Annotated in this window: 51 protein-coding genes, 1 tRNA gene and 1 pseudogene (1 of these 53 cut by a window edge); 31 read left to right on the top strand and 22 right to left on the bottom strand. The window is 64.7% G+C overall.

Features of this window, described 5'->3' with window-relative positions; all coding sequences use genetic code 11:
• Together CCD76_RS00270 and CCD76_RS00265 are read right to left on the bottom strand one after the other, a co-directional pair.
• On the bottom strand, positions 1–692 hold the 5' end (the start) of the coding sequence (locus tag CCD76_RS00270; RefSeq protein WP_256960985.1) for an MFS transporter. It extends 1195 nt beyond the left edge of the window; the window shows 692 of its 1887 coding nt (coding positions 1–692); it begins with the start codon at positions 690–692; its stop codon lies beyond the left edge, outside the window.
• 11 nt (positions 693–703) lie between these two features.
• Positions 704–1318 (bottom strand): TetR/AcrR family transcriptional regulator, encoded by a 615-nt coding sequence (locus CCD76_RS00265; protein WP_087717580.1) that lies wholly within the window; start codon positions 1316–1318, stop codon positions 704–706.
• 284 nt (positions 1319–1602) lie between these two features.
• On the opposite strand from CCD76_RS00265, the gene CCD76_RS00260 reads away from it, so the two are divergent.
• Positions 1603–2277, top strand: coding sequence for an SOS response-associated peptidase (locus tag CCD76_RS00260; protein WP_087717579.1), 675 nt, complete (start codon positions 1603–1605; stop codon positions 2275–2277).
• A gap of 148 nt (positions 2278–2425) precedes the next feature.
• Positions 2426–5365 carry an insulinase family protein gene (locus CCD76_RS00255; RefSeq protein ID WP_256960984.1) on the top strand — a complete coding sequence of 980 codons (2940 nt, stop codon included), beginning with the start codon at positions 2426–2428 and terminating at the stop codon, positions 5363–5365.
• Between the two features lie 184 nt (positions 5366–5549).
• Here CCD76_RS00255 and sbcB read toward each other — a convergent pair whose 3' ends face one another.
• The 4 genes from sbcB to minC all read right to left on the bottom strand — a co-directional run bounded on the left by sbcB (position 5550) and on the right by minC (position 9019).
• Positions 5550–7058 (bottom strand): exodeoxyribonuclease I, encoded by a 1509-nt coding sequence (gene sbcB / locus CCD76_RS00250; protein ID WP_087717578.1) that lies wholly within the window; start codon positions 7056–7058, stop codon positions 5550–5552.
• An 86-nt stretch (positions 7059–7144) separates the two neighbouring features.
• Positions 7145–7414, bottom strand: coding sequence for a cell division topological specificity factor MinE (gene minE, locus CCD76_RS00245; RefSeq protein WP_071231744.1), 270 nt, complete (start codon positions 7412–7414; stop codon positions 7145–7147).
• Complete coding sequence (minD, locus tag CCD76_RS00240; RefSeq protein ID WP_087717577.1) at positions 7411–8232, bottom strand: septum site-determining protein MinD; 822 nt, start codon at positions 8230–8232, stop codon at positions 7411–7413. The genes minE and minD overlap by 4 nt, the downstream gene beginning before the upstream one ends.
• Before the next feature lie 46 nt (positions 8233–8278).
• Entirely contained in the window at positions 8279–9019 is a 741-nt protein-coding gene (gene minC, locus CCD76_RS00235; protein WP_087717576.1) for a septum site-determining protein MinC, read from the bottom strand.
• Between the two features lie 234 nt (positions 9020–9253).
• Here minC and CCD76_RS00230 point away from each other — a divergent pair, with 234 nt between their 5' ends.
• Together CCD76_RS00230 and CCD76_RS00225 are read left to right on the top strand one after the other, a co-directional pair.
• Positions 9254–12022, top strand: a complete 2769-nt coding sequence (locus CCD76_RS00230) for a DUF349 domain-containing protein (RefSeq protein ID WP_087717575.1) — start codon at positions 9254–9256, stop codon at positions 12020–12022.
• Between the two features lie 28 nt (positions 12023–12050).
• Positions 12051–12127: transfer RNA gene (locus tag CCD76_RS00225), tRNA-Met, on the top strand.
• A gap of 233 nt (positions 12128–12360) precedes the next feature.
• On the opposite strand, the gene CCD76_RS00220 is transcribed toward CCD76_RS00225, so the two are convergent.
• Complete coding sequence (locus CCD76_RS00220) at positions 12361–13167, bottom strand: DUF3750 domain-containing protein (RefSeq protein ID WP_256960982.1); 807 nt, start codon at positions 13165–13167, stop codon at positions 12361–12363.
• A gap of 102 nt (positions 13168–13269) precedes the next feature.
• On the opposite strand from CCD76_RS00220, the gene CCD76_RS00215 reads away from it, so the two are divergent.
• Positions 13270–14205 carry a tetratricopeptide repeat protein gene (locus CCD76_RS00215; protein ID WP_087717817.1) on the top strand — a complete coding sequence of 312 codons (936 nt, stop codon included), beginning with the start codon at positions 13270–13272 and terminating at the stop codon, positions 14203–14205.
• Positions 14206–14270: 65 nt separating this feature from the next.
• On the opposite strand, the gene CCD76_RS00210 is transcribed toward CCD76_RS00215, so the two are convergent.
• Positions 14271–15428, bottom strand: a complete 1158-nt coding sequence (locus CCD76_RS00210; RefSeq protein WP_087717816.1) for a MalY/PatB family protein — start codon at positions 15426–15428, stop codon at positions 14271–14273.
• 131 nt (positions 15429–15559) lie between these two features.
• On the opposite strand from CCD76_RS00210, the gene CCD76_RS00205 reads away from it, so the two are divergent.
• On the top strand, positions 15560–15919 hold the full coding sequence (locus tag CCD76_RS00205) for a hypothetical protein (RefSeq protein WP_256961030.1): 360 nt from the start codon (positions 15560–15562) through the stop codon (positions 15917–15919).
• A gap of 91 nt (positions 15920–16010) precedes the next feature.
• On the opposite strand, the gene CCD76_RS00200 is transcribed toward CCD76_RS00205, so the two are convergent.
• Together CCD76_RS00200 and CCD76_RS00195 are read right to left on the bottom strand one after the other, a co-directional pair.
• Positions 16011–16796, bottom strand: coding sequence for an outer membrane protein OmpK (locus CCD76_RS00200; protein WP_087717573.1), 786 nt, complete (start codon positions 16794–16796; stop codon positions 16011–16013).
• Positions 16797–17023: 227 nt separating this feature from the next.
• Positions 17024–17371, bottom strand: a complete 348-nt coding sequence (locus CCD76_RS00195) for an HNH endonuclease (RefSeq protein ID WP_256960981.1) — start codon at positions 17369–17371, stop codon at positions 17024–17026.
• An 85-nt stretch (positions 17372–17456) separates the two neighbouring features.
• Between CCD76_RS00195 and ybaK the strand changes: the two genes are divergently transcribed.
• From ybaK to CCD76_RS00170, 5 genes and pseudogenes are all read left to right on the top strand, one after another.
• The gene (ybaK, locus tag CCD76_RS00190) at positions 17457–17945 is read left to right on the top strand and encodes a Cys-tRNA(Pro) deacylase (RefSeq protein WP_087717572.1); all 489 of its coding nucleotides are present in this window, start codon (positions 17457–17459) and stop codon (positions 17943–17945) included.
• An 8-nt stretch (positions 17946–17953) separates the two neighbouring features.
• Positions 17954–18283 (top strand): hypothetical protein, encoded by a 330-nt coding sequence (locus tag CCD76_RS00185; protein ID WP_087717571.1) that lies wholly within the window; start codon positions 17954–17956, stop codon positions 18281–18283.
• Positions 18252–18773 (top strand): DUF501 domain-containing protein, encoded by a 522-nt coding sequence (locus tag CCD76_RS00180; RefSeq protein WP_087717570.1) that lies wholly within the window; start codon positions 18252–18254, stop codon positions 18771–18773. Before CCD76_RS00185 ends, CCD76_RS00180 begins: the two co-directional genes overlap by 32 nt.
• A 54-nt stretch (positions 18774–18827) precedes the next feature.
• Positions 18828–19352 (top strand): annotated as a pseudogene (locus CCD76_RS00175) (LOG family protein); the annotation flags it as partial.
• An 85-nt stretch (positions 19353–19437) separates the two neighbouring features.
• On the top strand, positions 19438–20409 hold the full coding sequence (locus CCD76_RS00170; RefSeq protein ID WP_087717569.1) for an NAD(P)H-quinone oxidoreductase: 972 nt from the start codon (positions 19438–19440) through the stop codon (positions 20407–20409).
• A gap of 21 nt (positions 20410–20430) precedes the next feature.
• Here CCD76_RS00170 and CCD76_RS00165 read toward each other — a convergent pair whose 3' ends face one another.
• Together CCD76_RS00165 and CCD76_RS00160 are read right to left on the bottom strand one after the other, a co-directional pair.
• Positions 20431–20922 carry a 3'-5' exonuclease gene (locus CCD76_RS00165; RefSeq protein WP_256960980.1) on the bottom strand — a complete coding sequence of 164 codons (492 nt, stop codon included), beginning with the start codon at positions 20920–20922 and terminating at the stop codon, positions 20431–20433.
• A 138-nt stretch (positions 20923–21060) separates the two neighbouring features.
• A complete protein-coding gene (locus CCD76_RS00160; RefSeq protein ID WP_087717568.1) occupies positions 21061–21576 on the bottom strand; it encodes a tetratricopeptide repeat protein in 516 nt (171 codons plus the stop codon).
• A gap of 350 nt (positions 21577–21926) precedes the next feature.
• Here CCD76_RS00160 and CCD76_RS00155 point away from each other — a divergent pair, with 350 nt between their 5' ends.
• The 3 genes from CCD76_RS00155 to CCD76_RS00145 all read left to right on the top strand — a co-directional run bounded on the left by CCD76_RS00155 (position 21927) and on the right by CCD76_RS00145 (position 24812).
• Positions 21927–22964, top strand: a complete 1038-nt coding sequence (locus tag CCD76_RS00155) for an NADP(H)-dependent aldo-keto reductase (protein WP_087717567.1) — start codon at positions 21927–21929, stop codon at positions 22962–22964.
• 56 nt (positions 22965–23020) lie between these two features.
• Positions 23021–23803 carry a peroxide stress protein YaaA gene (gene yaaA, locus CCD76_RS00150; protein ID WP_087717566.1) on the top strand — a complete coding sequence of 261 codons (783 nt, stop codon included), beginning with the start codon at positions 23021–23023 and terminating at the stop codon, positions 23801–23803.
• Between the two features lie 166 nt (positions 23804–23969).
• Entirely contained in the window at positions 23970–24812 is an 843-nt protein-coding gene (locus tag CCD76_RS00145) for a Tim44 domain-containing protein (protein ID WP_087717565.1), read from the top strand.
• A gap of 150 nt (positions 24813–24962) precedes the next feature.
• On the opposite strand, the gene CCD76_RS00140 is transcribed toward CCD76_RS00145, so the two are convergent.
• The gene (locus tag CCD76_RS00140) at positions 24963–25724 is read right to left on the bottom strand and encodes an SDR family NAD(P)-dependent oxidoreductase (protein WP_087717564.1); all 762 of its coding nucleotides are present in this window, start codon (positions 25722–25724) and stop codon (positions 24963–24965) included.
• 78 nt (positions 25725–25802) lie between these two features.
• On the bottom strand, positions 25803–26654 hold the full coding sequence (locus CCD76_RS00135; protein WP_218776936.1) for a sulfite exporter TauE/SafE family protein: 852 nt from the start codon (positions 26652–26654) through the stop codon (positions 25803–25805).
• A gap of 288 nt (positions 26655–26942) precedes the next feature.
• Here CCD76_RS00135 and CCD76_RS00125 point away from each other — a divergent pair, with 288 nt between their 5' ends.
• On the top strand, positions 26943–28271 hold the full coding sequence (locus CCD76_RS00125; protein WP_087717562.1) for an aspartate aminotransferase family protein: 1329 nt from the start codon (positions 26943–26945) through the stop codon (positions 28269–28271).
• 81 nt (positions 28272–28352) lie between these two features.
• Here the strand turns inward: CCD76_RS00125 and pdxR are convergent, their stop codons facing one another.
• On the bottom strand, positions 28353–29831 hold the full coding sequence (pdxR, locus tag CCD76_RS00120; protein ID WP_256960979.1) for a MocR-like pyridoxine biosynthesis transcription factor PdxR: 1479 nt from the start codon (positions 29829–29831) through the stop codon (positions 28353–28355).
• A gap of 257 nt (positions 29832–30088) precedes the next feature.
• Between pdxR and CCD76_RS00115 the strand changes: the two genes are divergently transcribed.
• The 8 genes from CCD76_RS00115 to CCD76_RS00080 all read left to right on the top strand — a co-directional run bounded on the left by CCD76_RS00115 (position 30089) and on the right by CCD76_RS00080 (position 38481).
• Positions 30089–31561: a sodium/glutamate symporter gene (locus CCD76_RS00115; RefSeq protein WP_218776935.1), complete on the top strand. Its 1473-nt coding sequence runs from the start codon at positions 30089–30091 to the stop codon at positions 31559–31561.
• Positions 31558–33186: an amidohydrolase gene (locus tag CCD76_RS00110; protein ID WP_087717560.1), complete on the top strand. Its 1629-nt coding sequence runs from the start codon at positions 31558–31560 to the stop codon at positions 33184–33186. The genes CCD76_RS00115 and CCD76_RS00110 overlap by 4 nt, the downstream gene beginning before the upstream one ends.
• A complete protein-coding gene (locus CCD76_RS00105; RefSeq protein ID WP_087717559.1) occupies positions 33179–34081 on the top strand; it encodes a CobW family GTP-binding protein in 903 nt (300 codons plus the stop codon). The genes CCD76_RS00110 and CCD76_RS00105 overlap by 8 nt, the downstream gene beginning before the upstream one ends.
• Before the next feature lie 132 nt (positions 34082–34213).
• On the top strand, positions 34214–35119 hold the full coding sequence (locus tag CCD76_RS00100; protein ID WP_256960977.1) for a transporter substrate-binding domain-containing protein: 906 nt from the start codon (positions 34214–34216) through the stop codon (positions 35117–35119).
• Positions 35120–35223: 104 nt separating this feature from the next.
• Complete coding sequence (locus CCD76_RS00095; RefSeq protein ID WP_087717558.1) at positions 35224–35865, top strand: amino acid ABC transporter permease; 642 nt, start codon at positions 35224–35226, stop codon at positions 35863–35865.
• A gap of 23 nt (positions 35866–35888) precedes the next feature.
• Positions 35889–36554 (top strand): amino acid ABC transporter permease, encoded by a 666-nt coding sequence (locus CCD76_RS00090; protein ID WP_087717557.1) that lies wholly within the window; start codon positions 35889–35891, stop codon positions 36552–36554.
• A gap of 106 nt (positions 36555–36660) precedes the next feature.
• A complete protein-coding gene (locus CCD76_RS00085) occupies positions 36661–37428 on the top strand; it encodes an amino acid ABC transporter ATP-binding protein (RefSeq protein ID WP_087717810.1) in 768 nt (255 codons plus the stop codon).
• Positions 37429–37524: 96 nt separating this feature from the next.
• A complete protein-coding gene (locus CCD76_RS00080) occupies positions 37525–38481 on the top strand; it encodes a D-2-hydroxyacid dehydrogenase family protein (RefSeq protein ID WP_306298773.1) in 957 nt (318 codons plus the stop codon).
• Between the two features lie 92 nt (positions 38482–38573).
• Here the strand turns inward: CCD76_RS00080 and CCD76_RS00075 are convergent, their stop codons facing one another.
• Both CCD76_RS00075 and CCD76_RS00070 read right to left on the bottom strand, forming a co-directional pair.
• The gene (locus CCD76_RS00075) at positions 38574–39263 is read right to left on the bottom strand and encodes a glutathione binding-like protein (RefSeq protein ID WP_087717556.1); all 690 of its coding nucleotides are present in this window, start codon (positions 39261–39263) and stop codon (positions 38574–38576) included.
• Between the two features lie 108 nt (positions 39264–39371).
• A complete protein-coding gene (locus CCD76_RS00070) occupies positions 39372–40082 on the bottom strand; it encodes a glutathione S-transferase N-terminal domain-containing protein (protein ID WP_087717555.1) in 711 nt (236 codons plus the stop codon).
• A gap of 454 nt (positions 40083–40536) precedes the next feature.
• Here CCD76_RS00070 and CCD76_RS00065 point away from each other — a divergent pair, with 454 nt between their 5' ends.
• The 5 genes from CCD76_RS00065 to CCD76_RS00045 all read left to right on the top strand — a co-directional run bounded on the left by CCD76_RS00065 (position 40537) and on the right by CCD76_RS00045 (position 46988).
• A complete protein-coding gene (locus CCD76_RS00065) occupies positions 40537–42234 on the top strand; it encodes an L-lactate permease (protein ID WP_087717554.1) in 1698 nt (565 codons plus the stop codon).
• 213 nt (positions 42235–42447) lie between these two features.
• Positions 42448–43947 carry a glycolate oxidase subunit GlcD gene (gene glcD / locus CCD76_RS00060; RefSeq protein ID WP_087717553.1) on the top strand — a complete coding sequence of 500 codons (1500 nt, stop codon included), beginning with the start codon at positions 42448–42450 and terminating at the stop codon, positions 43945–43947.
• 23 nt (positions 43948–43970) lie between these two features.
• Positions 43971–45146, top strand: a complete 1176-nt coding sequence (glcE, locus tag CCD76_RS00055; RefSeq protein WP_087717552.1) for a glycolate oxidase subunit GlcE — start codon at positions 43971–43973, stop codon at positions 45144–45146.
• A gap of 77 nt (positions 45147–45223) precedes the next feature.
• Positions 45224–46534, top strand: coding sequence for a glycolate oxidase subunit GlcF (gene glcF, locus CCD76_RS00050; RefSeq protein WP_087717551.1), 1311 nt, complete (start codon positions 45224–45226; stop codon positions 46532–46534).
• A 52-nt stretch (positions 46535–46586) separates the two neighbouring features.
• The gene (locus CCD76_RS00045) at positions 46587–46988 is read left to right on the top strand and encodes a GlcG/HbpS family heme-binding protein (RefSeq protein WP_087717550.1); all 402 of its coding nucleotides are present in this window, start codon (positions 46587–46589) and stop codon (positions 46986–46988) included.
• Between the two features lie 81 nt (positions 46989–47069).
• Here the strand turns inward: CCD76_RS00045 and CCD76_RS00040 are convergent, their stop codons facing one another.
• Entirely contained in the window at positions 47070–47672 is a 603-nt protein-coding gene (locus CCD76_RS00040; protein WP_256960974.1) for an inorganic diphosphatase, read from the bottom strand.
• Positions 47673–47795: 123 nt separating this feature from the next.
• A complete protein-coding gene (gene rluF / locus CCD76_RS00035) occupies positions 47796–48869 on the bottom strand; it encodes a 23S rRNA pseudouridine(2604) synthase RluF (RefSeq protein ID WP_087717548.1) in 1074 nt (357 codons plus the stop codon).
• 388 nt (positions 48870–49257) lie between these two features.
• Here rluF and CCD76_RS00030 point away from each other — a divergent pair, with 388 nt between their 5' ends.
• Complete coding sequence (locus CCD76_RS00030; protein ID WP_087717547.1) at positions 49258–50250, top strand: Bug family tripartite tricarboxylate transporter substrate binding protein; 993 nt, start codon at positions 49258–49260, stop codon at positions 50248–50250.
• Positions 50251–50379: 129 nt separating this feature from the next.
• Here CCD76_RS00030 and CCD76_RS00025 read toward each other — a convergent pair whose 3' ends face one another.
• Entirely contained in the window at positions 50380–51045 is a 666-nt protein-coding gene (locus CCD76_RS00025; protein WP_087717546.1) for an IclR family transcriptional regulator, read from the bottom strand.
• 165 nt (positions 51046–51210) lie between these two features.
• Here CCD76_RS00025 and CCD76_RS00020 point away from each other — a divergent pair, with 165 nt between their 5' ends.
• Entirely contained in the window at positions 51211–52371 is a 1161-nt protein-coding gene (locus tag CCD76_RS00020; protein ID WP_179208801.1) for a CaiB/BaiF CoA transferase family protein, read from the top strand.
• A gap of 15 nt (positions 52372–52386) precedes the next feature.
• Positions 52387–53220, top strand: coding sequence for a citryl-CoA lyase (locus tag CCD76_RS00015; protein ID WP_087717545.1), 834 nt, complete (start codon positions 52387–52389; stop codon positions 53218–53220).
• Between the two features lie 40 nt (positions 53221–53260).
• Here the strand turns inward: CCD76_RS00015 and CCD76_RS00010 are convergent, their stop codons facing one another.
• Together CCD76_RS00010 and CCD76_RS00005 are read right to left on the bottom strand one after the other, a co-directional pair.
• Positions 53261–55024: an NADPH-dependent assimilatory sulfite reductase hemoprotein subunit gene (locus tag CCD76_RS00010; protein WP_087717544.1), complete on the bottom strand. Its 1764-nt coding sequence runs from the start codon at positions 55022–55024 to the stop codon at positions 53261–53263.
• Between the two features lie 182 nt (positions 55025–55206).
• Positions 55207–57009 (bottom strand): assimilatory sulfite reductase (NADPH) flavoprotein subunit, encoded by a 1803-nt coding sequence (locus CCD76_RS00005; RefSeq protein ID WP_087717543.1) that lies wholly within the window; start codon positions 57007–57009, stop codon positions 55207–55209.
• Positions 57010–57088: the final 79 nt, after the last annotated feature.

Raw genomic sequence — 57088 nt, 5'->3', positions numbered from 1 at the left:
AAACTGATGCCGATCAGCGCGGGACGCACGCGCTTTTCACTCAGGCCGTCCCGCATCACCCGCCATGTTCCCGAGAACGGGCGCCATGACACACGGCCGGTCGCGCTCGGTGGCGCCTCGGGAATACCCAGGCTGGCAACGACGCCGACCAGCGCGATGACGACCAGGCTGGCCGCGATCGCCGCCCGCTCCAGGGCGCCGTCCAGCGAAGCCAGCACACCGGCCAGCAGCGTTCCCAGCAGGATCGACACGAAGGTGCCCAGATTGACCCAGGCATTGCCCTTGACCAGTTCGGTGGCGGCGAGATGTTGCGGCAGGATGGCGTACTTGACCGGCCCGAACAGCGCCGACTGCGTGCCCATCATGAACAGCAGCGCCAGCAGCAGGCCAAAGAGCTCGAACCAGACCGCCACCGCCGCCGCGATCATCGTCACCAGCTCCAGCAGCTTGAGGCGGCGCACCAGCCGCTGCTTGTCGAGGTGGTCGGCAAGCGTGCCGCCCCAGGCGGAGAACAGAAAGAAAGGCAGGATGAACAGTCCCGCTGCCAGATTGTTGAGCAGTCCCGTATCCCAGCCGTAGCGAGGCACGGCGACGAAGGTCAGCAGCAGCAGTAGAATGTTCTTGAACAGGTTATCGTTGAACGCCCCCAACGCCTGAGTCCAGAAGAACGGGGCAAAACGGCGTTGAGTCAATAATCCCGAGATCACGTGGCGTCCGGCTGGTAACGCAGGCCATTCAGGGTCATCGTCAGCAACTGATCGAGCAGGTCGCCGACTTCCATCGGCTGCTCCTGCCAATAGCCGAGACGATCGTTCAGCCCCAGTTGGACCAGACCGTGGACGCTACCCCAGAGGGTTCTCGCCATGCGGCGGGCGCCGGCATCGTCGAGCGCCGGCTGATGCGCCTTGAGCGCACTTTCGACACGAAGGAACAGCGCTTCGATGATATGGCTCTGGCGCTCGTCCAGCTCCCCCTCGTCCGCCAGCGGATATTCGAACAGCATCTGCCAACGGTAGGGTTCATGCTGGGCAAACTGCCAGTATGCGTTCGCCAGCGCCTTGAGCTGCGGCTCCGGGTCGGCATCCTCGAGCCAGGAGACCGCGGCCCCCATGCGATCGAGCGTCTCGATGTTGACGTACTGCAGCAGGTTGCTGAAGCTGCCGTAGAGCTTGAGCAGCGTACTCGGTGCGCAGCCCACATCGCGAGCCAGGGAGCGCAGCGACAGCGTGTGCACGGGATTGTCTCGCAGCCAGGCATCACAGGCCGCCATGACCTGAGCATGGAGCGCCTCGGGAGCGTGCTGTCGCGGTCGAGCCATGAAGTTCCTCGCTCGGAATAGTGTCGAATCGCTGTCGATGGTCCGGGGGCCGGAAAATCTTGTTGTCGACTTAAAATCGAACAGCGTTTCTCAGCATATCGCCATACCGCGCAAACGCAAGCACCTGGGGCATTAACGTAACGATTTCGTGAGAGTTTTACGCCGACCGGCTGCCATCGTCGATGGAGCGGTCGCGTCCGTTTCGATGCAATAACATCTTGGCCCTGCCTTTCCGGTGGCATAGGCTGTGGCCCCTGCCATCAGAATGCCCACGAGGAGAGACCATGGCTGGTCGACTGCACGTCGACGACTGGACGCGCCATCCACGAAGCCCGGCCTTTCGTGGCATCGACCCGCCAGTGTTCGGGCCCAACCTGGCGCCTCGCCGCTGGCTGTCGATCCTGCGCCGGGAAGCCAACGACATCGTGCTGCGCGACGCCTTCTGGGGGCTCACGCCCACCTGGCTGAAGGTCCTCGACCAGGCGCCTCACTGTGCCCGCGCCGAGTCCCTCGACGAGCGACCGATGTTTCGCGAAGCGCTGGCCGAGCGCCGTTGCCTGGTCCCCGTGACCGGTATCTACGTCTGGCAGGCCGGGCTACGCGGCAAGCAGCCATTTCTGGTCACGCATACCGATCGCTCGCCGCTGATGCTGGCCGGCATCTGGAGCCGCTACGCCCCGGATATCGGAACCTCGCGTGACTCGTTCGCGCTGATCACGGTGCCGACCACGGAAGTCATCGCCCCCATGAGCGGTCGCCTGCCCGCCGTCATCGCGCCCTCCCGGATCGAGGATTGGCTCTCTTCGAAGACCTCGCCGACAGCCGCTCATGACCTCATCGGACCAGCCGACAGGGAACTGTTGGGCGCTTTTCCGGTATCAAGACAGGTGAACGATCCCGCGCACCAGGAGTGGGCCTGTGGCTATCCGGTCGGGCCCATGCGGGTGTGGACGGCCTGAGAGCCGAACCACGTTCTGTCCCGGCATTCACGATCAAGCCCTGTTCATCGTCGAGCTCCGTTCATCCTCGAGCCGATTCATTACCAAGCCGATTCATTACCAAGCCGATTCATTACCAAGCCGATTCATCATCACCGAGAGAATCCGTATGCAGGAACCCCATTCACGACCTTCATCGCATCGCGCTCATCCCTCCGGCATCGCGATGACCAGGCGTTTCGGGCTTCGTGCCTGGTTCGCCGCCGGCTACCTGACCCTCGGTCTGGCGTTGGCATTCAGTTCGCTACCCAGCGAAGCCATCGCCGCCGCCAAACCTGTCTCGCCGGATCCCGTCCAGCCGATCCAGAGCTCTCCGGCCCAAAGCCCTCTGATCCAAAGCCCTCTAATTCAAAGCCCTAATGACGACCGCCAGTATCGTGCCATCACGCTGGATAACGGCCTGCAGGCGCTGCTGGTCAGCGATCCCGATGCCGACAAGGCCGCGGCGGCGATGGATGTCTCGGTAGGCAGCGACAACGACCCGTCGGACATGCCCGGGCTGGCGCATTTCCTCGAACACATGCTGTTTCTGGGCACCGAGGGCTATCCCGATCCCGACGGCTACCAGCGCTTCATCAACCGCAACGGCGGGTCTCATAACGCCTTCACCGCGGACCAGGACACCAACTACTTCTTCGATGTCGATCCCGAGGCCTTTCCCGAAGCACTGGACCGTTTCTCGCAGTTCTTCGTCTCCCCGCAGTTCAACCCGGAGTACGTCGACCGCGAACGCCATGCGGTGAACTCCGAGTATCAGGCACGGCGCGAAGACGACGCCCGTCGTATCAACGAAGCGCTGGGCAAGGCGCTCAATCCCGATCATCCGATCAACCACTTCTCCGTCGGCAGTCTGGACACGCTCAACAGCGACAAACGTCCGCTGCGCCAGGCGCTTCTCGATTTCTATCATCGCCATTACGGCGCCAACGTGATGCAACTTGCCGTGCTCGCGCCGGAACCCCTGGACGCCATCGAGCAACAGGTACGCCAGCGCTTCGACGCCGTGCCCGATCGCGACCTGAAAAAGCCGATCGTCGAGCAACCGCTGGCGAGAGACGGCGACCTGCCGGCCTCGCTGCGCATCCAGACCAACGAAGCCCGGCGCCAGCTGGAGTTCCTGTTTCCCGTCGACGACCCGATCCTCGAGTACGCCAACAAGCCCGACGATTATCTCGCCAACCTGCTCGGCCACGAAGGCGAAGGCAGTCTGCTGGCCGCCCTGCGCCAGGCCGGCTGGGCCGACGGTCTGTCCGCCGGCACGAGCCATGGCGATGGCCGGCATGCGCTGTTCGACATCTCGATCAGCCTGACCCCCGAAGGCGAAAACCACCTCGACGACATCCAGGCGAGCCTGTTCGAACAGATCCGGCGTATCCGGGATCACGGCGTCAACGCCTGGCGTTACGAAGAACAGGCCAAACTGGCCGAGCAGAGCTTCCGCTTTCAGCAGCGCAGCGAGCCGATCGATACCGTCAGCGGCATGGCGATGAGTCTCGCCCATTATCCGCTCAAGGATGTGCAGTACGCCCCCTACCGCATGGACCAGTTCGATGCGGCGGCGATCGATGACATCCTCGAACGGCTGACGCCCGACAACCTGCTGCGGGTCTACAGCGGCCCGGACGTCGCGGGGGAAAAGACGACCGAGTACTTCTCGACCCCCTACACCCTGACGCGCCGCGACGACTGGCCTCGCGGGACGCCCCTCGACGGCCTGGCGCTTCCCGAGGCCAACCCCTACATCGCCGAAGACCTGAGCGTACAACCGTTCGATAGCGCCGAACCGGCGCGCCTCGTCGACTCCCCCAGCGTCGAGATCTGGCATCAGGCCGACAGCGACTTTGGCGCCCCGCGGGTCGAATGGCGCTTCAGCCTGCAGAACCCCGATGCCACGCGGGATGCCCGCCATGCGGTACTGACACGGCTGCTGGCCGGCTGGTTGAACGATGGACTCAACGAGCGCTTCTACCCCGCCTCGCTGGCCGGCCAGAGCTTCACCGCCTACGCCCACGGTCGCGGCATCACGCTGGCCTTCTCCGGCTGGCGCGATCATCAGGATCGCCTGATGCAGACGGTCGTCGAGCAACTGCGGCAAGGCGAGATCACCGATGCCAGCATCGCCCGAGTCAAGCAGGGGCTGGAACGCAGCTGGGAGAACGCGCCACAGGACGCGCTCTATCAGCAGATGCAGCGCACCCTGGGCGAAGCTCTGATGCGGCCGCAGATCAGCACCCCCAACATGCTGGCGGCGATCGGTGACATCGATGCCCAGGACGTGCGCGACTATCGCCGACAATTCCTCGACGAGCTCTACGTGCAGGCGCTGGCGGTGGGCAATCTCGACGCTACCCTGGCCAGGCGCGAGGGGCTGCTGGTCGCCAACGCCCTGTCGCCCAGGCTTCACGCCAGCGACATTCCGCCGCTGCGCGTGCTCGACGTGCCGGCAGATGCGCCGGCCCTGCATCCCTCGACGACCCGGGACGACGCCGCAGTCCTGCGCTATCTCCAGGGCCCCGATCGCGCACTGCAGAGCCAGGCCAGCCTGGCCGTTATCGGGCAACTGATCGGCCCGCCGTTCTTTGCCAAACTGCGCACCGACGAACAGCTCGGCTATATCGTCAGCGCCGGTTACGCGCCCTTCATGAACGCCCCGGGCCTGATGATGCTGGTGCAGTCGCCAAGCGTTTCCAGCGAGACCATCGGACAGCGCATGAACGCTTTCCTGAAGACGTTCGATCAGCGCATCGAGGCGTTGAGCGATGCCGATCTGGCACCCTATCGTCAGGCCGTGCGCCAGCAACTACTGCAGCGCGACCAGTCACTCTCGGCGCGCGCCGATCGGCTGTGGCAGACGCTGGCCTACCCCCAGGCCGACTTCGATCGTCGCCAACAACTGGCAGCCCAGGTCGACGAACTGAGCGCAGCGGATGTCCGCAGCGCCTGGCAGACGCTGCGCCAGAGCCCGACGCTCAATGTCACCTCCGATGCCGGCGACCAGCCCAGCGATGTCGATGCCCTGACTCGCGACTACGCCACGCTGGCGCGATAGCGGCTCATCCGGCAAGAACGCCACCCACCAACGCAAGCCGCCCCGGACGCATCGTCCGGGGCGGCTGTCTGCTTTCTGGCATTCTGGTTCGGGAAGTCGGTTTTCGTCACCCGCCCGTCGCTCTTAGCTCATGGCTCGTAGCCCGTGGCCCGTGGCTCGTAGCTCGTAGCTCGTAGCTCGTAGCTCAATAAGCGTCGAACGCCTGTTCCGGCATGATCGACTCGACGTACATCACCAGCTCCTCGAGCACCTGACGTTCGCGGTCCTCCAACGGCGTCTGGTTGAGACGTTCGATCTCCCGGGCAAAATCCTTGAGCGTCATGCCGCCACTGTTGGCGTCGTTCATGCGTGCCCAGCGGAAGGCGTCCCACTGCGCCTTTTCCTCGCTGTCGAGCGTATCGGGGTAGCTGCGCGCGCGCATCCGGAACAGCATCTCCTCGAGCCGCGGATCCTGGAAGGCAAACCCCGTCGTGCCCAGCTCGTCGGGCGGTGTCGCATGCACGCGCTCCATCGCCTGACGATCGTGCGGCGAGAAGAAGCCGCCGGAGTAGAGCATCAGGTCGGGATCCTGCGGCGGATCGGCCGGTGAGTCGGCAAAGGCCAGTGCCGCCTTGCTGGCAGACTCCGGGTTCTGCACCAGCGCCTGCCAGTGTCGCTCGCACAAGGCGCGGTCGAGCCCCAGGCGCCTGGCGACGGCATCGTCGGCCGTGACGATCGGCAACAGCACCGGGCTACGATTGAGATGGACCACTTTCAGCGGAATCCGCGTTTCGCCCTCGGCCAGCTCGCTTTCGCTGACGAAAATGCGCGCCCGGATCTCCTCGGGCGTCAGCGAGAACAACGGCGCAGGATCGACGGCCAGGTCGTAGACGATGATCCCGTTGGGGTTCGAAGGATGCGCGGCCAGCGGTACGACCAGGGCGCTGCAGCCGCGACTGGCGGGATAACGCCGCGAGATATGCAGCATCGGCTTGCGGGCATCGACATCGAGCAGCTCGGCCACTCGCCGCTTCTGGCGCAACGACAGCAGGTAATCGAAGAACTTGGCATTCCGGGCGCGCAGCAGCCGAGCCATGCCGATCGTGGCACGCACGTCCGCCAGTGCGTCGTGGGCTCCTTCATGCGGGATACCATTGGCTGCCGTCAGGTGCTCGAGCTTGAAGCTCGGGGCGCCATCTTCTCGCTTCGGCCATTCGATACCCTCGGGGCGCACGGCGTAGAAGGCGCGTACGGCATCGATCAGGTCCCAGCGGGAATTGCCGTTCTGCCACTCTCGGGCATAAGGGTCGAACAGGTTGCGGTAGAACAGATGGCGGCTGACTTCATCGTCGAAGCGCAGGCTGTTGTAGCCCAGCGAACAGGTGCCCGGTACGCTCATCTCCGCCTGGATGCGCGCGGCGAACTCCGCCTCCGGCACGCCACGACGCAGCGCGGCCTGGGGCGTGATACCGGTAATCAGACAGGCATGGGGATTGGGCAGATCGTCGTCCGCCGGGCGGGCATACAGGGTCAGCGGCTCGCCGATTTCGTTGAATTCGGCATCGGTACGAATCGCGGCGAACTGGGAAGCCCGGTGCCGACGCGGATCGGCACCGAAGGTTTCATAGTCGTGCCAGAGAAATGTGAGCTCTGCCTGGGACCGGGCCTTCTTGCCATGGACTGCCTTGCCATTGACCCTTCCACTCGTGGCCATTCCGCTCTCCGCCTGCGCAAAAGGCCAAGCCTAGCATAGCCGGCAGCACGACTCATGTGTCGCTGGCCGTGGCACTGGCCGCTTCTTCAGGTCTTGGCCGCTTCGCTTTCGTTGGGCAGTGTCACGTTGAGTTCGAGCACCGAGCAGTCATTGTCGCTGTCGAGGCTGATATTGATGGCATCCTGGTCGACCTTGACGTACCGCCGGATGACCTCGAGTAGCTCCTGCTCCAGCATCGGCATGTAGTCGGGCTGGCCCCGATGCCCGCGTTGATGGGCAACGATGATCTGCAGCCGCTCCTTGGCAACGGATGCGGATTTCTTGCGTTCACCCTTGAGAAAATCGAGTAGCCTCACCGGCGGCCTCCTCCTCCGAACATGCGTGCGATCAGACCGCGCTTCTGCACCGATTGAAAACGCAGCGGCACGTCTTCGCCCATCAGGCGCGATACGGTATCGACATACGCTTGTCCAGCGTCGCTCTTGTCGTCATGAATGACAGGCACCCCCTGGTTGGAGGCGCGCAGCACGGCTTCCGATTCGGGAATCAGGCCGACCAGATCGATCGCCAGTATCTCCCGGATGTCTTCCAGATTGAGCATATCGCCGTCATCGACCCGGCTCGGGTTGTAGCGGGTCACCAGCAGGTGTTCCTTGATCGGGTCACGGTTCTGTTCGGCGCGACGCGACTTGGACGACAGCAGCCCGAGAATACGGTCCGAATCCCGCACCGAGGAGACCTCGGGGTTGGTCACGACGATGGCCTCGTCGGCGAAGTAAAGGGCCAGCTGGGCGCCACGTTCGATACCGGCGGGAGAGTCGCAGATGATGTAATCGAACTCCTCGGAGAGATCCATCAGGACCTTCTCGACGCCTTCCAGCGTCAGCGCATCCTTGTCGCGCGTCTGGGACGCGGGAAGGATATGCAGGTTCTCCGAGCGCTTGTCGCGGATCATGGCCTGCTTGAGCCCGGCCTCGCCCTGGATGACGTTGACCAGGTCGTAAACGACCCGGCGTTCACACCCCATGATCAAGTCCAGATTCCGCAGACCCACGTCGAAGTCGATGACGACGGTCTTGTTGCCGCGAAGGGCCAATCCCGTGGCAATGGCTGCCGCGCTGGTCGTCTTGCCGACGCCACCTTTACCGGATGTTACAACGATGATCTTGGCCAAGATGAACTTCCTGTTACCCGATAACTGTTGATCACTCTCGCGCCATTCAGGTCAGCGCCGAGATCCTTAACTGGTCTTCCTTGAGCTGCACTTGCACCGAACATCCCAGCATCTTGGGGTCGATATCCTCAAGACGCTTGTAGGTCCCTGCCACGGAAAGCAATTCGGCCTTCAGATCGTGACAGAAGATACCGGCTTCGCGATCACCGTGGATACCAGCCAGCGCCCGCCCGCGTAGTGGCCCGTAGACATGCACGCTGCCCGCTGCCAGCACCTCGGCGCCGGGATTGACGGCGCCGATCACCACCAGGTCGCCTTCCGAGGCGGAAACCTGCTGGCCCGAACGCACCGTCCCCCGATGAATACGTCCGCCGGCCTGTATCGACACCTCCGGTGGCGGTACCGGCAGCTCCGCTTCGACCGGCGTCTCGACGGGCCGGCTCTCGACCGCTCGCGGACGGTTCTCCTGCGGCGGGAACCACCCCAGCCCCAGCGCCCATGCTGACTGCTTGACCGGGTCCGAACCGCCGCGCACGGCCACCGGCAGCAGCTTGTGTGCCCGACACACCGCACAGATCCGCTCGAGGGCAAGGTGTGGCTCGTCGACCTGCTCGACACTCAGCACCACCGGCGTATGCTGAAAGAATGCCGGGGCCTGGCTCACCTTGCCGGCCAGTTGTGCACGGATACGCTCGGGGTCGCCACTGGCCAACTCCATGACTGTCATCGGCAGCATGCCACCTTTGAATGTAAAGGCAGTATCTGCCCGATCCCTGTTGAGACTCATGACCGAACTCCGCAGCGGGGGAATGGGGTTAAGCTAGGCGAGGGCGGACATCGCTGCAACCGATCATAAGGCCCCTCAGACCTTTTGTCAGGTGTCGCCACGAACCGACGCAACCCGCGAATCGGGCTTTTACCGCCGGCCTTCAAATGGTTAGATAGACAGTTGCCGTCGGCGCCGCGAATTTGCGGGGTCGATCTCTGCCAGCCCCGTCGTTTTCAGGATGCCACACCGGCCATGCCAGGACTCTTTCAACGTCTGTTTTCCCCTCGCTGGCGGCACAAGGATCCCGCTGTCCGCGCCCAAGCCGCCTCTCAACTGAGCTCGGACGAGCTCGACACGCTTCGTCAGCTCGCCCAGGACGATTCCCCCCAGGTCCGCCAGGCGGCACTGGCGCGGGTACAGGATCTCGATTCGCTGCTCCAGTGGCATCGCCAGTCGCCGAGCGAAGAGTCGTTCCAGCGTCTCGTCGACCTTCTCGGCGGGCGCGTTTCGCCCAGCCCCGATCTCAATACGCGGCTGGCAAAGATCGAGCAGCTCGAGGATCTGGCACTGATCGACGCCCTGATCGGCCAGAGTGACAACCAGTCCCTGCGTCTGGCCGCGCTGGCTCGCATCGACGACGAAGCGCGCCTGATTCACCACGCCAGCGAGAACAGCATCACCGCCGTGCGCCACGCCGCCGCGGAACGTGTCACCTCCCCCGACGGCCTGGCGCAACTGGCCAAGCAGGCACGCCGGGACAAGCAGGTGGCCCGCCTGGCGCGTGAACGACTGGCGCGCCTGCGTGCCGACGCCGAACAGCAGAGCCGCGAAGCAGCGGAGCGCGAGCAGCTGCTGGCAACCCTGGAAGCCCAGGCCAACCGCCCCTGGGAGCCGACCTTCGAGGCGCGCCTGAAGCACTGGGTCAAACAATGGGACGCGTTGACCAGCAACGCAGACCCAACCCAGCACGCCCGCTTCGATGCCGCAGTGACTCGCTGCCGCCAGCGCATCGCCGAACACGAGCATCAGCATCGCGAGCTCGAACGCATCCAGCGCGAAAAGTCCGAGGCGCAATCGACGCGCGAAGGCATCCTCGATGCCCTGAACCAGGCACTGAACATCGTCGCTGAAACCGAACGACTGACCCCGGAGGTCATGCAGGCGCTGCAAGGCAAGTGGCGGCTGCAGGAAGAGCGCTGGCAGGAGGTCTCGGATCGCTACGGGGTCAGCGAGTCCTTCCAGCAGCGGTACGCGGCGCTCGACCAGCAGGCCCAGACCATCTGGCAGGCCTGGGAGCGACTGCAGGCCGAAGCCCCCGCCCTGCGCGAAGCGCTCGAGAAGGACGAGCCGCTGGCGCCGGTCCTTGATCGCCTGGCATGGCCGCGCACGCTGCCGCCGACCGAGCTGGTGCTCGATGCCCAGCGCCAGGCAGCAGCCAGCAGGCGACAGCAAGACACAGCAGCCGCCGCCAAGACCGAAAACCATTGGTCGGACGAAGAGATCGGCGCACAGCTCGAGGCTCTGTCCGAGGAGCTCGACCAGGGCCGTTACCGCCCCGCCTCGCAGTTGCATCGCCGTCTGCGCCAGCATCTGGATTCCAGCGGGCAGTCGTTGTCGCCGGCCCAGGAGCAGGCCTACAAGCAGCAGACCGCCCGCCTGGCCGAATTGAAGGACTGGCGCGGTTTCGCCGCCGCGCCCAAGCGCGAAGCCCTGCTGGCGAACATCGAAGCGCTGGTCGAGGCCCGCGAGCAGCCGGATGCAGAGCGTCATCGCCGGCATCAGCAGCTGATTCGCGACTGGCGCCAGCTCGGCGACGCCGCGGCGACCCGCGAGCTGGCCCAGCGCTTCCGCGCCGCCTCCGACGCTCTGCATGAGCAGCTGGCCGAGTGGGAGACCGAGCTCGAATCGCGGGAGCAGGACAACCTCGCAGCCCGGCAGGCACTCTGCGAACAGCTCGAAGCGCTGCTGGCCCACCCTTCCGAGGATGCCGACCCGGACGGCCTGCGCCGGATTCGCGATGCCGCCCAGGAACAGTGGGATCGACACTGGCCGGTTCCGCGGCGGCAGGCCGCCTCGACCGGCCGGCATTACGCCCGCCTGCGTCGTCAGTTGCAATCGCTGATCGACGAACGCGCCGGTGATGTCGCGGACCACAAGCGCGAACTGGTCGAACAGGCCCGACAACTGGCGGAAGATACCGCGCCCGCCGCGCAGCGTGCCGAGCAGGCCAAGTCGCTGCAACAGCGCTGGCGCGAGCTGGGCCGGGCGCCGAAAGGCATCGAACAGACGCTGTGGCGCCAGTTCCGCAACCACTGCGACACCATTTTCGCAGCCCGCGACACCGTGCGTGGCGAACAGCAGGCACGGCAGCAGCAGCGCTTCGATGACATGCAGGCACTGATCGACCGCCTGGACGCCTGGCAACCTGCATCCGCCAGGGAGCGCCATGTACTCGACTCGGCGCTGACGGAAGCACAACGCCTGGTGCCTCTGCCCCGCAGCCGTCGCAGCGACGGTATGGAAAAGCGCTGGCAAGGCATCGTTCACGCGCGGGAAGTCACACTGGATCGGCTTGCGCTGGTGGAAGAAGCCAAGCAGTGGCCCGACTATCGGGCATGGATGCGTCAGGCCGACGGCGAAGCGCTCGACACGGCCCGGCTCGACAGCGATGTACGACGAGCGCTCGAAGCCCGCGAGACTCAGCGCCAAACGTCGTCGCCGCAGCAAGCCGAAGAGAATTTGCAACGCTGCCTGGTCCAACTGGCGCTGCTGGCCGGCGACGCCATCCCTGAAGCGCTGGAACCGCTGCGCCTCGAGGTTCAGGTCGCGCGGCTCAACGACGGGCTGGGCCGGCCGCCCACCCCGCCCGAGGAACTGCACCAGACGCTGCTAAGGCTGTTGTCGATTGCCCCGCTTTCGGCCGAGACCTGGGAGCGCTACGAGCCCGCTTTCGATAGCGTAATGGCGCATTTGAGCCGATCAGGACATCATCACAGCGATGAAGGCATTGACTTCATCTAATCCGTACGTATAATACGCCACAAGTTGATGCGGGGTGGAGCAGTCTGGTAGCTCGTCGGGCTCATAACCCGAAGGTCATCGGTTCAAATCCGGTCCCCGCTACCAAATTATTTGACCGGTGCCTTCCCCAGGCGCCGGTTTTTTTTGGCCTCTATTTTTCCGTCAAACGCTATCCGCCTTTCCTCTTTCCCTTTTGCTCTATCCGCTTCTCTCACGACCCGTTTTTGCGTTATCCATTTTGCCCCATTCATTACCCTCGGGCAGATACCGGTTCCGCCACGTTATGCATGTGGGCTATCCCAGGTCTCTGGGTCCTGTTTCGTTTTATCGCCAGATCCTCAAGGAATTTCCTGCTCCACCTCTCTTTCCCCGTGGCTACCGGTCGGTTGCGCCATGCCGACTCGGCCGATGCCGGGCAGCTTGAGCGCGGGAGACTGCCAGTCGACTCCGACCGTCAATCCCAGCACGTCGAGTTCGAATCCTTCGTCCCAGGCCAGCATGACGCCGAACAGGCCGCCCAGCGACAGTTGATAGCCGGTCTGCGTCGGCGTTCTGGCGACGAACTCTCCCGGCAGGTAGTTCTTGCCGATCGCATTGGGCGGGAAGTCCACCGAGAGTTCCGGCACCTGTCGCACCACCCAGGCAATGAACGTATTGCTGTTGGGACCGGGCCAGATCCGGTATTGGTCGGGAAACGGGTAGTCGGGCACGACGCGCTCGATCTCGTCGATCGCCCGCGCCGCCTTGTCGCCCCGGAGTTCGGCCAGTAGCGTCGGCGAATTGCCATACCACTGGCGATCCGGCGGCGCAAAGCCGGTCTCCACCGTGGGCCGACGCCAGCTCATCACCTGATAGACGCGATAACGGCTGGCATCTTCGGCCTTGGTTGCGATCCAGGTATGCACGCCGAACGCCCCGCGCCACTCGAAGGTTCGCGCCGCGTAGACCTGAACGACGGCCTCGCGCACCTCCGCCGGATCCGGCGCCAGCCCACTGGAAGAACGATCCGCATCCTGCCAGTTGGCGGACATCGGCACCTGCTGGGAAGCGAGCATATAAGCCGGCCCCAGCAGCAGTACGATAATCAGCGTGACGGCAGCCAGCACGAACTTGAACGTGCGAGTCAGCATCCGGGACAGGTTCATCGGCAGAGAATTCCGGCGTTCGGGTCGGGGGACGGGTTGAATCGGCGTACGATGGCCCACATAACACTCATCAATCTCGAATCGAACATCAAGGGTTTTTACATGGCTATCGTCGATCCTCGCACCGGACAACCGCTGACCGGCCCGGAAGAAAGCGGCCAGAATGGCGCCGGCAACAACGTTGCTCCGGAGGACGTCATCGTCGACGTCACGCTGGAGAACTTCCAGCAGGTCGTGCTCGAGGGCTCGATGCAGCATCCGGTGCTGCTGCAGAGCTGGGCATCCTGGTGCGAGCCGTGCAAGAACTTGAAACCGGTGCTGGAGAAGCTGGCGCAGGAATACGCTGGCGCCTTCGTGCTGGCGCGGCTCGACATCGAAGCCTTCCCGCAGATCGCCTCCCAGCTCGGGGTACGCTCGGTGCCGGACGTCAAGCTGATTTCCCAGGGCCAGCTCTACGACCAGTTCCAGGGCGCGCTACCGGAAAAGCAGGTTCGCGAGTGGCTGGGCAAGTATCTCGAGGCACCGGCGAACGCCTCGCAGAGCCCGGAAGAGATGGCCGAGACGGCACTTGCCTCCGGAGACACCGAGACGGCCGAAGCGATCTATCAGGAACTGATCCAGCAGTATCCGGAGCACTACGATTACCAGATCGAGCTGGCCGGGGTGCAGGTCGCCGCCGGTCGCACCGCTGACGCCAAGCAGATCCTCGACAATCTGCCGCCGGAACACCGCGATGCGGCCAAGGCTCGCGGCGTGCGGGCACGCATCGAGTTCGGCGAGGAAGCCTTGAGCCAGGCCGATATCGACGCCCTGGGCGAGCGTGACGACAGCGAGGCGCAGTATCAGCGTGCCATGCGCCAGATCGCCGACGGCCAGTACGAAGCCGGACTCGAAGCGCTACTGGCTGTCATGAAACGGGATCGCGCCTACGGCGAGGACGCGGCACGCAAGACGCTGCTGCGCGTTTTCGATGCGCTGGGCGCCGAACACCCGCTGACCGTCACCTACCGCCGTCGCCTGTTCGCCATGCTCTACTGATCGACGTCGATCCACGTAATACCCGGAACGCCCGGCTCGAGTGAAAGCTCGCCCGGGCGTTTTCGTCAGGCTGGCTCGGCAAGCAACCGATCCAGCCTCATCAATGCCTCTTCGAGCCAGCTTCGCGGCATGCCGAAGTTGAGCCTGACGAAACCGGGCCAGCCGAAGTCGGCGCCATCGGAGAGCGCCACGCGTGCTTCTTCCAACAAGCGCTGCTGCGGCGACTCGGCCAACGCGCTATGGCGTAGATCCAGCCAGGCCAGGTAGGTCGCTTCCGGTGCTGTCATGGCCACGTTCGGCCAGCGCGAGACATGCGCTCCCACCAGGGCCAGATTGTCCCGCAGCTCACTCAGCAGCGCCTGGCGCCACTCCTCGCACTCGGCGTAGGCGGCTTGCGACGCGCTCAGGCCGAGCACGTTGACGCTCGGCAGCAAGCCGGCAGCCGCAGACTGGAATCTCTGGCGCAGATCGTCGTCGGCGATGATGGCGCAGGCGGAGGAGAGTCCCGCGATATTGAACGTCTTGGAGGGTGCCCACAGCGTGATCAGACGATCCTTCAGCTCCGGGCACAGCTGACCCAGCGGCCGATGAGAGACCGAAGGATCGAGAATCAGATCGCAGTGCAGCTCGTCGGAAATCACGATCAGGTCGTGACGCACCGCCAGCTCGGCCAGCCCCTTCATCTCCTCGGCGTTCCACACGCGCCCGGTGGGGTTGTGCGGGTGGCACCACAGCAATACGCGCGTGTTGGGCTGGATCGCCGCTTCCAGCGCCTCGAGATCGAGCCGCCAGGGTTCGCCAGGCGCAACGGGGTCGGCCAGCGCGAACGTCTGTGCTTCACGTCCGATATTCCTGGCGATACTCAGAAACGGCGGATAGATCGGGGTCGCGGTGAGCACGCCCTGCCCCGGTTCGCTGAGTGCCATCGCCGCCAGATTGAGCGCCGGCACTACGCCGGGCACCCATAGCTGCCACGCTTTCTCGATCTGCCAGTCGTAGTGGTCACGGCTCCAGTCGCAAAGGGTTTGCTTCAGTGCCGCGGACACGTCACCGTAGCCGAAGACACCGTGCGCGACGCGTGACTCGAGCGCCGATATGACCGCCGGCGGCGAGCGAAAATCCATATCGGCGACCCAGAGGGGTAGGACGTCCTCGTCGTACTGCAGCCACTTCTTGGTGGCGTGCTGGCGGCGATCGATACGCGTGGCAAAATCGAAGTTCACGATAGTGATCTCATCATCGAAATGGATGGACAAATATGTGCGAGCGACCTGACGTGCCTGACAACGCTTCTCCCCGACCGTTCTACGCTCGGGTGCTGGCCGGCAATTCGAAACTGGTCGGCCACTGGCTGATGCTGGGGCAGGCCGATCCCGACCGTCTGGCCCTGATTCTGGCCGATACGGCGCGCATCGCCAAACTGGGAGAGCCGGAGTCGACACCGGACGGCGCCACGCTGACCCACTGGAGCGGTGACGCTACGCCACCGCGCTGGGCCGCCAGAACGGCGCTGTTCCTGCTGGTGCAGATGCCGGCCAGGCCCCTGCCCCGCGATGACGACGAGGCGTGCGCCTGGGCTTACTGCTGGCTGCACAATCGAGACTTCGACGCCTTCGAGACGGCGCGCGACGCGCTGCCCGATCACTTGCGCGAGCGCCTCGCGGCACCGCTGGCCGAAGCGTGGCACGACTATCGTGGGCTGCGCCTGGTCTGACCCGTCCGGCGCGAGCCATGCCAAGGCCCGAGCCGTTTGCGTACCAGCCTGTGTCAGGCCGCAGCGCACGCTGACACGAGCAGGCGGAGGATCAGAGGTTGTACTTGACGAGAAGACTCGCGGTATTTTGATCGGTATCGAAAGCCGTGCTGTTCTCGATGCCGTACTTGTTGCTCCAGTAGTCGTACTCGAAGCCGACGTAGAGTTTCTTCTCCCCCCACTGCATGGCCTTGCCGAGATCGTACTTGATCTGTGGATTGACATGCAGGTTGGCGTGATAGCTATCGTCGTTATCTACTACCCAGTCGATATAGCCATCGATCAGGAAGTCCGACTCTCCCGCCGGGATCGTCACCGACCATACCGGCGTGATCTGCCAGGTATCGCCATCACGATCTCCATCCGGGTCGCGGTGATAGACATTGATCTGAGCGTAGTCGAAACCGGGGATCGCCAGGTCGACCCCCATGCCCAGTAACGTCGTTTCCACATCTCCTTCGCCAAACTCGCGGGTGCCTGCCAGCAGCACGTCGCTGATCGGCCCCAGCTTGAAGGACTGGTCGAAGATCTTGTTGAACGAAAACCGGGGCGTGAACTCGCCGTAAAGAGTATTGCTGCCATTGGTGGCGGATTCTTCGCCGTTGTAGAAAATCTTGTCGACGAAAATGAACAGATCCCCTACCGTCCAGCTACTGGCATGCTCGAAAGTTACCGTCTGCTGCGTCGACGGATCGACTTCGAAATTCTGCCCGTACAAGTAGGTCAGGCTATTGCCCTGCCACAGAATCGGACTAGCGGCCGCTGCCTCGCCAGCCACACCGAGGGCCGCTCCTGCAATCACGCCGATGGCGACCGTGCTCTGTCTCAAACCTTTCATCCCACCCTGCTCCTATGTCATGGGTCGCTCTCTGGCGCTTGAACTCGAGATCCTGAAGACCCGGAACCAGAAGGAGCAAAAGGCGTGCCAGTCGACTATTTTTGTGTACAAAACAATGGACGCGCGACGAAACATAGACGCCGGTATATCGAGGCGTTTTCATAACGCACTGTTTCAACTCAGATCTCTCTCAAAACCTGACCGATTGCACAAGTTTGAGGCAGGCTTCAGGAACGACGACGCCTGGCCTGACGCTTGGGAACGAAGCCGTCCGGCTTGGTTGCCAGCCACTCGGCAAAGGCGCGAATATCGGGATGCGACAGCAGCGCTTCGCGACTTGCATAATGATCGGCCAGCTCGCGCTCGCTCAATGTCCGGTGAAGGTGGGAATGACACGGTCGGCAGACCCAGAGAATGGCCATCTGCATCAGATCGCGCCCAAGGCGCTTGCGATAGCGCGGTTTGCGGTGCAACGTTCTAGGGATGAGATGATGACGCGTCAACGGCGCGGCACGTTCGCACAGCGCGCAACGCTCGGTCACCTCGCAGCCCGCCATGTCATCGTCAGTCACCATCGGCAAGGAGTCTCCATCGCGTGGTCAGCTTAGAAACACCTTCGGGTTTTCCGCAACCCGTCTCGACCGGAACGGGAATCGCACCATGACGCCCGCGATCCGCCTGCTAGAATCACGCGGTGTGGCCCACGAGGTCACCAGCTACGAACTGGGTAGTGAATCGGAGGCGGCCTCCCACAACTCCTATGGTCTCGATGCCGCCCAGGCGCTGTCGTTGCCGCCTGCCAGCGTGTTCAAGACACTGCTCGCCCAGCTCGACGACGGGCGCCTGGTGGTCGCCCTGGTGCCCGTCGACGCCACGCTGGATCTCAAGGCGCTGGCCAAGGCCGCCGGCTCACGCAAGGCGCGCATGGCGGAGGCCCCGGTGGCCGAGCGCACCACCGGCTATCTGGTCGGCGGCATCAGCCCGTTGGGTCAGAAGAAACGTCTGCCGACCTTCATCGACGAGAGCGCCACGGCCATGGAGACGATGCACGTCAGCGGGGGCCGGCGCGGCCTCGAACTGTCGCTGGCGCCGAGCGACCTGATCGCCCTGACCGCAGCTCGCACTGCGGCCCTGGCCCGGCGCGGTTGACCTTTCGCATGTCGATAGACTTCGACCTGTGGATCGATCCTGACGATCTCGATCGCCATCGTGCCATCGAGCGAGTGCTGGAGCACTACTTCATGGAGCGCCTGGCCGACTATCCGCATCTGCGTTTGCCGGGTCCCGATCCCTACGACTATGATGCGCCGTTCAATCGACTGCACGCCGTGCTGGTCGAACGCGCCCGCGACTACCTGCTGCGCGACTATCTCTACTCGCCCACGCCGATGCAGCTGAGCCAGGCCTTCTATCGCGCCGTGGCTCGTTCCAACAAAGTCATACTGGATTCCTCCCATGGTGATTCACACCAATCAGATACCGACTGACGCCCAACTGGCGATCATCACCGAACAGCTGGGCCGCCCGCCCCGAGGTCTCGAAGCGGTTGCCGCCACCGACAGTCACGGCCGGCCGCTGGTCCTGCGCATGGCGCCGATCGTCGACGACGCGCCCTTCCCGACGCTCTACTGGCTCTCTTGCGAGCGTCTCAAGGTGGTGCTGTCACGACTCGAGGCCAGTGGCGTGATCAAGGAACTGGAAGCCCGACTGCAGCAGGACTCCGAATGGCTGGCAAGCTATCACCAGAGCCACGCCGATTACGTGAGACAGCGCTGGGATTTCATGACCGATGAGCAGCGTGAAGCGGTAGAAAAACGCGGCTATTCGCAATTGATGCGCGAGCGCGGCGTCGGCGGAATCACCAACTGGGATCAGGTGCGCTGCCTGCATACGCAGTACGCTCACCATCTCTGCGGCGACAACGCCATCGGCCGCTGGCTCGACGCAGAGCATGACGTCGCAGCCAGCATTCCGTGATCACAGGGAATTCTCCGTTCTCTCTTTCATCATTCGTTTTCCAGGAGCGATAGCGTGCAAATCTGTGTTTATCTGGGCTCGCGTGAAGGCAAAGATCCCCGTTTCGCCGAAGCGACGGACGCACTCGGCGCGGCGATCGCCAGACGCGGCTGGGGCCTGGTCTATGGCGGCGCCCGTAACGGATTGATGGGCCGGCTGGCCAACGCCTGCCTAGCCGAAGGCGGTGAAGTGATCGGCGTGATGCCAGAACATCTCGTGCAGCGCGAAGTCTCGCACCATGGCCTGACCCGGCTGATCCGGGTCGACAACATGCACGAACGCAAGGCGGCCATGGCCGCGCATGCCGATGCCTTCATCGCCCTGCCCGGCGGTATCGGTACGCTGGAGGAGCTGTTCGAGATCTGGACCTGGCGCTACCTCGACCTGCACGACAAACCGATCGGCGTGCTCAATGTCGCCGACTTCTACTCGCCGCTGCTGACCTTCCTCGACACTACCGTCGAACACGGCTTTCTCGATGTCGCCACCCGCCGCACGCTGTTCGCCGAGGCCGATATCGAAACCCTGCTGGATCGCCTTGGCCGAAGATGCCAGACTGAGAAATCACGACGCTTGAACGACGCGGTTCGAGCACCGGTAACGTATCCGTCAAGGAGGATTGGGAATGCATGCCATCGCCATCGAAGACAAACGGATGATCTGGCGCGAACACGACGACCTCGGCCCGCTGGGCGCCAGCGACGTGCGGATCGATGTGGCCTGGGCGGGAATGAACCGCGCCGACCTGATGCAGCGTGGCGGCAACTATCCACCGCCGCCGGGCGAATCCGAGATTCCGGGGCTGGAAGTCAGCGGCACGATCAGCGAAGTCGGCCGGGGTGTCGAGCGCTTTCGCAAGGGCGACCGCGTCTGCGCCCTGCTGGCCGGCGGCGGCTATGCCGAGCAGGTCGTGGTCAACGAAGCGCAGGTTCTGCCCATCCCCCAGGGCCTGGGGCTACGTGAAGCCGCCGCGCTGCCGGAAGTCTTCGCGACCGCCTGGCTCAATCTCTACATGGAAGGGGCGGTTCAGACCGGCCAGCGCGTCCTGCTGCACGCTGCCGCCAGCGGCGTGGGCACGGCGGCGATCCAGCTCTGCCGCGTGTTCGGCAACCCCTGTTTCGTGACCGCCGGCAGCGCCGACAAGCTGGAAACCTGTTACCGGCTTGGCGCCGATGCCGGCTGGAATCGGCACGATGGCAGCTTCGTCGAAGCGGTCAAGGAGTGGGGCGGCGCCGACATGATTCTCGATCCGGTAGGCGGCGACTACATCGCCCAGGATCTCGCGGTCCTGAATCCTGACGGGCGTCTGGTGCTGATCGGGCTGATGGGTGGGCTGGAAGCACAGGTCAATCTGGGCCGCATGCTGATGAAGCGTCAACGCCTGATCGGCTCGACACTTCGCTCGCGCTCGGCGAAAGCCAAGGGCGGGATTCTCGACGCGCTTCACGCGCATGTGTGGCCCAAACTGAGCAGTGGCGAGATCAAGCCGCTGATTGCCAGCACCTGGTCGATTCAGGAAGCCGAAACCGCCATGCAGCATCTTTCCGACAACGCCAATATCGGCAAGCTGCTGCTGAGCGTCAGCGGTGAAGGCTAGATCCGGAAGTCGAGCGGGGGGCTACTTGGCGTTTAGCGTCTCGGCATAGGTCAGCTGCAGCAGGCGGGCATCGTCGCCGGCGCGATGCCGGCGGATTTCATGCGCTTCGGCGAGTCGCGCCTTGGTGTCGGCCCAGCATTCGGTCTGCGCCTCGCTCAGCAGACGCCGCAGCGCCTCCAGTCGAAATCGCGGCAGCATCCCCGCCTGATCGAACAGCAGCGACAACCAGGTGTTGTCGTAGCCCCAGCTGTCGCTGTAGGCGATCCCCGCCGATGCCAATTCGTCGTTGAGCCAGCGGGCGATCTCGATGGGAGGATGCCCCTCGCGAATCAGACGAGCGCGGGATATCCCGTGCAGCAGTTCCGCCTTGGGATCCCAGTGCGTCCACTCCCGTACCGGCTGAATCAGGAATGCACAGCGGCTGCCATCGGCACGGGCCAGGCCGATCTCGATGGGATAACTGCCACGGCCAAAGCCGGATGCTTCGATGTCTAGCAGGGTGGGCAGCAACACGTTGCGGGCTCCCTCTCCATGATGCCGTCTCATCTTGCGACGCCGATGAGGCATCATCATGACAGCGTTGGGGCGTAACTTCACCCCGACACCGTGACGATGGCGGGGTACGCAGGATGCGCCGACGGTTGCGGGCTCTCAGTGCGTGGCGAGCGCGACGGGCGTCTCGCCGTTGGGACCATCTTCAGCCAGATTGCGCGCCCAGCGCTGCCATTCATCCGCGCGGGCGGGGTCGTGCGGCAAGCCGAGCTCGCCGCGACGATACGCATCGGCCAGGCGCTCCGCGGCCCGAACATGACCATTCTCGCCGGCGCGAGCGTACCAGGTCACCGCATGGTGAACGCTGGGCTGATACTGCGAGCAACCCAGCTCGTAGATGCGGCCGGCCTGGTACTGGGCGTGACGGTCGCCCTGCTGTGCCGCCTGCAGCACGTAGCGCGCGCCGGTCGACTTGTCCCTCGGGGATATCCCGCGGTGCATCAGCACTCGGCCGTAGAGCGAGCGAGCCGGCACATGACCAGCATCGGCACAGCGCTTGAACCAGCGCAACATCAGGCGCTGCTTGCTCGGCGAGCGTGTCATCCAGCGCGTATGGCTAAGCTGCGTCGCCAGATGAAACTCGAAACGCGTAAAGAAAGAAAACGTCTGTGGCATAACTGACAGTGACCCTGGAAACTGGGACCCATTGACGGTCCGAACTACCGTGTCGATCTGGACGCTCTTGTTCTCTATTGCCGCAACACCTACTACATTGCCGCAACACCTACTACCGCAACGTCAGGCAACGCTCTATGGCGCGTCGGAATCGACCTTTCACAGGCGCACTCGGCCGGGGGGCCGGGCGGCGAAAGGCCGCAAGAATACGCCTGCCCGGGCGGCGACTCAACCCCCGGCTTCCAGGCCCGGTTTGCCGCCTCACGACGGCGCCAGTAACATACGATTTTCAGCCCGTTTTTCGTCCCCATGGTTTGTCTCGATCGGGCCATTTCAACCTGGAGTGCAACATGCAGCGACGCCCCTTAGGCAAGACCGACATGCAGGTTTCTCGCCTGTGTCTCGGCACGATGACGTTCGGCGAGCAGAACACCGAAGCCGAAGCGCACGAACAGCTCGACCGTGCCATTGCCGCCGACATCAATTTCATCGACGCCGCCGAGATGTATCCGGTGCCGCCGAAGCCCGAGACGCAGGGCCGCACCGAAGCCTATATCGGCAGCTGGCTGCAAAAGCGTGGCAAGCGTGACGACCTGATCATCGCCAGCAAGGCGGCGGGCGCCGGCCGTGGCATGGAGCACCTGCGCGGCGGGCCGCGGCATACCCGCGAGCAGATCCATCAGGCTCTGGACGCGAGCCTGAAGCGCCTGCAGACCGACTATCTCGACCTCTATCAGCTCCACTGGCCCGATCGCCACGTCAACTGCTTTGGTCAGTTGGGCTACCTGCCGGGCGACGACAGCGATGCCACGCCGCTGGAAGAGACCCTCGGCGCGCTGAAGGACGCCGTCGATGCCGGCAAGATCCGCGCCATCGGGCTTTCCAACGACACCCCTTGGGGCGTCATGCGCTGCCTGCACCTGGCCGAGACCCAGGGTCTGCCGCGCGTCGCCAGCGTCCAGAACCCCTACAACCTGCTCAACCGCAGCTTCGAAGTGGGCCTTTCCGAAATCGCCCATCGCGAAGACGTCGGCCTGCTGGCCTACTCGCCGCTGGCGTTCGGCGTGCTCTCGGGGAAATATCTCGACGGCCAGAAGCCGCCCAAGGGCCGCCTGACCCTGTTCGAGCGCTTCTCCCGCTATACCTCCGAGCTGGCCGAGGAAGCGACCCGAGCCTACGTCGACATCGCCCGCGAGCACGGCCTGGACCCGGCCCAGATGGCACTGGCCTACGTGACCTCACGACCGTTCGTGACCAGCAACATCATCGGTGCGACCACCCTCGAACAGCTCGATGCCAACATCGCCAGCGACTCGCTCGAACTCTCCGACGACGTGCTCGACGCGATCGAAGCGGTGCACCGAAGAATCTCCAACCCCTGCCCCTGACGCCCGCCAGCGACGGCAGTCGATAACGCAACGTTTCCCATACGGATAAGCGCGCCATGCTCAGCATCATCTCTCCGGCCAAGACGCTGGACTTCGAAACGCCCTCGTCGACACGGGACGTCACCCAACCCGACTATCTCGATCAGAGTCGGGCACTGATCGAGATCCTGCGCGGCTACTCACCCCAGCAGCTGTCGGAACTGATGGGCATTAGCGACAAGCTGGCCGGACTCAACGCGGCGCGCTATGCCGAGTGGCAGACGCCGTTCTCGATGGACAACGCCAAGCCCGCGGCACAGGCCTTCCAGGGCGACGTCTACGTCGGTCTGGAAGCCGCCACCTTCAGCGACGCCGACAACGCCTTCGCGCAGGATCACCTGCGGATTCTGTCCGGCCTCTACGGCATGCTGCGACCGCTGGATCTGATCCAGCCCTATCGCCTGGAAATGGGCATCCGGCTGGAGAACGCCGCAGGCAAGGACCTGTACGCCTACTGGCAGGACCGGCTGACCCGGGATCTGGACGCGGCGGTCGCCGCCAGCGGCAGTTCGACTCTGGTCAACCTCGCCTCCAACGAGTACAGCAAGGCCATCGATTTCAAGCAGCTCGAGGCCGATGTCGTCTCCCCGGTGTTCAGAGACGAGAAGAACGGCCAGTTCAAGATCATCAGCTTCTATGCCAAGAAGGCCCGGGGGCTGATGGCGGCCTGGCTGATACGCGAACGGGTCGAGAAGCCTTCAGCTCTGACCGAATTCGACGTGGCCGGCTACCGATACTCGCCGGAAGAGTCGAAGCCGGACAAGCCGGTTTTCCGCCGTCGCGAGCAGGATCGTGACTAGACCAGGCGGCCAGACTCGATAGACGCGACTAAAGAAGCAGCCCGGGCCTCCCGGCATTCAGCTTCCATTCATGACGATCTGCGATAATGCTCGCAGCAACGAGTGCGCCCGAACGGTGCCATGCAGGTCCGTCACTCGTCCAGGACAACGATTTCAGGAGAAAGCCATGCGACATCTGCTCGTCATGATTATGGTCGGCCTGCTCGGTTTCAGCGCCGCAGTCGACCACGCCGAGGCGCGCCGTCTCGGCGGCGGCAAGAGTTTCGGTTCCTACTCGCGCTCGGTTCAACAGCCGACGCCGACCACCACGCGCAGCAACGCCTCGGCACCGCCACGCCAGCCGAGCGCCGGACTCTCCCGCTTCGCCGGCCCGCTGGCCGGGATGCTGGCCGGCGGCCTGCTGGCATCGCTGTTCTTCGGCGGCGCCTTCGACGGCTTCCGGATGCTCGACATGCTGCTGATCGCGCTGGTGGCGTTCATCGCCTTCCGGCTCATTGCGGGCCGTCGGCGGCATGCGACGGCCGGCCATCGCGACGGCGGCCAGCCCAACGACACGATGCGGGAAGACAACAGCGCCCAGCCGACGCCGTTCATAGGCGGCAACGCCGCGGGAACACACACCGGCGGCATCGCCACCGAACCAGCCTGGTTCGATCGCGAACGCTTCCTGACCGGTGCCAAGGAGCATTTCACCACGCTCCAGCGCGCCTGGGACAACAATGACCTCAGCCAGATCCAGGAGTACGTCACGCCCGAGCTCTACAACCTGCTGAAAGCGGAACGCATGGCGCAGCCGGCCAACAACCGCACCGAGATCGTGCGCCTGTTCGCCGAACTGGGCAGCGTGCAGGAGATCAAGGACGAGGCCGAAGCGACGGTCCTGTTCCATGGCGTGCTCGACGAAAACGGCGAAGAGACCGAATTCAACGAAACCTGGCACCTCAAGCGCTCCCTGCGCGACGGCGCACCCTGGTACATTCAGGGGATCGAGCAGAACCCCACGGCCTGAGTTGGCACCCGGCGTCTCGGCACGACTGACGCCAAGGCACCGGGACCAGCGCTGACAAAAGCCGCTTGAAAGGAAAGGCCCGAGCCTGTCGTCGACAGGCTCGAGCCTTTTCATGCCGCCACCGCTATCGCTGCGGGGCTCGGACGGCCATCAATCGTCGCGATCGATCGCGAAGGCCGACCAGGCCTGGCGCGTGGGCATCACTTCCAGGCGGTTGAAGTTGATGTGCGGCGGCAATGTCGAGATGTAGAACATCTGCTCGGCGATGTCCTCGGCGGTCAGCGCCGTGGTACCACGATAGAGATTGTCGGATGCCGTCTGATCGCCGCCGGTGCGCACCAGGGTGAACTCGGTTTCGGCAATGCCCGGCGCCAGATCGGTCACCCGCACGCCGGTCCCCAGCAGGTCGCAGCGCAGGTTGTAGCTGAACTGCTTGACGAACGACTTGGAAGCCCCGTAGACGTGGCTGCCCGGATAGGGCCACTGACCGGCGATGGAGCCCACATTGATGATCGTGGCACCCTCACCGACTTCGATCAGCGTCGGCAGCAGCGCGTGGGTCACGTTGACCAGACCGGTCACGTTGGTGTCGATCATGGTGTGCCAGTCCTTGAGCGCGACTTTCTGTGCCGGCTGCGGCGCCAGCGCCAGGCCAGCGTTGTTGACCAGCGTGCGCACGCGTTTGAAACTCTCCGGCAGCGTATCGACGGCCTGCTGCACGGCCGCATCGTCGCGCACGTCGAGCACGATGGTGTGAACTGCCACCTTGTCAGCCAGTTCGGCCTTCAGCGCCTCCAGGCGCTCGCCACGACGGCCGGACAGCACCAGCGACCAGCCGGCTTCGGCGAAACGATGGGCAGCCGCACGGCCGAACCCGGAAGTGGCCCCGGTGATGAAAACGACATCGCTCACAGTATTTCTCCTCGTCAGACTTCGATGGCCGAGCGACAGTCAGCGCTCGACGCTGTGTACCCGTTGGCGGAACGGGGCCTAACCATAGCCGGCTTCACGGGCCAGCACCCACACCGACAGCGCGATCAGCAGCGGCGCCACGGTGACTTTCATCGAACGTGGCTTCGAGCGTTCGAAAGCCCACTGTCCCAGCGCATTGCCGATCAGGGCAGGCACCAGCAGCCAGGCTCCGCGGAGCAGCGTCTCCCGTCCGAGTTCGCCCGCCAGCCCCAATCCGACCAGAGAGGCCATGCTGCTGGCCGCGAAGAACACGATCGCCGTGGCCCGCAGCGTCGTCGGCCCTAGTCGCCGGTGAAGCAGATAGAGCATCAGCGGCGGCCCGCCGGACGAGGCCAGCGTCATGCACAGCCCGGAAACGCCGCCGGCCATCACGCTCGGCCAGCCGCCTCCCTTCGCGTCGCGCCCGGTCGGGTCCGGCTCGAGCTCGTCACTCACGGAGCGCGGATCACGCCGCAACAGCAACGCCATGGCGCCGGCCAGCGCCAGCAGGGCCACCGCGATCCGCATCGGCGTGGCCGGCAGCGTCGCCATCACGCTCACGCCGACGACGGTCGCCACCACCATGCCACACAGTAGCCGCCGAAGGCGGGGCCAGTCGGCCAGCCGTCCGGCACGCCGCCAGAGGCCGATACTGGTGACCAGATCGAGCAGCAGCGCCAGCGGCACCGCCTCCACCGGCGGCAGGAACAGCATCAGCCCCAACGCGAGCAACATGGCAAAGCCGAACCCGCAGTAGCCTCGGACCACGCCAGCAAAACAGGCCAGTCCCACGGCCGGCCACAGCATCGGCATCGACGACATCACGCTGGCCAGCCCTCCCCTTTTCAGATCTACTCGTATCGGCTCATCCGGCGCCTCCAACTCTGGCACCGACCGGTCGACATCGAGCGAGCACCATACCCAGCCTCCCGGCCGCCGGGTAGGGCCAGTTCGGCCTCCGTATCGGGACATCTCCCACTGCTGTCACGAGCGCCGCCGAATTCTGGCTCTACGCGATCCGCCCATCGCCCCCTAGTCTTGAATCGAGACAGTGAACGCCATCGTTCGAACTGCCGTCCGGATGCGCCAGCCATCATCTCGTCAGCGTCGACGTCGATATCGATGCCGGCCAGCCACCGTGGACGCTCGTCAGCAACGCCAAACAACAGGAACCCTGCCATGACCGATACCCTCATCAACGACGTTGTTTCCAACGCGTATGTCCACCAGCTCGACCGCCAGCATGTATTCCACTCCTGGTCGTCGCAGGGCAACCTGTCGCCGATGGTGATCGCCGGTGGCAAGGGATGCCGGCTTTGGGACTACGCTGGCAAGGAGTATCTGGACTTCAGCAGTCAGCTGGTCAACACCAACATCGGCCACCAGCATCCCAAGGTGATCGCCGCCATCCAGGCACAGGCGGAGCAGCTGACCACCATCGCGCCAGCCCATGCCAACCTGGCACGCGGCGAGGCGGCCAAGCGGATTCTCGAACGGGCGCCCTCCGGCTTCGGCAAGGTGTTCTTCACCAACGCCGGCGCCGATGCCAACGAAAACGCCATGCGCATGGCGCGCAGCGTGACCGGCCGCGACAAGATCCTGTCGGCCTACCGCTCCTATCACGGCAATACCGGCTCGGCCATCGTCGCCACCGGCGATCCGCGACGCGTGCCCAACGAGTTCGCCCGCGGCCACGCCCACTTCTTCAACCCCTTTCTCTACCGCAGCGATTTCTGGGCCGGCAACGAGGAAGAAGAGTGCCAGCGTGCGCTGCAGCACCTGAAGCGCGTGATCGAATGCGAAGGGCCGAACGCCATCGCCGCGATTCTGCTGGAGTCGATTCCCGGTACCGCCGGCGTGCTGATTCCCCCTAAGGGCTACATGGAGGGTGTCCGCCGGCTGGCCGACCAGTACGGCATCCTGCTGATCTTCGACGAAGTCATGGCCGGCTTCGGCCGCACCGGGCGCTGGTTCGCCCTCGAGCACTTCGACGCCAGGCCGGACCTGATCGTATTCGCCAAGGGCGTCAATTCCGGCTACGTGCCGGCCGGGGGCGTGATCATCTCCGACGAGATCAGCCGCCATTTCGATGATCACATGTTCTTTGGCGGCCTGACCTATTCCGGTCATCCGCTGGCCATGGCCGCCATCGTCGCCACGCTGGATGCGATGGCCGAGGAAGGCGTAGTGGAAAACGCCGAGCGCGTCGGCAATGGCCCGCTGGCTGCGGGGCTGCAGCAGCTGGCACGGGATCATGCCATCGTCGGTGAAACCCGCGGTCTCGGCGTCTTCCACGCGCTGGAACTGGTTAGCGATCGCCAGACCCGGGCGCCGCTGCCGGCGGACCGGATGGGCGCGATCAAGAACGCGCTGATCGCCAAGGGCCTGCTGCCGTTCGTGGTCGAGAACCGCATTCACGTCGTGCCGCCGTGCATTGTCAGCGAAGCGGAAGTCGCCGAGGGTCTAGGCATCCTCGACCAGGTGCTGGGCGAGTTTTCGGCTGGCTGAGCAGCTTCGCAAGGCAGGATGAGCGACCGGCTCTGGCCGGTCGCTGTCGTCTGGACGCGTACAAGGGGTTGGCGTAGAAACCTAGCCGAACGCGCGGGCCAGCCGGGCGATCCCCGGCGCGATGCGCTCGGCGTCGATGGCACCGAATCCCAGCCGCATGTAGTTGCGCGGCGGTGCCTGATCGAAGAAGTGCTGGAAGCCGGGCTCGATCAGCACGCCATGCTGCGCGGCCTGCCAGGCCAGTCGCTGGGTATCCACCGATTTAGGCGCTTCCAGCCAGAACACGCTGGCATGATCTCCACCAACCCGGCGGCAGTCGGGCAGATCCCGGCCGATGGCGGCATCCATGATCTCCCAGCGATGGCGCATCTCGTCGGCGAAGAGCCGCAGATAGCGATCGTAATGGCCCTGGGAGAGAAACTGCGCCAACTGCTGCTGCAGGCCGGAAGGCGGGTGGCGGTACATCAGCCGGCGCAACGCCCGCAGCTCCTCGATCAGTTCGGCATCGGCCACCACGTAGCCCAGTCGCAGCCCCGGCGACAGCGGCTTCGACAGACTGCTCATGTAGATCACGCGGGAGCCGGCCCGGCTCGCCTTCAGTGCCGGCTGGGCATGGCGATCGAAATTGACCTCGGCATCGTAGTCGTCTTCCAGCACGATCTGATCGCGGCGCTGGATCTGCTCGATCAGCGCCTCGCGCCGACGGCGGCTCATGGTCACCCCGGTCGGCCCCTGGTGGCTGGGCGTCACGTAGAGGTAGTCGCTCTTCGCCGCCGCCGCGTCCAGGCACATGCCCTCGCCATCGATAGACTGGTAGCTCAGCCGGGCGCCCTGGCGCAGGAAGACGTTGGCCGCTTCCCGGTAGCCAGGGTTTTCCATCGCCACTCGTGTCCGCGCGTCGAACAGCAGCTGGGCGATCAGAAACAGGGCATTCTGCGAGCCGAGGGTAATCAGGATTTCGTCGCTACGGGCATGAATGCCGCGCTTGGGCAGCACCCGGGTACGCAGCTGTTCGACCAGCATCGGATCGTCCTGGTCGTAGCGGTCGCTCAGCCAATGGCGCTCGCGCCGTCCGCCCAGCAGCCGGCGCGACGTCTCGCGCCACTGCTCCAGAGGAAACAGCCGGGTATCCAGTTGACCGTAGACGAAGGGAAATTCGTAGTTCATCCAGTTGCTGGGGCGCAGGACACCCTGCAGATGGCTCGGCCGATGGGTGAATCGACTGCCCCAGGATGGTGCATCCACCACCTCGTCGCGCATGCCGCGGCCCGTTTCCAGTGCATCGGGTTCATGGTAGGCATCGTGCAGGTAGTAGCCGCTGCGCGGTCGGCTGACCAGATAACCGTCTTCCACCAACCCTTCGTAGACCAGCGCTACCGTATTGCGCGAGATGCCCAGTTGCAGAGACAGCTTGCGACACGAGGGCAACGCCTCCTCGGTCGGAATCGTCCCGGTATGAATGGCATCCAGCAGCGCCTCGCGCAGCTGTTCCTGCAAACCGCGCCGGGCATCGAAGTCGAGATGAAAATAGTGATCGAGCATGCCGAGTTCCCGCCTCATGGCTGAACTCTGTACGCTGCAAGATTTGCGCCAGTTCCCCTGGCGCTTGACGCTCGCGCCGGCCGTCGTACCCTCGCCACCTGGGCGCGACCGCGGCGCCGGCCCGCACGACCCGCACGACCCAATCGACAAGAGCATCGGTGACCGACCGGCCGGATTCGGAAACTGTCTCGAGCACGACGGGCATCTGTCCTGTAGCGCCGTCCATTCCCAACTTTAGTATGACCCGACGGTTTCGCACGACCCGGCGCCAGGGCATGCCCCCGTCGCACGGCGCCGGCGCGACTCGCCCCGACCATAACAACGTCAATCACGAGGACTACAACATGGGCAGCACCTTCCATGGCGTCATCGCCTTCGCGCTGATCGCCGCCCTGCTGGTTGTCGGCAGCCTGCTGCGCAGCCGCCTTCCCTGGCTACGGGCCAGCCTGATTCCCGGCAGTATCGTCGCCGGCATCATCGGCTTCGTCGGGCTCTCCTCGGGACTGATTCCCGGCTATGGCCCTTCCGACTTCACCGCACTCGCCTTCCACTTCTTCACCCTGAGCTTCATGTCGCTGTGTCTGACCGGCAGCCCCAAACCGGCCGCCGGAGAGCAGCGCCAGGGCATCGTCGGCGGCGGGCTGTGGCTGACGCTGATCTGGACCGCCAGCCTCGGCGCCCAGGCCGTGATCGGCTACGGTCTGATGGCGGGCTACGACCTGATCACCGGCAGCGACCTCAGCCCGCTGCTCGGCGCCATCGTCACCCACGGATTCACCCAGGGGCCGGGCCAGGCGCTGACCTACGGCACGATCTGGGAGAACGATTACGGCATCGCCAACGCCGCGCAGGTCGGCGTCATCTTCGCCTCGCTGGGCTTCGTGGCCGCCTTCGTCGTCGGCGTGCCGGCCGCGCGCCATTTCCTCAAGCGAGGGCTCAACACCAACCGCAATTCGACGCTGGACGACGACTTCGTTCGCGGCTTCCACACCGTCGAGACACAGCCTTCGGCCGGCAGACAGGTCTCGCATTCCGGCACCGTCGACTCGCTGGCCTGGCATCTGGGCCTGCTGGGCGTGGCCTATGTCATCACCTACGTATGGCTGAGCGCGATGCAACCGCTGGTGGCCGGCAATCAGGTGCTGTCGGTGTTCTTCAGCTACAACCTGTTCTTCATCCACGGGCTGACGGTCTGCGTGCTGATGCGAATGGCGATCGACCGGTTCGGCTGGGCCGACAAGGTCGATGACGACACGCTCAAGCGCATCACCAGCGGGTCCGTCGACTTCATGGTCGTGGCCACCCTGATGAGCATCCAGATTGCCGTGCTGTCGGCGCTGCTGGTGCCGATCCTGCTCATCGCGGTCGCCGTGACGCTGGTCACCTTTCTCGGCGCGATGGCGATCGGCAAGCTCAGCGGCCGGCTCGGGCCGGAACGTGCCGTCACCGCCTTCGGCTGCTGCTGCGGCTCCACCGGCACGGGGCTGCTGCTGTTGCGCATGCTGGATGCCGACTTCAGCACCTCCGTTCCCAAGGAGCTGGCGTTCTTCAACATCGCGATCATCGTGGTCAACATTCCGACGCTGTTCTTCGTCGCCCCGATCGCGCCCTCCCTCGGCACCGGGAGCTACCTGGCGATCTTCGGCGGCTACGTGGTACTGATGCTGGTCTGCATCCCGCTGCTGCTGAAATGGCAGCGTGGCCGGGGCAACCGGACCGCCTCGATTCAGGAGCCCAATCCCTCATGAACCATCGCATCTTCGCCGCACGGCGCATTCTGACCATGAACCCCTCACAGCCTGAGGCCACCCACATCGCGGTGCGCGACGGCCGGATTCTCGGCGTCGGCTCGCTGGAAACGCTGTCGGATCTGGGAGACTTCGAACTCGACGAGCGTTTCGCCGACAAGGTCATTCTGCCCGGCTTCGTCGAGGGTCACAGCCACGCGCTGGAAGGCGTGCTGTGGGAATATCCCTACGCCGGCTTCTTCCCGCGCCAGGACCCCGACGGTCATACCTGGCCGGGACTGACCGAGATCGCCTCGCTGCAGCGCCATCTCGGCGAGCAGGTGGCCAGGCTGCCGGCAGACACGCCGCTGATCGCCTGGGGCTTCGATCCGATCTACTTCCCCCAGCGCCGACTCGACCGCGACGATCTCGATGCCGTCGACGCCGAGCGTCCGATCGTGGTCATCCATGCCAACCTGCACATGATGACCGTCAACAGCGCCATGTTGCGCGCCTCCGGGCTCGAATCGCAGGCCGACATCGAAGGCGTGATGACCTTCGACGACGGCCGTCCCAACGGCGAACTGCGCGAAATGGCGGCGATGTTCGCGATCTTCGACACCCTCGACCTCGATCTCTTCGATCGCGGCAGCGAGGAAGCGACGCTGGAACGCTACGCGCGCATCGGCCAGCGCCACGGCGTGACCACGTTGACCGATCTCTACAACCCGCTGAGCGAGACCGGCGTCGAAAGCATGCGACGCACCTGCGGAAAGCCTGACGTACCCATGCGCCTGGCGCCGGCAATGAGCGCGCTGACCTATACGCCGGAAGCCGGCATCGAGCGGTTGTTGAATTGCCGCGAACTGGGCAGCGACAAGCTGCACTTCGGACTGGTCAAGCTGATGACCGACGGCTCGATCCAGGGCTACACCGCACGTCTCATGTGGCCGGGCTATCACGACGGCTCGCCCAACGGCATGTGGAACGCCGAGCCGGAACGTCTGACCGAGATCGTTCACCGTTATCACCAGGCCGGGCTGCAGTTGCATATCCACACCAACGGCGACGAGGCCGTCGAGCTGATGCTGGACGCCATCGAATCGGCGCTGGAGCTGTGGCCGCGGGCCGATCATCGCCACACCCTGCAGCATTGCCAGATCATCAGCCACGCCCAACTGAAACGCGCGGCGCGGCTCGGAGTGTGCCTCAACATGTTCGCCAACCACCTCTACTACTGGGGCGACATTCATCGCACCCGCACGCTGGGATTCGAACGCTGCCAGCGTCTCGAACCGCTGGCCTCGGCGGATCGCCTGGGCATACCGATCGCGGCGCACTGCGATGCCCCGGTCACGCCGCTGGCACCGCTGTTCACCGCGTGGTGTGCCGTCGCCCGCCAGACCGCCAGCGGCGAGGTGCTGGGGTCCAACGAGGCGCTGAGCGTGGAGCGGGCGCTGCGCCTGATCACGCTGGACGCGGCCTACACCCTCAAGCTGGACGATCGCGTCGGCAGCCTGGAGGTGGGCAAGTTCGCCGACATGGCGGTGCTCGACGAAGACCCGCGCGAGGTGCCGCTGGAGCGGCTGGCATCGATCGGCGTCGCCGCGACGGTCGTCGGTGGCCGGGTGTTCGACAATGTCTGAGCCGGACGCCGGCCCGATCCCGGTGATCGTGGTGGCCGGCTACCTCGGCGCCGGCAAGACCACCTGGCTCAACGCGCACCTGCGGGACGGCGTGACGCCCGGCACCCTGGTACTGGTCAACGACTTCGGCACCATCAATGTCGATGCGGAGCTGATCGACTACGCCGGAGAGCGCCTGCTCAAGCTCAGCAGCGGTTGCCTCTGCTGCTCGCTGAGCGACGAGCTGGGCACTCAGCTCTCACGTATCGGCCGCTGGCCGGAGCCGCCTGCCGCGTTGATCATCGAGACCAGCGGCGTGGCCCGCCCGCGACGGATTGCCGACATGATTCGCGTGGCGCGACGCTTCCGCCTGGAGCGCATCGTCACCCTGGTCGACCTGGCGAGTCTCGCGCAGCGGCTGGACGACGGCCGCGTCGCCTCGCTGGTGGAAGAGCAGATCGCCAGCGCCGATACGCTCTCGCTCAACCGCGGCGACGCCCTCGACAGCGACGCACGGGATCGCCTGATGGCCCGGATCCAGGCGCTCAACCCTGTGGCGACCGTTACCGGCGGCGCTTCCCGCCCCGGCGCGCGCCCGCAACCCACGACAGCGCAACCGGTGACAGTCCGCCGCACGGATGAACGCGACCCGGACTGGCAGCGCTTTGCCATCGATCTCCCTCCTTCGGTCACGCGACGCTCGCTGGAAACCCTGCTGACCCGCCACGCCGAGGGGCTGGCGCGGGCCAAAGGCATCCTCCGCGCCGACGGGCGACACTACGTCTTCCAATGGAGCGGCGGGCGGGCCGAATGGACGCCCACCGCGCCGCGTCCGAGCACCGGCCAGTTGGTGGGTATCGGCTTCGTCGGCGAGCCCTTCGATGCGCTGATTGCGGCGCTGAAGGCGCTCGACTGACTGGCCGGCGGCAACGGCGATCTGGCCAGCCAATGTCCGGCAACTGGCTCTATAGCAACCGCTTCGGGATTCTTTAGGGTGGGGTCACGGTACGCAATCACCATCGCCAACAACAACGAGAGGGTGTATTCCATGATGCGCTTCCCGACCCGTAAACCGAACGCCTTCCACCTGCCCAGCCTCGCTGCCAAGGCCATGGCCGGTACGCTGGTGGCGCTGTCGTTGTCGACCCTGTCGCTGACGGCCTTCGCCGCCGACCTGCCCGAGATCGAAAGCCGCGGCTACCTGAGCGTGGCGACGGAGGACAACTACGCGCCGTTCAACTTCATAGAGGACGGCAACGCCAAGGGCTTCAACACCGACATGCTCGAGGAGTTGCGCAACTACGCCGACTTCGAGGTCCGCCAGGACATCCTGCCCTGGACCGGCCTGCTGGCCGCCGTCTCTACCGGCCAGTACGACATGGCGCTGACCGGCGCGTCGGTCTCCGATGAGCGCCTGCGGGTGTTCAACTACACCGCGCCCTACGCCTCCGCCCAGCACTTTGCGATCAAGCGTGTCGGCGACGACAGTATCGAGAGCGTTGCCGATCTGAGCGGCAAGACGCTCGGCGTACAGGCAGGCAGCGTGCTGCTGTCGCGGTTGCCGGAACTGAAGAAGATGCTCGAGGACAACGACGGCGAGCTGGGCGAGGTGGTGCAGTACGAATCCTACCCCGAAGCCTTCGCCGATCTGGCCAATGGCCGTCTCGACTTCGTCATCGATTCCGCCGTGCCGGTCAACACCCTGGTCGCCTCCAAGCCGGACGTCTTCGCCAAGGGCCCGGCGGTTTCCGGTGCCGGCTACGTCTCCTGGCCGATTCCGAAGAACAGCCCGGAACTGCTCGAGTACATGAACGGCTTCCTCGATCACATGCGCGAGACCGGACGCCTGGCCGAACTGCAGGAAAAATGGTTCGGCGAGAGCTTCCCCGACCTGCCCACCGAGCCGCTGACCAGCGTCGATCAGTTCCACGAACTGGCCGGCCTGGACGACTGATCCCGGCTGCCTGACCCGTCACATCGCATGACGCGCCACATCGGTAGCGGCGCCGCGGACTCCACGCGGCGCCATTCCCATTCTCAGGCTTTCGGGAGCCGCCCATGAACGCCAGTGCCTGGCAAATGCTGCTGGAAGGCGCCTGGACGACCGTCTGGATCTCCGGCGTATCGATCGCCCTGGGGGTGACGGCCGGCCTGATCCTGGCCCTGATCCGCATTGCCCGCATTCCTGTCGTCGACCAGATCCTGGTCCTCTACATCAGCCTCGCCCGCGCCACGCCGCTGGTCACCCTGGCGCTGTTCATCTTCCTCAGCGCCCCGACCTTCGGACTCAACCTCGACCGCAACGTTGCCGGCATTCTGGCGCTGACGCTCAACACCACGGCGTTCAACGCCGAGATCTGGCGCAGCGCCTTCCGCAACTTCTCCCGCGAACAGCGCGAAGCGGCCATGGCCGCCGGCATGACGCCGTGGGTCACCTTCCGGCGCATCATGCTGCCGCAGATGATGATCACGAGCCTCCCCGGCCTGATCAACGAGATGTCGTTTCTGATCAAGGGCAGCCCGGCGATCGCGGTGATCGGCATCGTCGACCTGACCCGCGTCACCAACCGCATCTCCGCGGTGACCTACGAACCCCTGCCACCGATCCTCGTCGCCTGCGCGCTCTACATGGCAGCGATCGGTTGTCTGGTCTGGCTGCAGCGGCTGGCCGAACGCCGCGCCAACCGGCTGGCCACGTGAGAAAAGGACGGTGAGGAAGCGTCATGAGTAACTGGGAAATTCTGTGGAGCGCCCGCGATCAGTTCTGGAGCGGATTCCTGAGCACGATGGAGATCTTCGGCCTGTCGGTCAGCGCCGCGTTCGTGATCGGCTGCGGGATGCTCTATCTGCTGGAGGGCAGCCGACCCCGCCTGACCGTGCCGCTGCGGGTGTTCATCGACGGCATGCGGATGCTGCCGTTTCTGATCCTGGCCTATCTGCTCTACTACGGCCTGCCGGCGTTCGATATTCGTCTCGATGCCTGGTGGTCCGGCGTCGGGGCACTGGCGGTCTACCACGGCTGCTACTTCGCCGAGATATTCCGCGGCGCGCGACTGACCTTTCCGCCCGGTCAGGTCGAAGCCGCCAAGGCCCACGGCTTCACCAAGGGCAAGATGTTCTTCCGCCTGATTCTGCCCCAGATCGTGATGCAGACCCGGCCGCTGCTGGGCAATCAGTTGATCTATGCACTCAAGGACACCGCCTTCCTGGTGATCATCACCGTGCGCGAGCTGACCGCCGCCGCCAACAGCCTGTCGGGCACCTATTTCATTCCCACCGAGGCCTTCATCGTGGTCATCGGCTTCTATTGGGCGGTCAGCGTGGTCATGGAAATCATCATCAAGCAATGTGGCCGCTTCAGCGCCAAACGGGGATTCGACCATGTTTGAGAAAAACACGTCCGAGAAAGCCGTGTCCGAGACGACCACCACCGATAAGACCGATTCCGAGAAAGCCGGGGCCGAGAAAGCCATGCCTGAAATCTCCGCCTCCCGGATGACCGCCCCCGAGCAGATCGCGGTGTCGATCCGCCATCTCTCGAAAAGCTTCGATGGCGTCGAGGTCCTGCGCGACGTGGATCTGGAGGTGCGCGAGGGCGACGTGGTGACGATCCTGGGCTCGTCCGGCTCCGGCAAGTCGACACTGCTGCGTTGCATCAACTGGCTGGAGCAGCCCGACCGCGGCAGCATCCATATCGGCGGCCAGCGCATCGGCGTCAACGATGCCGGTCGGCCGATGCCGGTGCGCGAGCTGGCCAGGGTACGCGCTCGCACCGGCATGGTGTTCCAGAGCTTCAACCTGTGGCCGCATCTCAACGTGCTGCACAACGTCACCGAAGCGCCGATCCACGTGCTCGGCAAATCGAAGGCCGAGGCCGAAGCCCACGCGCGGGAGCTGCTGGAGAAGGTGGGCATGTCGCCCAAGGCCGATGCCTACCCCAATACGCTCTCCGGCGGCCAGAAGCAGCGCGTGGCGATCGCCCGGGCGCTGGCCATGCAACCGCAGGTGATGCTGTTCGACGAGCCGACATCGGCGCTGGACCCGGAGCTCGTCGGCGAGGTGCTGTCGGTGATCAAGGATCTCTCCGCCGAGGGCTACACCATGGTCATCGTCACCCACGAGATGGCCTTCGCCCGCGCCGTCTCCGATCAGGTGGTGTTTCTGGAGAAGGGGTTGATCATCGAAAAGGCCGATCCGGAGACCTTCTTCACCAACCCCAGTACCGAGCGGGTACGCAAGTTCCTGGAACGGGAAGAGAGTTGAACCGGAGACCGGCAACCGAAGACGGTGAAAGCGACTCGACAGCCGATGGCGAAAGTGCCAACAATGCGACAACGCCATCATTTCGAGGGAGCTGTCATGTCGATAACGGTTACGGTCTTGGACGACTATCAGGGATGCTGTGCCTTTCTCGACGCCGCCCACGAACTCGACGGCAGCGACGTGCGCCTGGACATCGAACATCGACATCTCGACGACCAGGCACTGCCCGCCCGCCTGTTGGACAGCGACGCCATCATCCTGATCCGCGAACGCACCTCGTTGACCCGCGAACTGCTTGAGCAGTTGCCTAACCTCAAGCTGGTGGTCCAGACCGGGCGACTCTCCTCGGCCATCGATGTCGAGGCCTGCAAGGAACTGGGCATCGCCGTTCGTGATGGCGGCGGCTCGCCGATCGCGCCGGCGGAGCTCACCTGGCTGCTGATCATGGCGGGCTGTCGGCGTCTGGGCGGCTATCTCGCCCGACAGGCCGAGTGCGACTGGCAGCGCACCAACGAGCGCCTGGAAGCGGAGTCGCTGGGCCATGCCGTTCACGGGCGCACGCTGGGGATCTGGGGACTGGGCAAGATCGGCAGCCGGGTCGCCGGCTACGCCCAGGCCTTCGGCATGAACGTCATCGCCCACGGAAGAGAGGGCAGCGCCGGTCGCGCCTTCGAGCTGGGCGTGGCGTTCGAACCCGATCGTCACGCCTTTCTCGCCCGCTGCGACGTGGTCAGCCTGCATCTCAAGCTCAACCGCGACACCCGCGGCATGATCACCCCGGAGGATCTGGCGGCGATGCGCGCCGATGCCCTGCTGGTCAACACCAGCCGTGCCGAGCTGATCCGCCCCGGCGCCCTGCTCGACGCGCTGGATGCCGGCCGTCCCGGCGCGGCGGCGCTGGACGTGTTCGAGAACGAGCCCGAGGGTGCCAGCGCTTACCAGACGCACCCTCGCGTACTGGCGACACCGCATATCGGCTTCGTCGAGAAGGACACCTACGAACTCTACTTTTCCACCGCCTTCCGTCAGGTTCGGGAGTTTTTCGCCGCCTAGAACGCAAAACGACAACCCCGGCCGAAGCCGGCGTTGTCGTAGACGTAGACATAGACGTAAACGTTGCCAAACCTGGCGTTACGGCCCTGGCGCTACTGCTGCCCGAACAGGTGCTTGCGCGCCTCGTCGGTCATTTCCACGTTGTTCTGCGGGTTGATCTCCTCGGCCTTCTCGTAGGCGCGAATGACCGCTTCGCGCGCGCCGACCCGCTCGAACCAGCGCTGCAGGCTAGGATAATCCTCCAGATCCTGGCCCTGCTTCTCGTAGGGCTTGATCCACGGCCAGATCGCCATGTCGGCGATGGAGTAGTCGTCGCCGGCGACGAAGTCGTTGTCATCGAGCTGCTTGTCGAGCACGCGATAGAGCCGCGAGGTCTCGTTGATATAGCGCTCGATGGCGTAATCGATTTTCTTCGGCGCGTAGTTGCGGAAATGATGGTTCTGACCCGCCATCGGCCCCAGCCCGCCCATCTGCCAATAGAGCCACTGCAGTACGCGATAGCGCTGGCGCCCGCTCTTGGGCAGAAACTTGCCGCTCTTGTCGGCGAGATATTCGAGAATCGCACCGGACTCGAACAGCGACAGCGGCTGGCCGCCGTCGGCCGGGGCGCGATCGACGATCGCGGGGATGCGGTTGTTGGGGGCGATCTCGAGAAACTCGGGCGTGAACTGCTCGCCCTTGCCGATATTGACCGGATGAATCCGGTAGTCGAGCCCCGCTTCCTCGAGAAAAAGCGTGATCTTGTGACCGTTGGGGGTCGTCCAGTAGTAGAGATCGATCATCACAGGCTCCTGTCGTGACGACCGGCGGTAAGCCGGATGCTGTCAGGATAGGCCTTGCGCCGGGCGACGTCTCGCTCGACATCGCCCGGCACTCGACAAAAGCGGCGCTCAGTCGGCGAACGCCCCTTCGATATCGACGATCCGCGTCGCCTCGCGACCGACACCGCCATGCAGGTCCAGCATGCGCTGGAACCAGGCGTAGACCGGGTCGGCGTTGGAAATCAGATCGGCAGCGGAGGTGACCCGCGCCCACATGAATGCGCCCACGACCAGGTAATCGGAAGCTCCGGCCTCGTCGCCTTCCAGGAACGGCGACTCTTCCAGCCGCCCGCGCATCGGCTCCAGTGCCTTGTCGAGCATCGACAGCCCCTGGCTCGGCGAATGCATCTCCTCGAGGGTGCGGCCGAACGCCTTTTCGCGGGTCGTGCGGAAATACTCGCGGTCATCGGGATGCACGGCGTTGAACACGTCCATCAGGATGGTGCGCATGATGCCCGGCGCCAACGAACGCTCGGCGTAGAACTTGAAGAAGCGCGCCCGCGCCTCGGCCACGCCGTCCCCCAGCAGCGGCTTGTCCGGATAGACGCGATCGAGATAGCGGAAGATCTCGTAGCTATCGACCACCGTCTCGTCGCCGTCCACCAGCACTGGCACTTTCGATTGGTCGGAGAAGGCGAGCGCCTCCTTGTCGGTGAACTTCCACGGGACGAATTCGCAATCGAGCCCTTTATGCGCCAGCGCAAACTTGACCCGCCAGCAGTAGGGAGAGAATCGCAGACGCTCGTCGCGCCCGCACAGATCGAACATCTTGCGGCCCATGTCACACTCCTCGTCAGATTCGGTTGTCACTGCCCAGGTCCGAGCAGCATGTCCAAGGGAAGATAAGCCGTCAAACCCGATGAATGCGCGCCCCCTTCGTTTTCTCCTCCTTCCACACCACTATCGCCGCTCGCCTCCGGGCAGGCGGCGATGTCCATTAGTCGCAGCGCAACGCCGCCCGTCCGCCGATTTCATCCTGCCAACGACTGGATAAGCCCTTTGCATTCAGCAACTTGAAATACAGTTTCGATCCTCTGCCTGCAATGGTAATACCAATTAACCACGATTGGCAGTGACACGTTCTATGGTTATCTTCCGATTCAATCGCCGCGGGCCGGGTATCGGAGGAGGCCGATATCCCGTTGGACAGGCGATAGACAGGCGCCATCGCCACCCAGCGACGGCCACCCTGGCGACAACCGACGCTGATAATAATGACTCAGGGGCTTTCGATATGGATCAAACGCTTCTTTCGTTGCTTGCCTTCCTGCCACTGGTGCTGGCGGGGGTTCTGCTGATCGGCTTCCGCATGGCGGCGCGCACGGCGATGCCGATCGTATTCGTCGTCGCGGTACTGATCGCACTGCTGGCCTGGGACATGACCGGCACCCGCGTGCTGGCTTCCACGCTGCAGGGGTTGATCATGACCGTCTCGCTGCTGTGGATCATCTTCGGTGCCATCCTGCTGCTCAACACGCTGAAGCACTCGGGCGGCATCATGGCGATCCGCAACGGCTTCTCCGGCATCAGCCCGGACCGCCGCGTCCAGGCACTGATCGTCGCCTGGCTGTTCGGCTGCTTCATCGAAGGTGCCTCGGGCTTCGGCACCCCCGCCGCCGTGGCCGCGCCGCTGATGGTGGCGCTGGGCTTCCCGGCGCTGGCCGCCGTGGTGGTCGGGATGATGCTGCAGTCGACGCCGGTCTCGTTCGGCGCCGTGGGCACGCCGATCGTGGTCGGTGTCACCGGCGGCGTGAACCAGTCGGCGATCACCGATCAGCTCACCGCCAACGGCTCGACCTGGGAAACCTACTTCCGCCTGATCACCTCCGAAGTCGTCATCACCCACGGCATCATCGGCGTGTTCATGCCGCTGATCCTGGTCATCGTGATGGTGCGCTTCTTCGGCGAGAACCGCTCCTGGAGCGAAGGACTGTCGATCACGCCGTTCGCGCTGTTCGTCGGTGTCAGCTTCGTGGTGCCCTCGATGCTGGTCGGCGTCTTCCTGGGGCCGGAATTCCCGTCGCTGCTGGGCGGCCTGATCGGGCTGGCGATCGTGGTGCCGGCGGCGCGCAAGGGCTTCCTGCTGCCCAAGGACACCTGGGATTTCCCGGAACGTTCGAAATGGCCGGAAGAGTGGCTGGGCAAGATCGAAATCAAGGTCGACGACGTGGCCGGCCGCGCGCCGATGTCCACCCTGCGTGGCTGGATGCCCTACGTCATCGTCGCCATCCTGCTGGTAATCTCGCGCACCGTGCCTTCGGTCAAGGCGGCGCTGTCATCGATCAGCACCGGCTGGAGCAACATTCTCGGCGAGGCGGGTGTCTCCGGTAGCGTCGAATGGCTCTATCTACCCGGCGGCATCATCCTGATCGCGGTGATCTGCACGATCTTCCTGCATCGTATGCGCGCCCCGCAGGTGAAGGCTGCCTTCGTAGAGTCCTCCAAGACCATCTTCGGTGCTGGCTTCGTGCTGCTGTTCACGATCCCGATGGTGCGAATCCTCATCAACTCCGGCGTCAACGAGTCCGATCTGGTCTCGATGCCAGTCGCCATGGCGCAACTGGTCGCCGACGGCGTGGGCCAGATCTACCCGCTGTTCGCCCCGGCGGTCGGTGCGCTCGGCGCCTTCATCGCCGGCTCCAACACCGTCTCCAACCTGATGCTGTCGGCCTTCCAGTTCAACGTGGCCGAAGTGCTGGGCGTCTCCACCGCGATGATGGTTGCGCTGCAGGCCGTGGGCGCTGCCGCAGGCAACATGATCGCGATCCACAACGTGGTGGCGGCCTCGGCTACCGTCGGCCTGCTCGGCCGGGAAGGCACGACGCTGCGCAAGACGATCCTGCCGACGCTCTACTACTGCCTGTTCGCCGGCATCATCGGCCTGCTGGCGTTCTACGTCTTCGGCTTCACCGACCCGCTCATGGGCGGATGACGAAACAGACGACAGAACGATCGCGACGCCCGGCCATGGCCGGGCGTCGCGTTACCGCACCACTTTGGTCTGACCATTTGCCAACTCGTTGGGCTTTTGGCTAATAGCCGACGCCGACGACCTTCCACAGAATGACCCATCGGTAATCGTGGAAAGCGCTTCCACAAATCGATTCCTGAACCGTACCTGACCGGCCGGCGCCGAGGAGATGCCATGGAACTGCTTTACGACGAGCGCATCGACGGCGAGATCGCCGATGTCGACAAGTCGGCGCTGATGGCGGCGATCCTGGCGGTCGCCCCCCAGTTGACCCTGCTCGATCGCGAAGAGGACCTGCGACCGTTCGAATGCGACGGGCTGTCAGCCTATCGCGTGCTGCCGATGCTGGTCGCCATGCCCGCGACGCTGGCCGAGGTCGAGGCGCTGATGCGGGTCTGCTACGAGCATGCCGTGCCCGTGGTGACGCGTGGCGCCGGCACCGGCCTCTCCGGCGGCGCGCTGCCGCTGGAAAAAGGCGTGCTGCTGGTGATGTCGCGCTTCAACAAGATCCTGAGCGTCGATGCCGACGCACGCATCGCCCGCGTCCAGCCCGGCGTCCGTAATCTGGCGATCAGCGAGGCGGCAGCCCCTTATGGTCTTTACTACGCGCCAGACCCGTCGTCGCAGATCGCCTGCTCGATCGGCGGCAACGTGGCCGAGAACGCCGGCGGCGTCCACTGCCTGAAATACGGTCTCACCGTCCACAACGTGCTGAGCGTGGATATCGTCACCATCGAGGGCGAGCGCATGACGCTGGGTGGCGAGTCGCTGGACACGCCGGGCTACGACCTGCTGGCGCTGTTCATGGGCTCGGAGGGCATGCTGGGCGTGATCACCGAAGTCACGGTGCGACTGCTGCCGAAGCCGGAAGTCGCCAAGGTACTGATGGCCTGCTTCGACGACGTCGAGCTGGCCGGCAAGGCGGTGGGCGACATCATCGCTGCCGGCTGCATTCCCGGCGGCCTCGAGATGATGGACAACCTGGCGATTCGTGCCGCCGAAGATTTCATTCACGCCGGCTACCCGGTCGAGGCCCAGGCGATCCTGCTGTGCGAGCTCGATGGTGTCGAAGCCGACGTGCAGGCCGACTGCGAACGGGTTCGCGATCTGCTGGAAGCGGCCGGCGCCACGCAGATCCAGCTCGCCCGCGACGACGCCGAGCGCCAGCTGTTCTGGGCCGGACGCAAGGCCGCCTTCCCCGCCGTGGGCCGCATGTCGCCGGACTACTACTGCATCGACGGCACCATCCCGCGGCGTGAACTGCCACGCGTGCTCAAGGGCATCAACGACCTTTCCGCGCATTATGGGCTGCGGGTGGCCAACGTCTTTCACGCCGGCGATGGCAACCTGCATCCGCTGATCCTGTTCGACGCCAATCAGCCGGGCGAACTCGAGGCCACGGAGGCGCTCGGCGGCAAGATCCTCGAGCTGTGCGTCGAAGCGGGCGGCAGCATCACCGGCGAGCACGGCGTCGGCCGCGAGAAGCTCAACCAGATGTGTACCCAGTTCGCCGCCGACGAGATCACCCTGTTCCACGCGGTGAAGTCCGCCTTCGACGAGCGCCGGCTACTCAACCCCGGCAAGAACATCCCGACGCTGGCGCGATGCGCGGAGTTCGGCGCCATGCATGTCCACCACGGTGAGCTGCCGCACCCAGAGCTGCCCCGGTTCTAACGATCAAGGGCGAGGAGACATTTATGACCCACCTGCAGGACCAGCAGCCGGCCTATACCGCGCCGGGCGAAGCCGGGCCCGATGCCCCCGTCGCACCGGCCACCGGCAGCGACGACAGCGAAGCGCTCTGCGAACAGGTCACACGGGCCCACGCCGAGCGGGCCACGCTGCGTATCGTCGGCGGCGACACCAAGGCGTTCTACGGCCGCCGTGTCGATACTACCCAATCGCTTTCCACCACCGGCCATCACGGTATCGTCCACTACGATCCGGTGGAGCTGGTCGCCACCGCGCGCGCCGGCACCCGGCTGCGCGATCTCGAACGGGCGCTCGCCGACAACGGCCAGCGCCTCGCCTTCGAACCGCCCTACTTCGGCGACGATGCCACCGTCGGCGGCATGGTTGCCGCCGGGCTTTCCGGCCCCCGGCGCCCGTGGGTGGGCGCGGTACGCGATTTCGTGCTTGGCGTGCGCGTCATCACTTCCGAGGGCAAGCTGCTGCGCTTCGGCGGCGAGGTGATGAAGAACGTCGCCGGCTACGACCTTTCCCGCTTGATGGTCGGCGCCCAGGGCACGCTCGGCGTGCTGACCGAGGTCTCGTTCAAGGTCCTCCCACTGCCTCAGGCAAGCGCCTGCCTGCGACTCGAACTGCCACTGCCCGACGCGCTCGACCGGCTGGCAGCGTGGGGGCGCGAGCCGCTGCCGATCACTGGCGCCGCCCACGATGGCGAGGCGCTGCACATACGCCTCGAAGGCGGCGAAGGCTCGGTGTCGGCCACGCGCCAACGCCTCGGCGGCGAATTGGACGAGCCCCTGTTCTGGTCGCAGCTGCGAGAGCTGCGCCTGCCCTTCTTCGACGGCGCTTTCGCCAACGCGGCCGACAGGACGCTATGGCGTCTGTCGTTGCCGGCGCTCGCCCGCACGCCGGCACTCGACGGCGACTGGCTCATCGACTGGGGCGGTGCCCAACGCTGGCTGCAAAGCCCGACGGGAAGCGGCGCGGAGGGGCACCACGACATCGCCATCCGCGAGGCAGCCATCGCGGCCGGCGGCCATGCCACGCGCATCACGCCGGTCGACGACGAGAATTCGCCTTTCACCCCGTTGCCGCCGGTGCTGGCCAAGTATCACCGCCAGCTCAAGCAGCGGCTCGACCCGCAGGGGATCTTCAATCCCGGCCGGCTCTACGCCGACTGGTAGGCCGTTTTACGCCAACTGGCGAGTCCGTTCCACGCCAGGATCGGGCCGTTCATGCGCCAACGTGGCAAGGAGTCATCATGCAGACCCATTTTTCCGAAGCCGCCCGCACCAAGCCGCATATTCTCGAGGCCGACCGCATTCTGCGCACCTGCGTGCATTGCGGCTTCTGCAACGCCACCTGCCCGACCTATCAGCTACTGGGCGACGAGCGCGATGGCCCTCGCGGGCGCATCTACCTGATGAAGGAATTGCTGGAGAGCGACGATGGCGACGAGCAGATCACCCAGGAGACCCAGCTGCACCTCGACCGCTGCCTGAGCTGCCGCAGTTGCGAAACGACCTGCCCTTCCGGCGTCGAATATCACAAGCTGCTGGATATCGGCCGCGCCGAAGTCGACCGCCGGGTCGGGCGCCGCCCCAGCGAGCGCGCCATGCGCCTGGGGTTGCGCACGGCCCTGGTCGAGCCCGGACGCTTCAAGGCGCTGCTGGCCCTGGGCCAGACGTTCCGCCCGCTGGCCCCGCACGACCTGCGCGACAAGATCCCCGCGCGCGTGCCGCATCGCCAGCGCCGCCCGGACCCCGCCCGACACACGCGCCAGATGCTGATTCTGGAAGGCTGCGTGCAGCCCGGCCTGGCGCCCAACACCAACGATGCCGCCGCGCGGGTGCTAGACCGGCTGGGGATTGGTATCAGGTCGGCCCGGGAAGCAGGCTGCTGCGGCGCCATCGATTTTCATCTCAATGCCCAGCAAGCCGGCCGCGAGCGCATGCGCGCCAACATCGATGCCTGGTGGCCGCTGATCGAAAACGGAGGCGAGAGCGGGGAAGCCGGCGTGGAAGCGATCGTCCAGACCGCCAGCGGCTGTGGCGCCTTCGTCAAGGAGTATGGCGAGATGCTGGCCGACGATCCCGAGTACGCCGTCAAGGCCAAGCGCGTCAGCGAGCTCGCCAGGGATCTGGTCGAGATCCTGCGGGAGGAGGATCTGGAAGCGCTGGGCGCGAACCATCCATCGGCGCGGCTGGCGTTTCACTGCCCCTGCACGCTGCAGCATGCGCAGAAGCTGGGGGGCGCCGTCGAAAGCGTGCTCACGCGGCTGGGATTTTCGCTCGCCCCGGTTCAGGATGCGCACCTCTGCTGCGGCTCCGCCGGCACCTACTCCATCACCCAACCGACGCTGGCCAAGCGCCTGCGCGACAACAAGATGGATTCGCTGGAAGCCCAGTCGCCGGATACCATCGTCACTGCCAATATCGGCTGTCAGAGCCACCTCAACGGTGCCGGCCGCACGCCGGTACGCCACTGGATCGAACTGGTGGACGAGCTTCTGGCAACCGCGGAAACCGACCAGAGCGCCATCCCGCCACGGCAGGCCAGCGCAGCGGTTTGAAACACCCTTAGCCACAAAACACAGCCATCATCTTCCCGACAGGAACCCGACCATGCAGACCAAAGCCGCACTCGAACTCAACGACGTCAACGCCATTCTGGATGCCGCGCAGACCGAAGCCGAAGCTCAGGGCTGGGCGGTCACCATTGCCGTCGCCGACGATGGCGGTCATCTGCTCGGCCTGCGCCGGATGGACGGCGCCGCACCGTTCAGCGCCGGCGTCGCCACCGAGAAGGCGCGCAACGCAGCGATCGGCCGCAAGGAGACCCAGGTCTTCGAGGAGATGATCAACAATGGCCGCATCGCCTTCGTGACCGCGCCGATGACCGCACTGCTCTCCGGCGGCGTGCCAGTCATCCACGACGGTCACGTGATCGGCAGCGTCGGCGTCTCCGGCGTCAAGCCGGATCAGGACGTGCAGGTAGCCAAGGCCGGCGTGAAGGCGATCGGCTGATACCTAGTCTTGGCACCGCCCGCTTCGACGCCGTGGGACGATACGCCGAGGCGGGCAATGAACGAAGAGACGATGAGGGCGTCAGCGCTCCTGACGATATTTGTCGAGCGCCCGTGACAGTACCGCTTCCGCTTCGTCGATCGGTGCAAAGCCATCGAGTTCGATCGTCTTGCCACCATCCGGCAGCTGCTTGTAGACGCGGAAAAAGCTCTGCAGGCGCTCACGTTCCATGGCCGGCAGGTCGTCGACGGTTTCGATCTCGTCCCAGGTCGGGTCAACGTCGTGTGTCGGTACCGCGATGATCTTGTCATCCTGCTCGCCACCATCAACCATGCGCAGCATACCGATCGGACGCACTTCCATGATCGTGCCGGGGAAGATGGGTGTGCGGGTGTACGCGAGCACATCCAGCGGATCTCCATCGCCGCCCAGAGAACTCGGAATCGACCCGTAATTGGTGGGATAGGCCATCGGCATGGAAAGGAAGCGGTCCGCGAATACACGACCCTGGTCGTCCAGCTCATACTTGATCGCGCTACCGGCCGGGATCTCGTTGACCATCAGGAACGTCTCGGGCGCGCCCTCGGGCTGTGGAACGTCTCCCAGCCCACTCGCCGCCTGAGCCGCTGAACTCGTGCCCAGCATCAGAATCCCGCCCGCCACTATCGATTGCCACTGTTTCACTACGCTTGCCCTCGAATGAGTGATGAATCAGCAACGCAGAATGGCGAGGATCGATGTCATTATCGTGACAAGGGCGGGCTCGCATTCGGGCGCCCCAAGGCAGGCGCTCAACCCTGATCAACGCTAGCGCTTCCTGGGCGGGCCGCCCTTTCCCCGGCTCGCGGGCTTGCCGCCACGGCCCTTGCCCGCAGGCTTGGCGCCCGCCTTTCCCCTGGCGTCGGGCTTGCCGCCGTTGGCCGCCCGCGCCTTGGATCGAGGCTTCCCGCCGGTACTGTTTTTCGGGCCGGTCTTCGGGCCGGAAGACGCCTTCCCGCCGGCTGCCTTCCTGCCGTTCGAAGCCGGCTTGGGCGTCGACTTGCCCGCCTTGGTCTTGGCTCCGGACCGGGTCGACGGCTGGCTTTTGCCGGCGGATGGCGCCCGTGCCTTGCCGGCGTTCGAACGCGAGCGGGGCTTGGCGGCCGGCTTCTCCGGCGCGCCGTCGGACTGCGCCGTCATAGCGACGATGGTATCGATCTCTTTCGGCGTCAGATCCCGCCAGTCGCCCAGCGCCAGGCCCTTGAGCGAAACGTTCATGATCCGGGTACGAATCAGTTGGGTGACTTCGTAGCCGAAGTATTCGCACATGCGCCGTATCTGGCGATTGAGCCCCTGCACCAGTGTGATGGTGAACACGAACGTCGATTCTCTTCGCACCTGGCAGCGCTTGGTCATCTGGCCAAGGATCGGCACGCCGTTCTGCATACCCTCGACGAATTCGTCGGTGATCGGCTTGTCGACCGTCACCCGGTACTCTTTCTCGTGCTGGTTGTTGGCGCGCAGAATCTTGTTGACCAGATCGCCGTTGTTGGTCAGGAAGATCAGCCCCTGCGAATCCTTGTCGAGCCGGCCGATAGGGAAGATACGCGCGCCGTGTTTCACGAACTCGACGATGTTGTCCTTCTCGCTGGATTCGGTCGTGCTGACGATCCCCACCGGCTTGTTGAGCGCGATCAGGATCAGGTCTTCCTCTTCCTGAGGCTCGATCTCCTGGCCGTTGACCTTGACCCGATCCCCCGCCACCACCTGATCGCCCGTGGTGGCCCGGCGGCCGTTGATCCACACGTTGCCCTGCTCCACGAAGCGATCGGCTTCGCGGCGAGAACACATCCCGCTTTCGCTGATGTACTTGTTGATGCGGGTAGATTTGCGTAACGACATAAAAGACCGTCTAGCCAAAGAAGGATGGGCCGGCATCTCGCCAGCACTGTCGAGCGGCACCGGCCCGAGATACCGGAAACGACGCGTTCGGGTAGTTTGACGCCTCCTCCCCGGGGTGGAAACCGGTCATTCCCGAAAAGTGCCGGGCAGGCGGGGATAGTCAGGGCGATAGCCAACCGAATCTTGCTCCCTGTCTTGCGATTCCTGTCTTGCCCTCATGTCTTGCCAACCCTGCCGCACCACCTGGAAGTTCTACCAGGGAGAACTTCGTAATCTCTGTCAATATCCTTTAGTCGCAATTCAGCGTCTGGCGATTGACCCCGACGCGCGGACGGTTTTAATTTCCACCATCGAAACAGGTTCTACAAAAGAGAATAACGGAGACGCCATGACATTGCTGTCCTTGAAACCATCCGCCCTCTGTGTCGCGCTCACGTTGGCAACACTGTCCCTGTCGGTACAAGCGGCCGGCCCGAGGGGAAAGATCGACTGCATTGCCCCCGCCAACCCCGGCGGCGGCTGGGATTTCACCTGCCGCAGCGTGGGCAAGGTATTGAGCGACATCGGTGCCATCGACGGCAGCGTCCAGACCACCAACATGCCGGGCGCCAGCGGTGGCGTCGCGTTCTCCCACGTCGTCACCAAGCGGGCCGGTCAGAATGACGTCATCGTCTCGGCGTCGACGTCGACCACCACTCGCCTGGCCCAGCACCAGTTTCCCGGCCTGAACGCCGACATGGTCAACTGGGCGGGTACGGTCGGTGCGGATTACGGCGTGATCGCGGTGAGCAAGGACTCGCCCTATCAGAGCCTCGAGGAACTCCTCGACGCGATGGAGGAAAGCCCCAATAGCGTGAGCTTCGCCGGTGGCAGTGCCAGCGGTGGCTGGGACCATCTCAAGGTGCTGATGATGGCGCGGGCCGACGGCATCAAGCCACTGAACAAGATAAAGTATCTGCCGTTCGACGGCGGTGGCGAGGCGATGACCCAGGTCGTCGGCGGCCATATCGACGCCTTCTCCGGCGACGCCTCCGAGACGCTGGGCTTCGTCGAATCCGGTGACCTGCGAGTCCTCGCCGTTCTCGCCGAGGGACGCCTACCCGGCGCGCTCAGCGACTTCCCCACCGCCAAGGAGCAGGGCGTGGATGTCGAAGGGATCAACTGGCGTGGTTTCTACCTGCCGCCGAAGCTTTCCGATGAGGACGTGGTCTGGTGGGAAGACGCCCTGCACCAGGTTTACGAAAGCCAGGAGTGGAAGGACGTCATGCAGCAGAACGGGCTGATCCCGTTCGATCGCAGCGGAGCAGAATTCAAGGCATACGTGGAGCAGCAGATCGACGATATCGAGGACATTTCCAAGGAAGTGGGTCTGATCCAGTAGGCTTGTTGGCCGCCAAGAAAGCCAACCGCGCCGGACGACTCGCCCAAGAGCCGCCCGGCGCGTTCGTTCCGTTTTGACGTTCGCTCCGTTTTGACGTTCGTTCTGTTTTGGCGACTGGGCTCGATGATCTCAGGCGGTGCGCAGCGAGCGTGGCCACTGCCGCTCGAGACGCGGCGCGTACTGCGCCAGCAGAGGCACATGGCGATCCCTGACCGCCTGGTTGAATCTCTCGCTGGGCCCGGACAGCGCCAGCGCCCCCATCAACTCGCCCTCGCCGTTGTAGATGCCGATGGCCGCCGCCGACAGACCAGCCTGTCGCTCTCCGCTCGATACCGCCACCTGGCCTCGAGGCGTCTCGTAATTGAGCACCCGGCCAGCCGCGCCGCGACCCAGAGGAAGCCTGACGCCCTCCTCCAGGTGATGGCGCACTTCCAGCCGCCCATTCTCGCGCAGGCGGCAGATCCGGTGGTCACCGTCGCGCACGTAGAAGGAGGCGGTCTCCTCGCTGGCATCGCGCAGGGACTCTAGGATCGGCCGCACCAGGTTCTCGAGCTGCGGCCCTTCGCCCGCCAGCGGCGCTAAGCGCGATACCGCCGGGCCGACGCGATAAATGCCTCGCTCGTCACGGGTGACATACCCGAAGTGTTCCAGCGAGGCCATCAGCCGCAGGATGGTGCTCTTGTAATACCCGGTCGCATTGGCCAGTTCGGTCAACGAAAACTCGCGCCGCTCCTGGGAGAACGCCTCGAGTAGGGTCAGCGCTCGCTCGACGGCTTCGACACGCCGCTGGGCCATATGACGCTCCTTTGTTTCTGGTGATCGTAGTTTGGATGACTGGCTAGTCTGGATGACTGATGCAGCTTGAACTAATGGCGAATGTTGCGACAGGCAAAACGGTATTGCAACTCACCCCGGCGAACAATATTCTCTCTAAAAGAATCGGTTTCACCAGGAGGAATAATGTCATCGCCATTGACCGGTTACCGGGTACTCGATCTGACCAACGTGCTGGCCGGGCCATTCTGCTGCCACCAGCTCGCCCATCTCGGCGCCGAGGTAATCAAGGTCGAGCGTCCCCAGGGTGGCGATCTGGCTCGCCAGCTCGGCGCGGATCCCGCTCTCAACCAGGACCTGATGGGGGTATCCTTTCTCGCCCAGAATGCCGGCAAGCGCTCGGTGGCGCTGGATCTCAAGCAGCCGGACGATCGCGACGCCTTTCTCGAACTGGTGGCGACCGCCGATGTCGTGGTGGAGAACTTCCGCCCCGGCGTCATGCAGCGTCTCGGGCTCGGCTTCGAGACGTTGCGCCAGGCCAATCCCGAGCTGGTCTACTGCGCGATTTCCGGCTTCGGCCAGGACGGCCCGCTGGCGAACTATCCGGCCTACGACCAGATCATCCAGGGCATGGCGGGTGTGATGAGCATTACCGGCGCACCGGAAAACGCGCCCTATCGGGTCGGCTATCCACTGGCCGACACCGTCGGCGGGCTGACCGCGGCGATGGCGATCAACGCGGCTCTGGCCGAACGGCCGCGCAAGGCGCATTTCGTCGACATCTCGATGCTCGAATCCGTGCTCGCCACCATGGGCTGGGCGGTATCCAACCTGCTCGTCGCCGGCAAGCCGCCGCAGCCGCTGGGCAACGACAACGTCACCGCCAGCCCGTCCGGCACCTTCACGACCGCCGATGGCCTGATCAACATCGCCGCCAACAAGCAGGAGCAGTTCGAGGCGATCTGCCATCTGCTCGAGCATCCGGAATGGCTGACCGATGCCCGCTTCGCCCAGCGCCAGGCGCGCCTGGACAATCGCAAGGCGCTGAGCGACTGCATCGAAGCGGTGCTGAAACAGGAAACGACCGAATACTGGTGGCCAAGGCTGGTCGACGCCGGCATTCCCGCCGGCCCTGTCTATAGCGTCGCCGAAGCGCTGGCACACCCGCAGGTTCGTGATCGTGGTCTGATCGAGCGTTTCGACAACTCCCCTATCGGCCGGCCGCTGGAAGTGGTCAGCGGCGGCTATCGCTTCGATGGACAGGCACCCCGCGTCGCCTCCCCCCCGCCGCGCCTGGGTCAGGACAACGCCACCTTGCTACCGGCGCACGCCGCCAACGACGAATAAAACCGGAGATATCCCATGACCGATACTCACACGCCCGAATACCAGGCCCAGCAGTGGTGGAAGACCGACATCATCGACATGCGCCCCGGCGAGATCCGTTATCGCGGCTATCCCATCGAGGAGCTGGTCGGCAACGTCGGCTTCGCCGACATGGTGTGGCTGATGACCTGCGGCGAGCTGCCCACCCGGCCGCAATCCAACCTACTGGAAGCGGCGCTGATGAGTGCCGTCGACCACGGCCCCCAGGCACCGAGCATCGCCATCGCGCGGATGGCGGTAACCTGCGGCAGCAGTCTCAACAACGCCATGGCCTCCGCCGTCAACGTGCTCGATGACGTTCACGGCGGCGCTGGCGAACAGGCCGTCGAACTGTATCGGTCGATTCAGGAGCACCAGGCCGGCGGAGCGGATCTGGCGACCGCCGTTCAGGAAGGCATCGCCGAATGGCAACGAAGCCGGACGAAGATCATCCCCGGCTTCGGCCATCGCTTCCATCCCGTCGATCCTCGCGGACCGCGACTGCTGCAACTGGTGGAAGAAGCCGCCGGACGCGGCGAGGTCGAAGGCGGCTTCGTCGCCATCGCCCGCGAGGTCGAGCGTCAGCTGATCGCCATGAAGGGCAAGCCGATCCCGCTCAACATCGACGGCGCAACCGCCGTGATCTACGCCGAACTGGGCTTCCCCGCCCCGCTGGCACGCGGCCTGTTCTGTCTCTCGCGCTCGGTCGGCATTCTCGCCCACGCCTGGGAGCAGCAGTGCCAGGGCGGCCGCAACAAGGGCCCGATGCCCAAGGGCTGGCTATGGCCCTACGGCGGCCCGGCCAAGCGTCCGGTACCGGAGCGGGCGTAGCCACACGTAGCCATATTACCCACTCCCCGCTCGGGAGCGCTCAGACCTCGTGAAACTCGCGTCCGGCCTTGGTCTCTGCAATGACTCCCGTGCGAATCACGAAGTCGCCGAAGGGCTCGCCCTCCTCGCGCTCGGCGGCGTAGCGCTGGATCAGCGGCGTCAGTGCCTCGAGGATGGTCGCTTCATTGATGTTCTCGCGATAGAGCTTGTTCAGCCGTTGGCCACTGAAGCCGCCGCCGAGGTAGAGGTTGTAATGCCCCGGCGCCTTGCCAACGAAGCCGATCTCGGCGAGATACGGCCGCGCGCAGCCGTTGGGGCAACCGGTCATGCGGACGATGATCGCATCGTCGGCCAGCCCCGCTTCGCGCATCACGGCTTCGAGCTTGTCGATCAGCGAGGGCAGGTAACGCTCGCTTTCCGCCATCGCCAGCCCGCAGGTCGGGAATGCCACGCAGGCCATGGCGTTGCGCCGTAGTGGTGAGGTTTCCGCGACCAGCCGATGGCGATCCAGCAGCGCGTCGATGGCTTCGCGGCGGGACTCGTCGACCTGGGTGATGATCACGTTCTGATTGGTGGTGAGCACCAGATCGCCGTCATGCTGCTCGGCGATCTCCCGCAGACCGGTGCGTAGCTGCGGCCCATCCGGGAAGTCGGCGATGCGTCCGTTCTGGACGAACAGGCCATAGTGCCAGCGGCCGTCGTCGCCCTGCACCCAGCCCAGCCGATCGCCGTTATCGTCGAAGTGATAATCGCGCGCCGGTGCCAGTGCCTCGCCCAGGTGCTGTTCCACCTCGGCCTTGAACGCCTCGAGTCCCATCTCTTCGACGGTATATTTCAAGCGTGCCTGCTTGCGGTCGCGGCGATTGCCGTTGTCGCGCTGCACCAGCATGATCGCCTCGGCCACGGCGGGCACCGCTTCCGGCGTGCAGTAGCCGATGGGATCGGAAAGACGCGGGAAGGTCGTCGGCTCGCCATGGGTCATGCCCATGCCGCCGCCGATACAGACGGTAAAGCCGTGAAGCTCTCCGTCGACCACGTCGGCGATGAAACCAACGTCGTGGGCGAACAGATCGACGTCGTTCTCCGGCGGGATCGCCAGCGCCACCTTGAACTTGCGCGGCAGGTAATGGCGGGTGTAGAGCGGCTCCTTGGGATCGAGCGTCGGCGATTCACTCTCTGCCGCCGCATCCGTGCGCTCCTCGGCGCCGCCGGCCACGCGCTCCTCACCCAGAAAGATCTCGTGATAGGCCCGGGTGCGAGGCAGCAGGCGAGTGCTGATCTCGTGACTCAGCTCGTAGACCCGGCGATGCACCGCCGAGCGATACGGGTTGGCGGTGCAGATCACGTTGCGATTGACGTCGCCACAGGCGGCGATGGTGTCCACCATGGCCTGATGGATCGTCTGCAAGTGTGGGCGCAGGTTCTCCTTGAGCACGCCGTGATACTGGAACGTCTGGCGGGTCGTGATCCGCAGCGTGCCGTTGGCGTAGCGTGAAGCGACGTCATCGAGAGTCCGCCACTGCTCGGGCGTGACCAACCCGCCGGGCAGGCGCAACCGCACCATGAAGCTGTAGAGCGGTTCGAGCTTCTGATGCCGGCGCTCGTCGCGCAGGTCGCGGTCGTCCTGCTGGTAGAAGCCGTGAAACTTGGTCAGCTGGGTATCGTCCTCGGCAACGGCGCCAGTGGCGCGATCCGCCAGCCCTTCCTCGAGCGTGCCCCGCAGGTAATCGCTTTCCACCTTGAGCCGCTCGTTGGGATGCAGCTCATCCCAGTGTACGTCACGCAGTTTGGCGATGATGTCCATGTCGGCCTCCTCTACTGGAGCTAGATGTCGTATCTATTTGGTCGTCGTACCGCAATCGCCAGAAAACTGATCGAACGAAGGCCAGACTAGGCAAAAATCGGCACTCATGCGGAGTTAACGTGGTTGTCAATGAGCATCGAGGGCCGATTTTTAACGACGTATGGGCGAGTGCAGACAGTTTTCTAATAGATGTCGCGCTGATAACGCTTCTCCTGCTGCATCTGACGCAAATAATCATCGGCGCCGGCTTCGCCATGCCCGCCCTGCTCGCGGATGACATCGCGCAGTGCCTGATGCACGTCCGGCGCCATGAATTCGGCATCGCCGCAGACGTAGACATACGCGCCCGCTTCCAGCCAGGCGTAGAGCGTTTCCGCCTGCTCGCGCAGCCGGTCCTGAACGTAGACTTTCTCGGGCTGATCGCGGGAAAAGGCGACGTCGAGCCGCGTGAGCAGCCCATGCTGGCGCCATTTGAGCCACTCCGCCTGATACAGGAAATCGCTGCGGAAATGACGGTCGCCGAAGAACAGCCAGTTATCGCCGCTGGCGCCACGCTCCTCCCGCTCCTGCAGGAAGGCGCGAAACGGGGCGACGCCGGTGCCGGGGCCGATCATGATCAGCGGCGCGTCGTCATCGTCGGGCAGCTTGAACTGCTTGTTGCGGTCGATGTAGATCGGCACACGGTCGCCGGGCTCGATTTGGTCCGCCAGGTAATTCGTGGTCACGCCGTTGCGGGATCGCCCGTGGGTGGCGTAGCGCACCACGGCAACGGTGAGATGCACTTCGTCCGGAGCCGCGGCCTGGCTCGAGGCGATGGAGTAGAGGCGTGGCGGCAACTTGCGCAGCGCTGCCGAGAACTGGGCGGCATCGATGCCATCCACCGGGAACTGTTCGATCACGTCGATGATATGGCGCCCCTGCAGCCAGTCGCGCAACTCGTCGCGGGCCTCTTCACTCAGCAACCGGCGCAGTTCCGGCGCCTGCGACCATTCGGCCCACTGCTGCAGGAACGGCCGCGTGAGCGTGGTCACCTCGAAGTCCGTCAGCAGCGCGTCGCGCAGCACACGCCCTTCCTCCAGCGGCGATTCGGCATCGAGCTTGAGCATCTCGATCAGCTCGTCGACGTGGGCGGGATCGTTCTGCGGCACCACACCGACGGCATCGCCCGGCAGGTATTCGAGCCCGGAGTCTTCCAGCGACAGCTCGAGATGCAGCGTCTGCTTGTCCGAGCCGCGGCCGTTGAGCGGCTGGCTGGTCAGCACCTCGGCCATGAACGGATGCTTCTTGGAATAGCGCGGCTGGGCACTCTGCGACATGCCGGCGTCAGCGGCCTGGGCCGGGGGCGGCGTGGCGAGATCGCCGGCCAGCGACTCGAGCACCTGGTCGATCCAGGCCTCGGCCTTCTCTTCGTAGTCCACGTCGCAATCGGTCCGCTCGAGGATCGCCTCGCCCCCGAGTTCGGCAAGCCGGGCGTCAAACTCCTTCGCCGTGTGACAGAAGTGTTCATAACTGGCATCACCCAGCCCCAGCACGGCGAAACGCAGCCCCGCCAGTTTCGGCGCCTTGCGGCCCATCATCAGCTCGTGGAATTCGAGCGCCGGATCGGGCGGGTCGCCGTCGCCCTGGGTACTGACGACGACCAGCAGCCGCTCGACCGCCTTCAAGGTCTTCTTGCCGGCGTCCGCCATGCTCGCCAGCGTGACGTCGAATCCCTGGGCGCGGGCACGCTCGGCGGCCAGTTCGGCCACTCCTTCGGCATTGCCGGTCTGGCTGCCGTAGAGCACGGTCAGCGCTGCGGAAGGCGTTGGCGCCGTCTGCGCATTGCCGGCCTGGGGCGCCCCTGCGGACTGGGCGTTGAGGCCGGCCAGATATCCGCTCAACCACTGGCGCTGGGCGGCATCCAGATCCGCCAGCGCCTGCTGCACGCGTCTGGCCTGATCGGCATTCAGGGGGCTGTTGGTGTCGGTCAGCAAGTTCGGAGCCATCCACGACCTCTCGGCACTCGGTATCGATATATCGATGGTCAAAAAAGAAAGTAACTATTCAGGTGGCTGCGGATGGCAT

Source organism: Salinicola salarius, from assembly GCF_002179555.1.
Classification (GTDB): Bacteria; Pseudomonadota; Gammaproteobacteria; order Pseudomonadales; family Halomonadaceae; genus Salinicola; species Salinicola salarius_A.
Note: the sequence above shows the minus strand (reverse complement) of the source record. Positions and strands in the feature narration are given on the sequence as shown.

Coding starts and splice junctions, on each gene's coding strand:
- CCD76_RS00265 (WP_087717580.1), bottom strand. CDS start 1,318: ATGGCTCGACCGCGACAGCACGCTCCCGAGGCGCTCCATGCTCAGGTC.
- CCD76_RS00260 (WP_087717579.1), top strand. CDS start 1,603: ATGGCTGGTCGACTGCACGTCGACGACTGGACGCGCCATCCACGAAGC.
- CCD76_RS00255 (WP_256960984.1), top strand. CDS start 2,426: ATGCAGGAACCCCATTCACGACCTTCATCGCATCGCGCTCATCCCTCC.
- sbcB (WP_087717578.1), bottom strand. CDS start 7,058: ATGGCCACGAGTGGAAGGGTCAATGGCAAGGCAGTCCATGGCAAGAAG.
- minC (WP_087717576.1), bottom strand. CDS start 9,019: ATGAGTCTCAACAGGGATCGGGCAGATACTGCCTTTACATTCAAAGGT.
- CCD76_RS00230 (WP_087717575.1), top strand. CDS start 9,254: ATGCCAGGACTCTTTCAACGTCTGTTTTCCCCTCGCTGGCGGCACAAG.
- CCD76_RS00220 (WP_256960982.1), bottom strand. CDS start 13,167: ATGAACCTGTCCCGGATGCTGACTCGCACGTTCAAGTTCGTGCTGGCT.
- CCD76_RS00215 (WP_087717817.1), top strand. CDS start 13,270: ATGGCTATCGTCGATCCTCGCACCGGACAACCGCTGACCGGCCCGGAA.
- CCD76_RS00205 (WP_256961030.1), top strand. CDS start 15,560: ATGCTGGGGCAGGCCGATCCCGACCGTCTGGCCCTGATTCTGGCCGAT.
- CCD76_RS00200 (WP_087717573.1), bottom strand. CDS start 16,796: ATGAAAGGTTTGAGACAGAGCACGGTCGCCATCGGCGTGATTGCAGGA.
- CCD76_RS00195 (WP_256960981.1), bottom strand. CDS start 17,371: ATGGTGACTGACGATGACATGGCGGGCTGCGAGGTGACCGAGCGTTGC.
- ybaK (WP_087717572.1), top strand. CDS start 17,457: ATGACGCCCGCGATCCGCCTGCTAGAATCACGCGGTGTGGCCCACGAG.
- CCD76_RS00185 (WP_087717571.1), top strand. CDS start 17,954: ATGTCGATAGACTTCGACCTGTGGATCGATCCTGACGATCTCGATCGC.
- CCD76_RS00180 (WP_087717570.1), top strand. CDS start 18,252: ATGGTGATTCACACCAATCAGATACCGACTGACGCCCAACTGGCGATC.
- CCD76_RS00170 (WP_087717569.1), top strand. CDS start 19,438: ATGCATGCCATCGCCATCGAAGACAAACGGATGATCTGGCGCGAACAC.
- CCD76_RS00160 (WP_087717568.1), bottom strand. CDS start 21,576: ATGCCACAGACGTTTTCTTTCTTTACGCGTTTCGAGTTTCATCTGGCG.
- CCD76_RS00155 (WP_087717567.1), top strand. CDS start 21,927: ATGCAGCGACGCCCCTTAGGCAAGACCGACATGCAGGTTTCTCGCCTG.
- yaaA (WP_087717566.1), top strand. CDS start 23,021: ATGCTCAGCATCATCTCTCCGGCCAAGACGCTGGACTTCGAAACGCCC.
- CCD76_RS00145 (WP_087717565.1), top strand. CDS start 23,970: ATGCGACATCTGCTCGTCATGATTATGGTCGGCCTGCTCGGTTTCAGC.
- CCD76_RS00125 (WP_087717562.1), top strand. CDS start 26,943: ATGACCGATACCCTCATCAACGACGTTGTTTCCAACGCGTATGTCCAC.
- pdxR (WP_256960979.1), bottom strand. CDS start 29,831: ATGAGGCGGGAACTCGGCATGCTCGATCACTATTTTCATCTCGACTTC.
- CCD76_RS00115 (WP_218776935.1), top strand. CDS start 30,089: ATGCCCCCGTCGCACGGCGCCGGCGCGACTCGCCCCGACCATAACAAC.
- CCD76_RS00110 (WP_087717560.1), top strand. CDS start 31,558: ATGAACCATCGCATCTTCGCCGCACGGCGCATTCTGACCATGAACCCC.
- CCD76_RS00105 (WP_087717559.1), top strand. CDS start 33,179: ATGTCTGAGCCGGACGCCGGCCCGATCCCGGTGATCGTGGTGGCCGGC.
- CCD76_RS00100 (WP_256960977.1), top strand. CDS start 34,214: ATGATGCGCTTCCCGACCCGTAAACCGAACGCCTTCCACCTGCCCAGC.
- CCD76_RS00095 (WP_087717558.1), top strand. CDS start 35,224: ATGAACGCCAGTGCCTGGCAAATGCTGCTGGAAGGCGCCTGGACGACC.
- CCD76_RS00090 (WP_087717557.1), top strand. CDS start 35,889: ATGAGTAACTGGGAAATTCTGTGGAGCGCCCGCGATCAGTTCTGGAGC.
- CCD76_RS00085 (WP_087717810.1), top strand. CDS start 36,661: ATGACCGCCCCCGAGCAGATCGCGGTGTCGATCCGCCATCTCTCGAAA.
- CCD76_RS00080 (WP_306298773.1), top strand. CDS start 37,525: ATGTCGATAACGGTTACGGTCTTGGACGACTATCAGGGATGCTGTGCC.
- CCD76_RS00075 (WP_087717556.1), bottom strand. CDS start 39,263: ATGATCGATCTCTACTACTGGACGACCCCCAACGGTCACAAGATCACG.
- CCD76_RS00070 (WP_087717555.1), bottom strand. CDS start 40,082: ATGGGCCGCAAGATGTTCGATCTGTGCGGGCGCGACGAGCGTCTGCGA.
- CCD76_RS00065 (WP_087717554.1), top strand. CDS start 40,537: ATGGATCAAACGCTTCTTTCGTTGCTTGCCTTCCTGCCACTGGTGCTG.
- glcD (WP_087717553.1), top strand. CDS start 42,448: ATGGAACTGCTTTACGACGAGCGCATCGACGGCGAGATCGCCGATGTC.
- glcE (WP_087717552.1), top strand. CDS start 43,971: ATGACCCACCTGCAGGACCAGCAGCCGGCCTATACCGCGCCGGGCGAA.
- glcF (WP_087717551.1), top strand. CDS start 45,224: ATGCAGACCCATTTTTCCGAAGCCGCCCGCACCAAGCCGCATATTCTC.
- CCD76_RS00045 (WP_087717550.1), top strand. CDS start 46,587: ATGCAGACCAAAGCCGCACTCGAACTCAACGACGTCAACGCCATTCTG.
- rluF (WP_087717548.1), bottom strand. CDS start 48,869: ATGTCGTTACGCAAATCTACCCGCATCAACAAGTACATCAGCGAAAGC.
- CCD76_RS00030 (WP_087717547.1), top strand. CDS start 49,258: ATGACATTGCTGTCCTTGAAACCATCCGCCCTCTGTGTCGCGCTCACG.
- CCD76_RS00025 (WP_087717546.1), bottom strand. CDS start 51,045: ATGGCCCAGCGGCGTGTCGAAGCCGTCGAGCGAGCGCTGACCCTACTC.
- CCD76_RS00020 (WP_179208801.1), top strand. CDS start 51,211: ATGTCATCGCCATTGACCGGTTACCGGGTACTCGATCTGACCAACGTG.
- CCD76_RS00015 (WP_087717545.1), top strand. CDS start 52,387: ATGACCGATACTCACACGCCCGAATACCAGGCCCAGCAGTGGTGGAAG.
- CCD76_RS00010 (WP_087717544.1), bottom strand. CDS start 55,024: ATGGACATCATCGCCAAACTGCGTGACGTACACTGGGATGAGCTGCAT.
- CCD76_RS00005 (WP_087717543.1), bottom strand. CDS start 57,009: ATGGCTCCGAACTTGCTGACCGACACCAACAGCCCCCTGAATGCCGAT.